We start from the raw sequence: 55984 nt of genomic DNA, 5'->3' as shown, positions 1-55984 counted from the left end.
CGATGTCGTCGGCCCGGACGATCGGGACGTGCAGGTCGGGAAAGAGACTTACCTGCTCCGATCCGGCCGCCGTTGCGGGGAGGACGACGCTCCCGTAGTCGGCGATCCCGATCGAGGCGGCCGTGATACCAGTTACCGCCGACTCGAGGCTGGCGGGCGTCGGGTCGTCGTCCACCCAGTCCGGTAGCGAGGCCGACGCGAACGGGAGCGACGTCCCGATCGCTGGCTCGCGGGCGATACTCTCTAGTGTGCGATCGAACCCGGCTGGATCGGTGTACGTGACCGGGACGTCGAGGTCCGCGAGCGCAGCTTCGAACCGCTCCGGCACGGACCCTGGGTCGACACTCATAGCACGATGCTACCGCCGTGCCTATTTTACTGTTCTGTTCGTTCACGCGCCACACAGTGTCTGCGACCGAGGGCTCGGTCGCCGATCGGCGATCTTCGGCGGATAGAGTACTGTATTCGCCGTTGCACTCGAGCAGGAGTGATTCGCGTTCTGTCTCACGTTCGGCGCGGTATCGACGCAAAATCGTGTGAATCGTGACCGCGCGCCAGTCGCCGCATCCGTAACACACAACTGAACTGGCCTGTTTACTCGACTGGACTCCCTGTTCACACGACTGTACGACCAGTTCACACGACTACAATGGCCCTCCTCCGTTCCGATCGCCCCCGTCGTATGACAGGTACCGGCGCCGAAACGAATTCCCGATCGAGACATGCGTTCCGAAAACCGCAACACGTGACCGGGTCAGTTAACTGTACAGGAGCCGCGAGATCGGAGCGGTTCGTGATCAGACTCCACTGCGTTCGGTGGATCGCGTCGCCGTCCGGGAGTTTCGCGTTCCGTTTCCGCTCGTTGGTGGAGAAAATTGGGGACTCGACGCCGAAAAACCCGGTCCGATCGGCGGAACGAGCAGAACGATCGAAGATTATATATATTGTTTCAACAGTCCTCCCCCCATGCCAGATTCAATCCCACATGGCATCGGCAGCGATCGTCCATCACTACCGTTCGAGACGAAGGACCGAGGTGGTATCCGTGGCTAGTACGGTCGAGGTCCTGTTCGCGGCGTTGCCGCTCGTCCTCGCGGGCGTCCTGCTCGTGGGGCTATTGTGGCCCGCAACGCGGGCGATGCCGATCGCCTACCTCGCGGCGGTAGCGGTCGGACTCGGCGTCTGGGGCATGCCGTTCGATTACGTCGCTGCAGCGTCGATCGTCGGGGTGATGACGGCGATCCAGATCCTCTGGATCGTCTTCGGCGCGCTGCTCTTGCTGTACACGCTCATGCAAGCGGGCGCGTTCGACAGGATCAACCAGGGCTTCGCGAGAATCAGCGACGATCGCCGCGTACAGATCGTCCTGATCGGCTTCTTCCTCGCGGCCTTCATCGAGGGTGCGGCCGGCTTCGGGACGCCGGCGGCGGTCGTCGCGCCGCTGCTGCTGGCGCTCGGATTCCCGGCGCTCGCCGCGGTGATCGCCGGCCTGATCGGCCACGTCCTCGCGGTCACGTACGGTGCGGTCGGGACGCCGATCATCGTCGGTATCGAGGATCCGCTCGGATCGACGGCGGCGACCGAAACGGCGATCACCGACGCCGGCTTCACCGTCCAGGCGTACTCCGTCGAGGTCGCCGTCTGGGCCGCAACCTACCACGCGCTGGTGGGGTTCGTCATGCCGCTGTTCGCCGTCGGCATGGTCGTCTACTTCTTCGGCGACACGGAAGAACGGAGCCTCGAACCGGCCTGGGAGGTCGCGCCGCTGTGTCTGTTCTCAGGAATCGCGTTCGTGATCCCGTACTGGCTCTCGGCCCAGATCAGCGCGGAGTTCCCTTCGCTGATGGGCGCGATGATCGGCGGCGCGATCGTCGTCGGCGCGTTGAAAGCCGGCTACTTCGTGCCGGACGAGGAATGGGACTTCCCGGATCGCGAAGAGTGGCCCGCTCACTGGGTCGGGACGATCGAACCCGGGCAGGCGAACGCGCCCGGTGTCGGCAGCAGTGACGGCGACGCGGTCGCCGCTGACGGCGGCGTTGGGACGGCCACCGTCGGGACGGCCAACATGTCCCTGCTTCGCGCCTGGACGCCGTACATCCTGCTGGTCGTCCTGCTGGTCGTCACGCGTGTCGTCGATCCGATCGCGGCGTTCTTGCAGGAGAGCATCCTGGAGGTCGGAAAACTCTCAATACTGTTCGGAACGGCGTGGCCCGATATCTTCGGCACCGGCCTCGACGGCGGCATCAGCTGGGTCTACGTCCCCGGCTTCTGGCTCGTCCTCTGTGCGCTGATCGCGATTCCGCTGTACGGAATGGACGGCGAGCAGGTGACGGCCGCCTGGACCGAGACCCTCCAGAAGCTCATCGCGCCGCTGATCGCGCTCGTGTTCGTCATCGCGATGGTGCAGGTGATGCTCCAGTCCGGCGCACACGCCGAAGGGGCCGAGAGCATGATCTTCGTCCTCGCGCAGGCGACCGCCGACATCGCCGGTCCGGCGTATCCGTTCATCGCCGCGTTCATCGGCGCACTCGGTGCGGCGATGGCCGGCTCGAACACCGTCTCGAACATCACGTTCGGCGGGTTCCAGTTCGAAGCCGCGAGCCAGCTCGGACTCCCCACGCAGCTCATCGTCGGGGCGCAGGCCGTCGGCGGCGCGATCGGCAACCTGGTCGCGATCCACAACGTCGTCGCCGCGCTCGCGACCGTCGGGCTCGTCGGTCACGAAGGGCGGGTCATGCGGTTGAACCTGATCCCGCTCATCTACTACGCGGTCGGTGTCGGGATCGTCGCAATGGTGTTCAGTTACGTCCTCTTCCCGGGCCTCTTCTAGGGCTCGGCGGTACCCGCTTCACCTGTGAGTGAACGAGCAATCGAGTGACCATCATGGATACGAAACTACAGTACGACGACGATACTCCACCCAGTATCACGATCGTCGAAGGGATCAGTTCGCTGGAAGGAGTCGACGCGACGGAGACGGACGAACTCGGCTTCACCCTTCACGAGTACGTCGACCCCGAGGCACTCGATAGAATCATGGCGGGCTGTTCCGACGACGATCATCTCGTGGTTTCGTTCTCGGTCGACGCGTATCGCGTCTCGATAGCGAACTCGGGGTACGTCCGCATACGAACCCGTGAGTAGCGAGACGGGACGATTCGGGCGACCGAATTCGCTCGACCGTGACCGGCCGCGTTCGTGGACGCCCTCGTCCGGGACCCGTCGCCGATCGGGGACGACGTTGCGACCCCCGGTCTCACCCCAGCGTCGGCGTGAACCGATCGCTCCCGAGGAAGTTCCAGATGTGGCCGCGCTCTTCGGGCGGATCGACGCCGGGAAACTCCTTCAGTGCGGGTTGAATCGCGTTCCACCAGCCTTCGTCGGTTTCGAACCCTGCGGGGTGGTCCGGGTAGACGTTCTCGAGGAAGTCCGACTTCTTCGCACTGGGGTGTTCGATAAGATACTGGTACGACGCGAGCAGGGCTTCCCGTCGTGCCTCGAGCGTCGATCCCGATCCGGGGAGATCGACCGTCGCGACCGCCTCCTGGACCGGGGGCGGCGTCTCCTCCTCGGATCGACCCGCCGTCGGCTGCAGCTCCGGATCCTCCTCGATCGGCACCCACCAGACGCGGCCGCGAGCCCCAACCTTGCGGGTCTCGATCACCCCGTCCTCGACGAGATCGTTGAGCTTGTTGTGTGCGGTTCGCCGCGAGCAGTCCAGGTGCTCCATGACGTCGTCCGCGGTCAACGGCCGACCGCGATCCTCTCGTTCCTCGAAGGCCTCGAGGGCGGCCTCCGGCGGGATCCGATCCGCGTACTGGCCGTGACGGTTTCGGTCACGGTCGTCGGTCATAGTACAGGCCAGTACACACGAGTGTATATGCCTTTACGTTCGATCGACCCCGACGACGGACCGATCGAAACGAGGTCACCACGAACGCGATCGATCTGTGGACGACTGGGAGTTCACACAAGTTTATTAAAACGACCGCTAGTTATAAACCGGCTATCTACCCATGGTGGTTCGTGATATGAGCGATCCACGGCAATATTCGTGGATTCGACGGGGGACGGGAGGTACTGGCGATGGTTGAAGTGATCGACGTCGCCTTTGCGATGATACCACTGGTCGTCGTCAGCGTCCTGCTCGTCGGTTTTCTCTGGCCCGCGACGCGGGCGATGCCGATCGCGTGGCTCTCCGCGCTCGTCGTCGGGTTCTTCGTCTGGGGTGTGCCGGTCAGGTGGCTTGCTGCGGCGACGATCGAGGGGGTGTTGATCGCGATCCAGATCCTGTTTATCGTTTTCGGCGCGCTCGTGTTGCTGTACACGATGCTTCGGGCGGGAGCGTTCGACGTCCTCAACAGCGGGTTCGCGATGATCAGCGAGGACCGTCGCGTCCAGGTCGTGTTGATCGCGTTCTTTCTCTCGACGTTTATCGAGGGCGCAGCCGGTTTCGGGGCGCCCGCCGCGGTCGTCGCCCCGCTGTTACTCGGACTCGGCTTTCCCGCGCTCGCCGCCGTCGTGGCCGCCCTGATCGGCCACATCATCGCGGTCACGTACGGTGCGGTCGGGACGCCGATCATCGTCGGGATCAGAGAGCCCGTGGCCAGCGTCTCTCGGATCCAGTTGGCGATCGAAGCCGAGGGGCTGACCGCGAGCGAGTTCGCCATCAACGTCGCCGCCTGGGCGGCGACCTACCACCTGCTCGTCGGGTTCGTGATGCCGCTGTTCGTCGTCGGGATGGTCGTCTACTTCTTCGGCGATCCCGACGACAGATCGATCAAGCCGGCGCTCGCGGTGTGGCCCCTCTGTCTGTTCGCCGGTCTGGCCTTCGTAGTCCCGTACTGGCTGTCGGCGTGGTTCATCAGCGCAGAGTTCCCGTCGCTCGTTGGCTCGATGGTCGGTGCGGGAATCACGATCGCCGCGCTTCGGGCGGGATACTTCCTGCCCGACGAGGAGTGGTCCTTCCCGGATCAGGAGGAGTGGCCCGACCACTGGACCGGGTCGATCCAACCGACCGATGCCAGGAGCGTCCTGGCCAGAACCCACGACATTTCGCTCGTACGCGCCTGGTCGCCGTACGTGCTGCTGGTCGTGCTCCTGATGTTCACCCGCGTCTTCGATCCCTTCCCCGCCCTGCTTCGCGGAGAACAGGTGTCGCTGTTCGGGCGGCAGGTATCGCTGGTACTGGGGTCGGTCGCGACGGGGATCGGCGAGTTCACCGTGGGCCTGTTCCTCTTCGAGTGGTCGGAGATCCTCGGGACCACTCTCGGAAGCGAGATCAACTTCACGTACGTGCCCGGCACCTGGCTGCTGATGAGCGCGATCGCGGCGGTCGGCCTCTTCGATATGAACCGCCGGCAGGTGGCGGAGGCGTGGGGCAGCGCGACGACGAAGCTGGTCTCGCCGCTGATCGCGCTCGTGTTCGTGCTCGCGATGGCGCAAGTGATGCTCCAGTCGGGCTCGCACGCGGACGGCGTCGACAGCATGATCGTCGTCCTGGGGACTGCGACGGCGAACGTGGTCGGCCCGGCCTACCCGATGGTCGCCGCGCTCATCGGCGCGCTGGGGGCGGCGCTGGTCGGCTCGAACACGGTCAGCAACATCACGTTCGGTCCGTTCCAGTTCGTCGCGGCCGAACGGCTCGGCCTCTCGCGCGAACTCATCGTCGGGGCGCAGGCCGTCGGCGGCGCGATCGGCAACCTCGTGGCGATCCACAACGTCGTCGCCGCGCTCGCGACCGTAGACCTCATCGGCGAGGAAGGGCGCGTGATCCGTCTCAATCTCATTCCGCTGCTGTACTACACGGTGTTCGTCGGCATCTGGGCGCTCCTGTTCACCTACGTCCTCTTTCCGGGGGTGTTTTGATGTCCGAGAACACGACGGTACCGTTCGACGAACGCAGACCCAACGCAGACGACACCAATGGCAACTGATCCAACCGACTCAACCGATCCGACCCGCTCGTCCGATCGACCAACGACCGTCTCGGACCCTGCGGCCGATCCGCAGGCGAACTACGACTACCGGAGCGACGACGTCGACCGGCCGACGCTCGTCGCCGACCTCGATCGGCGCGTCGCCGGCGAGGTCCGCGCGGACACGTACTCGCGACAGCTGTACGCGACCGACGCGAGCATCTACGAGGTGACGCCGATCGGGGTCGTCTTCCCGCGATCGACCGACGACGTCGCCGCCGTCGTCGAGTACTGCGCCGAACGCGAGATCCCGGTCTTGCCCCGCGGTGGCGGGACGAGTCTCGCCGGCCAGACCGTCAACGAGGCCGTCGTCCTCGATCTCACGACGCACATGGACGACGTCGTCGAGGTCGATCCCGACGGGCGGCGAGCGACCGCCCGGGCGGGAATCTACCTCGGCTCGCTCAACGAAGCCCTCGCCCCGTACGACCTGAAGTTCGCACCCGACCCCGCCTGGGGCGACAAGAGCGCGCTCGGCGGCGCGATCGGCAACAACTCGACGGGGGCACACTCGCTGCAGTACGGCAAGACCGACGCCTACGTCGAGGAGGTCGAGGCCGTCCTCGCGGACGGCACCGTGACGACGTTCGGCGAAGTCGACGTCGACGACCTCCCCGACCTCGCCGACGGCGACGATCTCGAGTCGGCGATCTACTCCGAATTCGCCCGAATCCTCGACGAACGAGGCGACCTGATCGAGGAAACGTATCCCGACCTCAAGCGCAACGTCTCCGGCTACAATCTGGATTGGCTCGTTGAGGACGCCCGCGGCGGCGAGCGCGGGATCGGCGAACCCGACGCGGAGGGCGGGACGATCAACCTCGCGAAACTCCTGTGTGGCAGCGAGGGGACCCTCGCGATCGTCACCGAGGCGACGGTCTCGCTCGAACCCGTCCCGGACGCGAAGAGCATGGCCTTGCTCGCGTACGACACCGTTCTCGACGCGATGGCCGACGTCGAGCCGATCGTCGAGCAGGATCCGGCCGCGGTCGAGGTAATCGACGACGTGATGATCGACCTCGCCCGGAACACGCCCGAGTTCGCGCCCGTCACCGAGATGCTGCCCGACGGGACGACGGCCGTCCTGATCGTCGAGTTCTACGCCGACGACGCCGCCGACGGCAAACGGAAGGTGGCTAACCTGCTCGCCGATCGCTGCCCGACGGTCGATCCGGAGGGCGAGCCCGAAGACGACGCCGAGCGGACGACCACCGGCGCGAACGTCCTCGCGTTCGACGCGATCGAGGCGTACGACGACGCGAGTCGATCGAAGATCTGGAAGCTCCGCAAGTCCGGACTGCCGATCCTGCTCTCGCGGACGACCGACGAGAAACACGTCGCGTTCATCGAGGACACCGGGATTCCGCCCGAGAACCTCCGGGCGTTCGTCGCCGACTTCCAGGCGATACTCGAGGACCACGACACCTACGCCAGCTTCTACGCCCACGCCGGTCCCGGCGTCCTTCACATCCGCCCGCTCGTGAACACGAAGACGGAGGCGGGACTGGAGGACATGGAGTCGATCGCCGACGCCGTCACCGACCTCGTCGTGGAGTACGACGGCTCGGTTTCGGGCGAGCACGGCGACGGCCGCGCCCGAACCCAGTGGAACCGCAAGCTCTACGGCGAGGACCTGTGGGAGACCTTCCAGGACCTGAAGAGCGCGTTCGATCCGGACTGGCTGCTCAACCCCGGCCAGGTCGTCTTCCGCGACGAGAACCCGACAGATATGACCGAGAACCACCGGTTCGGTCCCGACTACGAGTTCGACGCCGGGTTCGACCCGGTCCTCGAGTGGGAGACCGATCAGGGGTTTCAGGGGATGGCGGAACTCTGCCACGGCTGTGGCGGCTGTCGCGGCGAGCAGTCGACGACCGGCGGCGTGATGTGTCCCACGTTCCGTGCGAGCCACGAGGAGATCCTCTCGACGCGCGGGCGAGCGAACATGCTCCGGCAGGCGATGAGCGGCGACCTCGATCCCGAAGAGCAGTTCGACGACGAGTTCGTCGAGGAAGTGCTCGACCTCTGTATCGGCTGCAAGGGCTGCAAGCACGACTGCCCGAGCGGCGTCGACATGGCGAAACTGAAAGCCGAGGTCGTCCACGAGCACCACCAGCGAAACGGGATCTCGCTTCGCGATCGCGTCTTCGCGAACTTCGAGACGCTCGCGAAACTCGGGAGCGCGACCGCACCCGTCTCGAACTGGATGACGAACCTCCCCGGGACCGGCCTCCTCGCGGAGACGGTGCTCGGCATCTCCCGGGAGCGGGACCTCCCGACGTTCGAGCGTCGCACCTTCGCGAAGCGGGTCGCCGATCGCGACCCCGCCGTGCCGGCGGACGCGGCGACCCGCCGCGCAGTGCTGGTGCCGGACGTCTACACCAATCACGAGTATCCCGAGGCGGGTGAGGCGGCGCTGGCCGTGCTCGAAGCCGCCGGCGTTCACGTCGAGGTCGCCACGCCGCGGGACGTCGGCCGCCCGGCGTTCTCGAAGGGGATGCTCGATCTGGCAGCCGAGAAGGCGCGCGGCACCGTCGACGGCCTCGAACCGCTGGTCGAGGACGGCTGGGACGTGCTCCTGCTCGAACCCTCCGACGCGGTTATGCTCCAGTCGGACTACCGCGACCTGCTGTCCGGTCCGTCGGTCGATCGGGTCGCCGAGAACACGTACGGCGTCTGCGAGTACCTCGATCGGTTCGACCTGGACGCCGAACTCGAATTCGACGCGCCCGACGACCATCTCGTCTACCACGGCCACTGCCACCAGAAGGCCCACGCGAAAGACCACCACGCGGTCGGCGTCCTCCGTCGGGCCGGCTACGCGGTCGATCCACTCGACTCGAGTTGCTGTGGCATGGCGGGCAGTTTCGGCTACGAGGCCGAGCACTACTCCATGAGCAAGGCGATCGCCGAGGTCCTCTACGACCAGGTCGACGACAGCGAGGGCGATCGGGTCGTCGCACCCGGGGCCTCCTGTCGGACCCAGCTCGGCGATCGACCCGGGGCGGACGACGAGCCGCCGACGCCGATCGAGGTCGTCGCCGAGGCGCTCGATCGATCCTGATTCGGGCAGGGTCCGCAGAAACAGGCGTCGACCGCCGGGCGAGAAACAGATGCCAATCGCGCTATCCAACAGCCGTCAATCGCGCTGTGCCGGCGAGAACGAGAGCACCCGTTCGCCGGTCGTCTCCGAGACCGAAACCTCGATCGCGACGGTGAGACCGGGTTCGATCGCCTCGAGATCGACGTCGACGACCTGTCCGGTGAGTCGGACGGGGCCGAAGTTCGCGATCCCGGTGGCGTAGGGGGCGTCGTCCTCGAAGGCGGGGGTCGGGACGTGCGTGACGGTGAACGTCTCGATCTCGCCGGTCGCGGGGATCGGGACCTCCTCGAGGTCCGTCGATCCGCAGTCGGGACAGACCCGACGCGGCGGGAGCGAGCCGTGTTCGTTCGAACACTCGAGGTAGTAGGCGTCGCCGTCCTCGGCGGCGTCGAGCCACTCGTCGAATCCCGCGTCCTGCACGGCGTTTTCGGAGTCCGTCATGCGACCACCTCCAGCACGTGAACCGTCGCACTCGCGACCGTCCCACCCGCGTTGTGGGCGACGCCGGTCGTCGCGTCCGCGACGTGGTCGCTGTTCGGGTGCGTCCCCGCGAGGAGTTTGCTGACCTCGGCGATCTGGGAGGCTCCGGTCGCCCCGACCGGGTGCCCCTTGGCCTTCAGGCCGCCCGAGAGGTTGATCGGCGTTTCGCCGTCGGCGGTCGTTCGACCGTCCCGGGCCGCCGAGATCCCCTCGCCGATCGGCTCGAGGTCGAGCGCCTCGATCGCGAGCACCTCGGCGATCGTAAAGCAGTCGTGGACCTCCGCGACGTCGACGTCGCCCGCGTCGATGCCGGCCTCGGCGTACGCTTCCTCACCGGCCTCGCGAGCGGCGGGCGAGCGCGCGAGGTGCTCCCGGTCGTGGAGGGCCATCCGATCGCCGCCCTGGCCGGTGCCGGTGATCGCGACCGGGGCATCGAGGTCGTGCTCCTCGGCGTACGCCTCGCTCGTGAGGACGAGTGCTGCCGCGCCGTCCGAGATGGGACAGGAGTCGTAGAGGCCGAGCGGACTCGAGACCTGCGGGGCCTCGAGGACGTCGTCGACGTCGATCGCGCGCTGGTACTGGGCCTTCTCGTTGGTCAGCGCGTTCTCGTGGTTCTTGACCGCGATGTGTGCCAGGTCCTCGTGTTCGCCGCCGAACTCGGAGAAGTACGCCTGAGCCATCAGCGCGTACGCGCCGGGGAAGGTCGTCCCCGCACGGACCTCCCAGAGGTCGTCGGCCGCGATGGCGAGCGCTTCGGTTGCCCCCGCGGTTCCGAGGTTGGTCATCCGTTCCGCCCCGCCGACGAGGAGGACGTCTTCCTCGCCGTTGCGGATCCGCTTGACCGCGTCCCGGATCGCGACCCCGCTCGACGCGCACGCGGACTCGTAGCGAGTCGCCGGTGCCCGGACGCCCGCCGCTTCGGCCATCAGCGGGCCCTGGTGGCCCTGGTGTTCGGAGAGTTCTCCCATGAAGTTGCCGTAGAGGAGGGCCTCGACGTCGTCGCGCGGAACTCCGCTGTCCGCGAACGCCGCGATAGTCGCGTCCCCGAAGAGGTCGCGACTCGTCCGTTCGGGCGTGTTCCCGAACGATGTCAGGCCGACACCTGCCACACGTACGTCGCTCATGGGGGATCGTAGCAGACCGATCGGTTAATACTCCGCGGTTCACATCTTAACTATCACGATCGTTGATACGAATCCCGGGGCGCGGGAGCGAGCGGCCGGGCCGAGCGGTGGCCGACGGCCTCGAGCCATCGAGAGCCGGTTGTCGGACCCGCTTTCCACGCGTTTATAGCCCGGTACGACCGACGTGAGGGCATGTCATCGGCTTCGTTCGATCTCGACCTGCTCACCGAACTGACCGAAACGAGTGGCGTTCCCGGCTACGAGGATCGAATTCGAGACCTCGTCCGACGAGAATTCGAGGAGAGCGTCGATCGGGTTCGGTCCGACGCGATGGGGAACGTCGTGGGAACGATCAAGTGCGACGGCGACTACTCGGTGGCCGTCGCGGCTCACATGGACGAAATCGGCTTCATGGTCCGTCACGTCCGCGGCGAGGAGGGCGAGTTCGGCTTCGTCGAACTCGACGCGCTCGGCGGCTGGGACGCCCGCGTCCTCAAGGCCCAGCGCGTGACGATCCACACCGAGGACGGCGATCTGCCGGGTGTAATCGGCTCGCCGCCGCCACACACCCTCGACGAGGACGAGCGCGAGAAGACCCCCGAGGTCGACGACGTCGCCGTCGACGTCGGCCTTCCGTACGAGGAGGCCGCCGAGCGAATCTCGCCCGGCGACCTCGTGACGATGGACCAGACCACAGAGCGCGTCGGCGAGACGATCACCGGCAAGGCGCTGGACGATCGGGTCTGCTTGTTCGCGATGCTCGAGGCCGCACGTCGGATCGAGGACCCCGACGCGACGATCCACTTCTGTGCGACGGTCCAGGAGGAGGTCGGCCTGCGCGGCGCTCGCGCCCTGGGCGTCGACGTCGACCCGGACCTCGCGATCGCGCTCGACGTCACGGTCGCCAACGACGTCCCCGGCTTCGAGGACGGCGATCACGTCACCGACCTCGGCGAGGGGACCGCGATCAAACTCAAAGACTCGAGCGTCATCACGAATCCCAAGGTCCACCGCCGACTGAAAGCCGTCGCCGAGAACGAGGGGATCGAGTACCAGCACGAGATCCTGCCGGCAGGGGGCACCGACACCGCCGGCTTCCAGTTCTCGGCGGGCGCGAAACCCGTCGGTGCGATCTCGATCCCGACGCGGTACCTCCACACCGTCACCGAGGCGGCCCACGTCGACGATATCGCGGCGACGATCGACCTCCTCGCGGCGTTCCTCGAGAGCGAGGACGGCGAGCACGAGTACAGGCTCTGACGGCGGCCGGTCGATTCCGCCACCGTCCGCTCAGAGGTACGCGACGACCGCGTCGACGACCTCGGTATCGACGAACAGGACCACGTGATCGCCGGCTTCGAGCACCGTTTCGCCGCGGGGCGTGACAAGGTCTTCGCCGCGCGCGATCGCCCCGATGACGACTCGATCGGGCAGATCCGCCATCACGTCCTCGATCCGGGCCCCGGCCAGTGGGCTCGACTCCTCGACCTCGAACTCGAGCACCTCGGCCCGATCGTGTTCGAGCATCGCGATCCGTTCGGTGCGTCGCTCGCGGGTGAACCGGGTGATCTCTTCGGCCGTCACGAGGCGCGGATTGACCGCGACGTCGATGCCGACGGTCTCGAAGATGTCGACGAACTCGCCGGCCTCGACGACGCCGATCGTCCGATCGACGCCGAGTCGCTTCGCGAGCAAGGAGACGAGCAGGTTCCGTTCGTCGCTGTCGAGGGCGGCGACGACGATGTCCGACTCGTCGACGTGTTCCCGGACGAGGAAGTCGATGTCGGTCGCGTCGCTCTGGAGGACCACCGTCTTCGGAAGCCGTTCGGCGAGTTCCCGGGCCCGATCGGGATCCCGTTCGATCAGTCGCGGTTCGAGACCACGTGATTCGAAGAAGCCGGCCGCCTGGGCACCGATCTCCGTCCCGCCGACGATGACGATATCGTTCGCGTCGGTCGTCGTAGGCCCGGGCGACACCGTGGCGGCGAACTCGCGGACGCTCTCTCCGGAGCCGATGACGACGACGTCGTCGCCGGCCCGGATCGCCGTCTCCCCTTGGGCGACGAGGACGTCGTCGCCCCGGATGATCGCCGCGAAGGTCAACGACTCGTAGCGATCGGCCTCGGCGACGGTCTCGCCCGCGATCGGACTGTCGGAGTGGACCTCGAACTCGGCCATCGTGACCAACTCGTTCGCGAAGTGTTCGACGTCGCGAGCGCCCGGCAGTTCGGCGATCCGAACGATCGCGCGTGCGGTCTGGAGGTCGGTACAGACCATGAAGTCGACGCCGAACGCCCCCTCGGAGCGCTCCCACGTGTACAGCAGGTCCGGTTCCCGCACGCGAGCGATCGTGAACGGATCGGCGACCGCCTTCGCCGCCCCGCAGACGACGATGTTCGTCTCGTCGACGTCGGTGCTCGCGATGACCATGTCGGCGTCGTCGATCCCCGCCTCCTCGAGCGTCTCGATCGCCGTCCCGTCGCCTTCGATCGCGAGGACGTCGTGGGAGTAAGTGATCGACTCGACGCGGTCGCCGTCGGTATCGACGACCGCGACGCGGTGGTCGTCGTCGAGGCTGGCGGCGATGTTGGTCCCGACCTCGCCGGCGCCGACGATGATTACGCGCATGTATCGCTCACCGTCCAGCCGATCGGTTGGGGACCCGGCCGGGCGATCGGGCGGGGTCGACGCGGACCGCTCGAACTCATGTGATCGACCTACGCTGGCGAGGGCTAAGTCGGTTGGCGTGGGAGCCGAAGGTGGCGATCGGTCGCCCCGACTCAGACGGCCTGCTGTAGTCAGTTCCGCTGCAACCGAAAGGCGGTCGCGGGTGCACCGATAACTCGGTACAGCAGACCGTATCAGGGCATCTCGTGGATCGTCAGTTCGACGTCACGGCGCCGGCCTTCGATGTCGGCGACCAGTCGCTGGACGACGGTCTCGGCCTCGTCGAGGAGTCGCGGCTCGACCCGGTCGACGACCCAGTCCAGCGAGACGAACCGCGGGAGCGAGATCGAACTCCTGTCCGCGGAGTAGGGATCGTAGACGGCGTCGAAGTAGATCCGACTGGCGGTCGGTTCGTCCGCGGGGGCCGATTCGGGTTCCGGTTCGACGCGCCACTCCCCCCGGGCGTCGATATCCTTGGTCAGCCGCCACTGCAACGAGTTCGGGGCGGTGATCTCCGTCACCTTCGATCGGGCGGTGTAGGTAAGTTTCCACCACGAGAGCACCAGGTCGTACACCGAACCGACGCTGCCGTCGCCGTGCACCCGGACCTCCTCGAGGTGGTCCGTGTACCGGGTGTAGTCCGCGAACGATCGAACGTGCGGGAAGACCTCCTCGGGGGACCGGTAGGCGAGCGTGCTGAGGAGAATTCTGTCCACGGGCGTCCCGTAGGGGCGGTTCGATAGTAAGGATTACCCTCGATCGCGTCGGGTGGATCGCCGGGGCCGATCGGCGGCCGTTCGAGTTAGCAACCTTCTATATCCGCGGCTGGCAACGAGCGTCCATGCGAGACGTCTGCATCGTCGGCGGTGGCGTCGCCGGGCTCGCCGCCTCGATCTTCACCGCCCGGGCCGGACTGGACACGCTCGTGATCGACGGGGGAGAGTCGATCCTCGCGCGCAACGCGAGCCTCGAGAACTATCCCGGCTTCCCCGACGGGATCGACGCCCGCCGCTACCTGCAACTGACCCGCGAGCAGGCCAGCGAAGCGGGGGCGACGTTCGAACTGGGGCGGGTCACGCGCGCCGAACCTCGCACAGAAACGGCCCTCGAGGAGGGATTCGTCCTCGAGACCGAGGGCGGCGACCCGATCGAGGCCCGCCGCGTGATCGCCGCCTCGTGGCCGGACAGCGACTACCTCGTCCCCCTCGACGTCGGTCGCACCCAGCGCGGGAGCAAGCACGTCGTTGCGGTCGACGAGGGGGGCCGAACGGCCGTCAACGGGGTCTACGCGGCGGGCCGGATCGCGGACAGACCCCACCAGGCGATCGTCGCGGCCGGCCACGGGGCGACGGTCGGCCTCGCGGTCATCCACGACTCCGAGGCGAACTTCTACCACGACTGGGTCGCCCCGGAGGGGTACTTCACCGGTCGCGGACGCGAGGTGCCGCCGGCCTGCGAGGAGATCGACGACGAGGAGAGACGACGGCGCGACGAACGGGCGCGCGAGACGATACTCGAGGCCTTCTCGGAACCGCTAGACGAGAAGCCGACGATGCACCCGAGCGTCGATCGGGAGGACGACTGACGGGCGATTCTCGAGCGCGGAGCCGCCGAAACGGGTGCGAAGAGCGCAGTTCTTATCAGCCAGTTGGCCGTCTGCGGCGAACGGATACGATGGAAATTCGTCGACTTCCCGCCGAAGACAGCGCCGTCCGTCGCTTCGTCGAAGACCTGTGGGTGCCCTACCACCGCGAACTCGAGGCGATCGTCGACGCCCACGCGCTGGCCGACGACGTCGACCTCGTCGCCGAGGAGGTTCCGTTTCGGCTCGAGCGACTCGAATCGGAGGGGGATCGCGCGTGGGTCGCCGTCGACGCAACGGGAGACGAAAACGATGAGGCGGAGCGAAACGCGGGCGACAGCGACCTCGCCGACGGCGACGATGTCCTCGCTGGATTCGTCACGACCGAGATCGACGAGACGCCGACGGTCTTCGATCGCCCGGACCGACTCGCCGTGGGCGACATCTACGTCCGCGAGCCATACCGCGGCACGGGCCTCGCCCGCGACCTGATCGACCGCGCGGCGGAGCGAGCGCGGGCGGCGGGCTGTCCGGAACTGGTGCTCGACGTCGACGTAGACAACGAGCGTGCCGTCAGGTTCTACGAGGCCCTCGGATTCGAAACGGCCCGTCGCCGACTGCGAGTCGGGGTCGACGAGGTGTCGTCCGACCCGTGACGGCCGGGTCGCTCGCTATTCTTAACACGTCCCCGGGAGAACATCGGGCAAATGCTCGAGGGAGTCAACGTCGCGCTCGGTGTGACGGGATCGATCGCGGCCGTCAAGACGGTCGAACTGGCCCACGAGTTGCGACGGCAGGGGGCCGAAGTGCGCGGGGTCATGACCGACAGTGCGCGGGGAATCGTCCATCCCTGGGCCGTCGAGTTCGCGACCGACAACGACGTCGTCACCGAGATCACGGGCGGCGTCGAACACGTCGACCTCTGCGGCTACGACGGCTGGGCCGACGTCCTGCTGATCGCGCCCGCGACGGCCAACACGGTCGGCAAGATCGCGGGCGCCGTCGACGACACGCCGGTGACGACCTGTGCGACCACCGCGCTCGGGGCCGACACGCCGGTCGTGATCGCGCCCGCGATGCACGAACCGATGTACAACCACCCGGGCGTCCTCGAGGCGATCGAGACCGTCGAGTCGTGGGGCGTCGACTTCGTCGACCCGCGTCTCGAGGAGGGGAAGGCCAAGATCGCGAGCGAGGAGGCGATCGTCTGTGACGTCGCGCGCGCCGCGGGCGAGCGTCCGCTCGCGGGCGAACACGTCGTCGTCACGAGCGGTGCGACGGCCGAAGCGGTCGACCCCGTCCGGGTGCTCACGAACCGATCGTCCGGACGGATGGGCCGTGCCGTCGCGAAGGCCTGTTACGCCCGCGGGGCCGACGTGACGCTCGTCCACGGGGTCGTGGGTCCGCGGCCGGTCTCCCGCGATCCGGCGCTCTCTGGCGGCGACATTCCCTACGCCGACGTGCGCGAGGTCGAGACAGCCGACGACCTGCTCGCGGCGACGCTCGAAGCCTGCGAGGACTCCGACACGCTCGTCTCTGCCGCCGCGATCGGGGACTACACGGTCGAAGCCAGCCCGGAGAAACTCCGGTCGGGTCAGGACCTCACGCTCGACCTCGAACCGACGCCGAAGGTCATCGACGAGGTCCGCGACCGATATCCGGACCTGCCGATCGTCGGCTTCAAGACCGAGACGGCGGACGACGACGGGGCCATGATTGAGGCCGCCCGGAAGACGCTCGATCGGGTGGGCCTCGCGTTCGTCGTCGCCAACGACGCGAGCGTGATGGGTGCCGATCGGACGCGCGCGCTACTGGTCCACGAGGGCGACGCCGCCCGCTACGAGGGATCGAAGACCGGACTCGGGGGCGAGATCGCAGCCTCGATCGCGGCCATGCTCGGCGACCACGAGTCAGAAGAGTAACAGGCCTCTATCACGACGGCTGACGGGTCAGGAGAATTATATAGGTGGCGTTCCTGCCACGAATTAATGGGTGTACGACCGGATTCGACCGGCGCGACGAGGTGATCTGTGGTGGCCCAGCAACAGCAAAGCGAACCCGACGGCCCTCTCTCGAAAGGCGAAATCTTCGAAGTTCTCAGGAACCAGCGGCGGCGCTACGTGCTCCAGTTTCTGAAACAGGACGGTCGACCCGTCGAACTCGGTGATCTCGCCCAGCAGATCGCCGCCTGGGAGTACGAGACCACCCTCGACGGCGTCACGCCCGAACAACGAAAGCGCGTGTACACGACGCTCCAGCAGACGCACCTGCCGAAGATGGACTCGGCCGGCATCCTCGAGTTCGATTCCGATCGGGGGGTCATCGAACCGACCGATCGGACGCGGGACATCAGCGTCTACCTCGAGATCGTCCCCGGAAGCGAGTTCGCCTGGCGGGAACTGTACCTCTCGCTCGGCGCGATCAGTTGCGCGCTCGTCGCCGCGCTGTGGCTCAGAATCTATCCGCTGACGCTGCTGTCGGATCTGACGTGGGCGGGGGTCATCTCCGTCACGTTCACCGTGACGGCGATCGCCCACATCTACCACGAACGGAACATGCGCGTCGGTCAGGGTAACCAGCCGCCGGAACTGAGCTACAGAGCCGACGACTGACCGCGAGCGGTGTGTGGACGTCTCACGTTTGCTCGTCGGTATCGTCAACTTTTACTCCGCTACCGACCGATCCACGGCATGGATCAGTTGAAACGGTCGCTTCTCGAGGCGCCGATCATCGAGAAAAACGGATACCACTACTTCGTTCATCCGATCAGCGACGGCGTTCCCAAACTCGATCCGGGTCTGCTGCGCGAGATCGTCATTCGGATCATCCGCAAAGCCGAACTCGAGAACGTCGATCGCATCGTCACTCCGGCCGCGATGGGCATCCACATCTCGACCGCGGTGTCGCTGATGACCGACATTCCGCTGACGGTGATCCGCAAACGGCAGTACGGGCTCGAAGACGAGGTCGCGATCTCTCAGAAGACGGGCTACTCGGAGAACGAGATGTACATCAACGACGTCCGCGAAGGCGAACGCGTCCTCGTCCTGGACGACGTGCTCTCGACCGGTGGCACGCTCGCGTCCGTGCTCGACGCGCTCAACGAGATCGGTGCCGAGGTCATCGACACGGTCGCGGTCATCAAGAAGGTCGGCGGCGAGAACAAGGTCGACGACGCCGGGTATCAGGTCAAGACGCTGATCAACGTCGACGTCGTCGACGGCGAGGTCGTCATCGTCGACGAAGAGGGCGATTAACGATCGGTTGGCTTCCCCTACGACGCTCGGCCTGGAATCACGACGCAGAATTTGGGTCGACTCCCGACCCGTCCTGTGTTAGAGAGTCGTACGTCCCACTCGTCACCGGGCGGATTCTCACTCTTGACGGCGGTCTCGTGGGACGATCGTTGGGCCTTCTGTACGGCCCCATCATTAGTTCCGTTTGATCGGAATTTGACCGACCCGACGTCCGGTGATCGCCTGTCATTTCGGTTGTGGTCGGAACCGGTGGTCCGACGCGATCGGGGGGATGACCTGAACACGTACAGTCCCCTTCGAAGGCGTAATGCCGACCTCTCGAACTGGTAGTTTGCTTTTCCGCTTCACACAGTTTCCTATTTCTTGAAGCAATTAGTGATTTTCACTCGAGATTGTATCATGGTTACCTGTATATCGATACGCCCCTTCCCTTTTCCAACGGTATATTAAACGGGGTAAGAATTGCTTGGAGGGGAAGCAATACATATTTATATTTGTGATTCACATGTCGTATCCATGGTGCGGGATCACACGCAGACGGAACGGACTGTTAACCGACGAAAACTCCTCCAAGGCATGGGTGGTGCCGGCGCCGTTGCACTCGCCGGATGTCTCGGCGGCGAAAGTGACGAGGATGGTTCAAACCAGGATCGAGCCCTCGAACTCCTCGAAGAGGGCTTCGAGGAGGCGGACTTCGAACCGCCGTACGAAGGCGACATCATCACGAACGAGTCGCCGGAACGCGTCCAGTGGGTGGAAGTCGTCCAGCAGACGCTCAACAACACCGAGTACTTCGATCTCGGCCTCCAGCAGTACGAGTGGACGACCTACCAGGAAATCCTCCTCACCGAGGAGTCGGCCGACGAGAACGCGATCGCCGCACTCGGCTGGTCCGCAGGGTACGACCCCACCGCCTACGTGAACTTCATCCTCCGATCCGATTTCCACACTCCCGCGTGTTGTAACACGAACCACTACTCCAACGAGGAAGTGGACGAACTCATCACGGATTTGCTCCGCGGCTACGCCGTCAGCGAACGCACCTCCGACGAGCGGGTCCAGAAGGCGCGGGACCTCCAGAAACTCCTCGCCGAGGAGTCCCCGCTCTCGTTCATCCGGACGTCCGAGGAGTACGTCGCGTACAGTGACGACGCGATCAGCAACTGGGTCGTCTCGCCGTTCAACTCGACGCTGTTCTCGGCCGTTTACAACGTCTACGCCGACACCGGCATCTCGTTCGGCGACCCCGAAGACGACGGCGAACTCAAGGCCGCCGTCGGTGCCGACGTCGCGAACTTCGATCCGACCCAGCAGAACGACACGACGTCCACCCAGGTGACCGTTCCCCTCCTCTACGAGGGGCTCGTGGGAACGGACTACAACGGCGAACCCCAGCCGTGGCTCGCCGAGGACTGGGAGGAGATCGACGAAACGACCTACCGGTTCACCCTCCGCGAGGGCGTCCAATTCCACAACGGCGAGGAGCTGACGGCCGAACACGTCAAGGCGTCCATGGAGCGCTACGAGGGAACGCCTCGCGCCGCCGACGTCTTCGACTGGCTCGGCGAGGACGGCGAGATCTCGGTCATCGACGATTACGAGGTCGAGATCAGTCTGAGCCAGACGTACGCGCCGTTCCTGCTGAACGTCGGTAACGCCCTCATCGTCCCGATGGCCGGCATCGAAGAGGAGTACGGCGGCGACAAGGTCGTCGACGACGAGGACGTCGTCATCGAAGGCGTCGACCTCCAGGAGGAACCGATCGGGACCGGCCCGTACCAGCACGAGGAGTACGAGGCCGAGGAACTCTACCGCGTCTCGCGATTCGACGACCACTGGTACGACGGCTCGAACGAACTCGCCGCCGAACCCGAACCGGACTCGATCGTCTACCGCGTCATCGTCGAGTCCTCGGTTCGCCGCAGTGCGCTCGAGAGCGGCGACGTCCACATCGCGGAACCGCCGGCATCGTCGCTCGAGGACCTCGACAGTCAGGACGGCATCACCTCCGACCGGACGGTCGCCGGCGGGTTCGACTACCTCATCCCGCCGCTGCAGTTCGAACCGTTCACCAACGCGAAGGTCCGACGCGGCCTGACCCTGCTGCTCCCGCGCGAAGCCATCATCGAGAACGTCTGGAACGGCGTCGGCGAGGAAACGTACAGCCCGATTTCGTCGATGGTCTCTCCCGACGAGTTCAAGGTCTCTAACGAGGACCTGATCGAAATCCTCGAGGAATAGGTTAGCCGCTGAGTACCCTCTCCGCCGTTATCGATACATGAGCTTATCACGATACATACTGAAACGCATCCTCGTCTCTATCCCCGTCCTGATTGGGGTGTCGATCGTGTCGTTCGCGCTGGTGCAGATGATCCCCGGCGACCCCGTCGACTTCATGTTGCAGTTCGCGACGGTCGACGCGGAAACGGAGCAACAGCTCCGCAACGATCTCCACCTGAACGAACCGATCTGGAAACAGTACCTGTTGTGGGCCAGCGACGCCGTCGTTCTCGACTTCGGTGAGTCCGTTATGTCTGGTCGGGACGTCTCCAAGGAGATTCTCGCGCGACTCGATCACACGCTCGCACTCGGAGCCATGTCCTGGCTGATCGGAATGGGTGTCGGCATTCCGACGGGCATCATCGCCGCAGTCAAGCGAGGGTCGACCGCCGACGAAGTCAGCCGGATCGTCGCCCTGCTCGGTATCGCGACGCCGAACTTCTGGCTCGGGCTGATGTTGATCCTCGTCTTCAGCGTCAAACTCGGCATCTTCGGTGCGATTCCACCGGATGCTCCGCTCTTCAGCGTCGCGAAACTGAAGTACATGATACTGCCGGCGGTGACGATCGGGACCGCGTCCGCGTCGCTGATCATGCGCCTGATGCGCTCCTCGATGCTCCAGGAACTCAACAAAGACTACGTTCGGATGGCCCGCGCGAAGGGGCTCAGCGAGCGAACCGTCATCTTCAAACACGTGCTCCGCAACTCGCTGATCGCCGTCGTGACGGTCGCAGCGATTCAGATCGCGTTCATCATCAACGGCGCGGTCGTCATCGAACAGGTCTTCACCTGGCCCGGTCTCGGGCGACTGCTGGTCAGATCGATCTCCCAGCGGGACTTCCCGATCATCCAGGCCGGCGTGTTGATGACCGGTGTATCGATCGTATTCGCCAATCTGCTGGCGGATATCGTGTACTCTTGGCTTGACCCACGGATCAGGTACTAACGATGCAACAGACACAACGAGAGACGACGACTCAGCGAGGACGAATCCGGGTCTCCGGGTTCGACGCCGATCGCGTACGCGATCGAGAAGACTTCTCCGAGTGGGAAGCGAGCGAATCGGACGGCGGCACGAGCAGGCGGGAGTACGCCTGGCGACGCTTCAAGAGCAATCGACTGGCGATGTTCAGCGTCGGGCTCCTGACGCTGATGACGGTGACGGCCGTGTTCGCACGACCGATCGCCGTCGACGTGTTCGGCACGTCGGTCACGTTACAGCCGATCTCGCTCACGCCGTACGATCCCTCGGGGATGTTCATCGGCCCGTCGAACGCCGCGCCGTCGCTTTCGTACCCGTTCGGCACGGACTGGGCTGGACGGGACGTGCTCTCGCGCGTCCTGGTCGGAACGAGATACAGCCTCACCATCGGTCTCATCGCCACGTTGCTGGCGCTGTTTATCGGCATTCCGCTCGGTTCCATCGCCGGCTACTTCGGCGGCTGGATCGACGAGACCATCATGCGGGTCGTCGACGTTCTCTACGCGTTCCCGTTCCTCGTGCTGGCCATCGCGGTGATCGCGGTGCTCGGTCAGGGATTCTGGAAGATGATCCTGGCCCTGACGATCACCGGCTGGATCGGGTACGCCCGTCTCATCCGCGGTGAGGTGCTGAGCGTGAAAGAAAACGAGTACGTGCTCGCGGCCAAAGCCCTCGGTGCGACCGATCGGTCGATCATCTTCCGGCACGTCGTCCCGAACGCGATGGCGCCGGTCATCGTCCAGGCGACGCTGTCGATCGGGACCGTCGTCCTCTCTGCAGCCGCACTCGGCTTCCTCGGACTCGGTCTCACGCCGGGGACCCCCGAGTGGGGGACGATGCTCTCCGAAACTCGCGATACGATCGCCGACGGCTACTGGTGGGTGTCGGTCTTCCCCGGCCTGGCCATCGTCGTGTTCGTGCTCGCGATCAACCTGATCGGTGACGGCATCAACGACGCGCTCGACCCACAGGGAGACACTGCAACGAAACAGAGGATGCAATAAATGGCGCTACTCGAAGTCAACGATCTAGTTACGCAGTTCTACACTGAGGACGGAACCGTTCGCGCGGTCGACGGCGTGAGCTATCAGATCGATCGCGGGGAAAAGTTCGGTGTCGTCGGCGAGAGCGGTGCCGGCAAGAGCGTGACGAGCCTGTCGGTCATGGGGCTCATCGAGAGTCCCGGCGAGATCGTCGACGGGGAGATCCTGTTCAAGGGGGAGAATCTCCTCGAGAAAAGCCCCGAGGAGATGCGCCGCATCCGGGGGAACGAGATCGCCATGGTGTTCCAGGACGCGGAGACGGCGCTCAACCCCGTCTACACGGTCGGCGAGCAGATCGCCGAGGGGATCCGCACGCACAAGGACGTCTCGGAGCAGGAAGCCAAAGAGCAGGCGATCGAGATGCTCGCCGAGGTCGGCATCCCCGACCCCGCGGAGCGATACAGCGACTACCCCCACCAGTTCTCCGGCGGGATGCAACAGCGTGCGGTCATCGCGATCGCGCTCTCGTGCGATCCCGACCTGCTCATCTGTGACGAGCCCACGACCGCACTCGACGTCACGATCGAGGCACAGATCCTCGAGTTGCTCGACGAACTGGCCTCGGAGTTCGACACGGCGATCCAGCTCATCACGCACGACCTCGGCGTCGTCGCCGAAATCTGCGATCGCGTGATGGTGATGTACGCCGGTCAGGAAGTCGAGAAGGCGCCCGTCGAGGACCTCTATTACGAGCCCAAACATCCCTACACGGTCGGGCTGATGGGGTCGATCCCCCGCATCGGGGACGAACGCAATCGACTCGATACGATTCCGGGAACGATGCCCGACCTCGTCGAGGTGCCGCCGGGTTGTAGTTTCCACCCGCGGTGTCCGTACGCCGAGGAGGCCTGCAGTCGAAAAGAGCCCCAGCTCGTCGACACCGACACCGGGGATCCCACGGACGCGGACGACAGCACGGAACACGCCGCGTCGTGTCTGGCCTACACGGGCGATCTCGAGGGTGAACTGTCGTACCAGGTCGAAGTCATGACGGACGGAGGGGACTCATGAGCAGCCAACCACTCGTTCGGACGGACGGACTGACGAAGCACTACAGCAGCGCGGACGGGTTCCTCGATCGCGTGCTGGGCAACCAGTCGTGGGTTCGCGCCCTCGACGGCGTCGACCTCGAGGTTCGCGAGGGCGAAACGCTCGGGCTGGTCGGCGAATCCGGCTGCGGGAAGAGTACGCTCGGTCGAACGCTCCTCCAGCTAGAAGAGCCCACGGCGGGCGACGTCTACTTCAAAGGCGAGAACGTCACGGATCTATCGGGATCGAAACTCCGGGAAAAGCGCCGGGAGATGCAGTACATCTTCCAGAATCCCTTCGCCAGCCTCAACCCGCGGCTGACGATCAACGACATCGTCGGCGAGGCGCTCGACATCCACGGGATCGCCGAGGGCGAACAACGGGACGCTCGCATCGCGGAAATCCTCGATACGGTCGGGTTGAAGCCGAGCCACGCCAACCGCTATCCGCACGAGTTCTCCGGCGGCCAGCGACAGCGGATCGGCATCGCTCGCGCGCTCGCGGTCGACCCCGACTTCATTGTCTGTGACGAACCCGTCTCCGCGCTCGACGTCTCCGTGCAGGCACAGATCCTCAACCTGCTCGAGGACCTCCAGGACGAGTTCGGCCTCTCGTACCTGTTCATCGCGCACGACCTCTCGGTCGTCGAACATATCGCCGATCGCATCGCCGTGATGTACCTCGGCGAGATCGTCGAAGTCGGGACGGCCGAGGAAATCTTCACGCCGCCGTATCACCCCTACACGCACGCACTGCTGTCTGCGATCCCGGAACCCGATCCGCTCTGGCAGGACGATCGCGTCATCCTCGAGGGGTCGGTTCCGTCGCCGCTCGATCCGCCGAGCGGGTGCAAGTTCCACACGCGCTGTCCCATCGCACAGGAAGACTGCAGCGAGTGGGAGACACACCCGGACCTCGAGTCCGTCAGTGGAACGCACGAAATCGCGTGCCCGTACCACGAGATGATCGAAACGGACGTCTGATCGCCGTTCGAGTCTCCGACGTTCGATCCGTTTGCGTGTCGAAACGAAGATTTCTTGCGCGGTAGCTTCCTACAGTGACCCAATGCGTCGTATCTACGAGTCCGACGCGCTCTCGCGGGACGACGAGGACCCGTTCTCGCCGAGCGAATCCGACGAGCGCTCACGGAAGATGATCGACTGGGAGGCGGCCAGCCACGCGTTCCTCCCGGTCTGGCTCCGCGACCGCGCGGTGAGCGTTGACCTCGAGACGGACAAAGACGAGTACGCGCCGGACGAAGCGGTCCGCTGGCGGGCGACGTTTCGCAATCGCTTCCCGTTTCCCGTTCGCATCGTCACCGAGTCGCCGGAACTCTGGCGGTGGTCGGTCGACGGTATCGCCCGTGCGAGCGAAGTCCCGTCACGGGTCCCGGACCGAACTAGCGTCATCAACTTTTCTCGTAGCGAACGCAAGGTTGTCGAACGGCGCTGGACGCCACAGATTCAGGTCACGGAACGCGAGTGGAAACCGCTCGAGTCCGGTACGCACACCCTCTCTGTCGCCCTCAACGTTGATCGGCCCGTCGAACGCAACCTCGCCAGCGAAACGACCTTTACGATTTCGCCGTAACACGTCGGTCGCCCGCGATCGGAATCGGCCGGCGGACGATCGCTATGGTTCTCGCGCGGGAGCGTCGAAAGTAGCGGGAGGTGGATTTGAACCACGCCCACGTCGCTCCCTTCGGTCGCTCGTGGTCTCCTTCAAATCTTCTCGTCGTATTTTCGACGCTCACGACACTCGTCACTCCGTTCCTCGTTGTTGTTCGCGTCGAAAGTAGCGGGAGGTAGATTTGAACCACGCCGAGACGTGCTCACTGCGTTGCGCGCGTCTCGTCTGGTTCAAACTCCCACCGTGCTATACTTGCCGTTCGCGAATTAGCTCGCGGCAAAATATAGCGGGAGGTAGATTTGAACTACCGATCTGCGGGTTATGAGCCCGCCGGAATCTCCTGGCTATCCCATCCCGCTACCAGATTATACCCGAGTGCCCTAGTTAAGGGTTGTGATTCGACCGCCGTATGTGGGTTTCTACCGTTAGTCCCGATGAACCCGCCACGTGAACAGGCTCTCGAAGGTGTAATTGACGACAAATCCGACGCCGATGCCGATCACGTTCGCGAGCAGATAGAACACGTCGAACAGGCTCACCAGTCCCCAGTACACCGCGAGCGTCACCAGAAACCCGGCGAATCGGACCACGTACGATCGGCCGAGCCGAGTGCCCAGCGCTCGCGGCGACGTATCGCCGAACGACGCGAACGTCCACACCTCGTTGATCGCGAAGATGACCCCGACGGCGAGCACCCAGGCGACGACCTTCGCGAGGAGGAATCCGGCGTCAGCCAGTTCGACGAGCGCGAGGAGAACGCCGTTGTCGACGGTCGCGCCGACGACTCCGACGCCCGCAAACTGGCCGAACCGGGCCGTCGAGATCAGCGCACGACCCCGCGTCCGGATGGCGTCGGCGAGCGAATCGCTCATCGTCGGGGGGCCGACCTCGCGGGTGCGTCCATCGCGGCGCTCTGGTCTCGATTACCGTCCGTCCGCCCGATCGCGAACCGGCGATCGCCGCGTGGATCCGGTTCCTCCGGTGGCGCGCCCGGCAGAGACCGGTCCCGAGTTCTCGACGCGGTCCGATCGATCGCCGTGCTGCCGTCGGCGCGGAACGGGTCGACGTTCGGACGGAACGCGGGCGTGACGAGACCGACCGTCCGACTCATTCGTATCGGACTGTCTAGCTGTAGGACGAAAAACGTTCGGAGACTGATACGGCCCGCTGAACGTCAGTGCCGGCACACGCGTCCCGTCTTCGGGTGGGACGGGACGTCGGTACTACCCTAGATTGCGAGGTCGCCTTTCGGACGAACGACGCTCACCGCGTCCGCATCGACCCGATCGACGTCGAGGAAGTGCGGCTGGTAGTTGCGCTTCTCGAAGTCCTCGAACTCGTCGTCGGTGCCGACGGTACACCAGAGCTGGACTTCCTCGGGACCGTGGTACTCGCCGTTGCGGTTGATACCGAAGCAGACGACCTCCTCACCGTCGTACTCGATGATGGCGCCCTTCCGGATCCCGGGGTCCCCGTGGATGATGAGCCGCTTCATGGCCGCGAATTCGGAAGAGAAGGGAGTAAGCGTTTCGGAGTCCGTGCCGCCGCGAGCGGCGACGATCGGCCGGCTAGCCGGACGCCGCCGAGTGCCGCCGGGCGGCCACCAGGTGCCGGATCGCCCCCGCCGTGAAGGCGAGCGCGCCGAGGATCATCGGCGTGTCGCCGAGCGTCCGCGCCCACAGGAGCGTCTGGACGTGGTCTTGCTCGTAGAACTCGAGGTCCCGCGCGGCGGCGTAGCCGTCGCTGTAGGCAGTTCCAAGCTGGAGGAACCCGATCGGGAGCAACGACGCGACGGTCATGACCACGAGTCCGACGTTGGTCAGCCAGAACGCACCGCGGAACCACGTCGGGTCCCAGGCCGATTCGGGCGTGACGACGCGCAGGATGTACGTTCCGAGGCCGAGCGCGAGCAGGCCGAACGCGCCGAACGTCGCCGTGTGGGCGTGCGCGACGGTCAGGTAGGTGCCGTGCTCGTAGTAGTTGATTACGGGCAGGTTGATGAAGAACCCGAGCACCCCGCCGCCGACGAAGTTCCAGACGCTGCTGCCGACGATGAACAGCAGGGGCAGGGTGTAGGGGAAGGCCTCGCTCTGGGCCGACAGCGATCGGTACTCGCCGAGGCTCCGGTAGAGGACGAACACCAGCGGGACGAACTCGAGCGTCGAGAACGTCGTCCCGATCGGGACCCAGACGTCGGGGAGACCGACCCACCAGTAGTGGTGGGAGACGCCGACGATGCCGGCGGCCATGATCGCGAACACCTCGAAGAGGATCGCCTTCTCGGCGTCGGGTTTCTCGATCAGGTCCATCGAAACCAGCGCGGCGGCGGTCACGGCGGTGACGAAGAACTCGAAGACGCCCTCGACCCACATGTGGACGACCCACCAGCGCCAGAACTCGGTCACCGCGACGTTCGTGTCGGGCGTGTAGAGCATGCTCGCGGCGAACAGCAGCGCGATCGAGCCGCCGGCGTAGGTCACGAAGTGGCCCAGCCCGGTCGGGGGTTCGTCCAGCCGGCGGACGGCGCGGAGCACCAGCCCGGTCCAGCCGGCGAAGCCGGCGAGCAGGCCCAGTTTCCAGACCCGACCCACTTCCAGGTACTCGAGCCCCTCGGAGCCGAGCAACCACCAGAGATCCCCGTCGTCGCCGTCGCCGGCTCCGGGCGAGCCGAACGCGCCGCGGGTGCCGAGCCAGACGCCGGCGAACGCCCCGACCGTGATCGCCACGAGCACGCCCAGCAGTGCCGTCGCACCCGCTGCCTGCCAGGGCGGGTCGCGATCGCTGAACAGCCCCGGCAGGAAGAGCCCGCCGGCGAGCCACAGCGTCGTAATCCAGAGGATTCCGAGGTTGACGTGCCAGGTGCGTCCGACCGAGAACGGCACCAGCGAGACGACGTCGATCCCGAGCGCCTCGCCGATGCCGTAGAATCCGGTCCGTTCGACGTAGTAGTGGGCCAGCAACGCGCCGACAAGGGCCTGTGCGACGAACAGCGCGCCCGCGACGGGGACGTACCACGCCGCAGCGTACTGGGTCGGCGTGATCGACACCGTATCGGGGCCGGGGACGTCGACGAGTTCCGTCGTCGGTTCCGCGACGTCGAACGCGTGGTAGGCCCAGACGCCGACGCCGCCGCCGGCGATGAGCAGGACGACGCTGATCGTGCTCCAGACCAGTACCTGGCCGGTCGGCCGGTTCCCGCTTTCGGGCACGTGCGGCCAGTCGTTCGTGAACGAGTGATCCGACCCGGGCCGGTTCGTGTGGGCCATCCACGCCGTCCAGCACGCGAAATCGGCGATCCGTTCGGCCTGGGCCGGCGTGTCGACGTACCCCTGCGGGATGCCGCGCTCGGGAGCGCCCCCGTAGTACCGATCGACGTACGCCTCGCGAATCCGGCGGTGAGCGTAGACCTCGGCGGCGGTGTACCGAGCGATCGAGCCCTCGGGCGCGTCGCCGTCGAGTTCCCGCTCGACCCGCTCCTCGACGACGGCCCGGTCCTCGGGATCGAGTGCTTCGAACGACTCGACCCCGCGATCGCGGGCGTAGTACTCCCGCATGAAGTCGGCTTTCATGTCCAGCGCGTCGGCCGTGAGATCGACCCCGAAGTACGAGCCGTTGCCGAGGATCGACCCGTGGCTCATGAGGCCGTTCGCCTGGAACGCTTTCTTCCCGAGGCGGACCTGCTCGTCCGTCACGATCGGCTCCCCCTCCGGGCCTCGGATCTCGTCGGGGATCGGCGGGGCCTTCTTCCGAGAGAGCCACGCACCGAGGCTCATCGCGACGAGGTTGGCGACGAACAGCGCGACGAGCGCCAGTGAACCGGTCGACTTCGAACGAACTGTCTCGAGATCGAGGTCGCTCGCCGCTCCCGTCCGTATCAACACCGGGACCAGTTCTCGGAGGAGGCGATCGACCGGCACCTCCCCGTCGCCAGCCTGAAGCAGATTCGTCGCCAGTGACGCGACTGCGGGGTCGACGCCGCCGTCGTCCGCGAGCATCGTCGTCGCGGCGATCGCCGTCGCGACGGCAGACCGGACGCTCCTCGCCGACCCATCGGTTTCCGTCGCGGCTGACGGGCCCGTTCTCGGTGCGGTCGCGTCGGCCGACGCCTGCCCGCCCCGCGCTGTCGCGTCTGGATCCGTTCCCCCGGACGATCCGGCCTTCGCCTGTGCCGTCTCGACGGTTTCCAGGTTCGACTCCAGGGCCCTCACGAGCGGCCCCACGTCCTCGAGTAGGAGGCGTTCGAAGTCGTGTGCGGCTTCGATCGCGTCGCGCTGGAGCAGGTCCTCGACGACGTCGTCGATCGGCCGGTCCGCAGTCCCGGCCAATCGATCCCGGAGTACGGGCCACGCCGCCGCGATCGGATCGTCCGCGGCCGCATCCGACCCGTCGATCGAACCCGAACCGGGATCCGCGTCCGTCCCGGCTAGATCCCCCGTCAGAACCGTTTCGAGCAATTCCGCCGGGTTCACGTCCGCGCCGGTGGCCGACAGCCGGGTTCGGATCGTCTCCAGCGTCCGTTCGTCTAGCCGGTCTTGATCGAGTCCGTACCGGTGCAGGAAGTTCTCGAGGGCGCGATCGATCGGGTCCTCGAGGGTGGATCGGCGATCGGTGCCGCCGTCCTCGAGCGCTGGTCGATCGTCGAGATCCGCTCCGAGTCGAGCGAGCGAACGCTCGAACAGTTCGTCCCCGGCCCGCTGGACGGCGTCGGTCGCCCGCTCTGTCGCCGTCTCGCAGACCTGCGAGGAGAGGTCCGCGACCGCGTTGGTCCCCGATTCCAGTCGGTCCGTCACGTAGCCAGTTGGATCTCGCCGATCGGTCGCGTCACGATCGGCCGTCCCCGGCAGTATGTTCCTGAGAGCCATCGACTGCTGTCACATCCGTCGACGTCCTCCCAGACGCCGAAATCGGTTGTAGTAGTGGCCACGTCACTCGCCGGCGTCTTAATTCCGGGCCGAGACGGGAGCGCCGATCGGACGACGGCGACGAACCAAACGGGTTTTAAACGGCGCTGTCTTAGCCCACGCCAAGTGAGATAACCATGCAGATGCCACGCCGATTCAATACCTATTGCCCACACTGTAACGAACACCACGAACACGAGGTCGAGAAGGCTCGATCGGGGCGCTCCTCCGGGATGAAATGGGACGCTCGCCGCACCCGACGCAACACCGCGAGCATCGGGAACTCCGGTCGCTTCTCGAAGGTGCCGGGTGGCGAGAAGCCGACCAAGAAGACCGACCTCAAGTACCGCTGCAGCGAGTGTGGCAAGGCCCACCTCCGCGAGGGATGGCGCGCCGGCCGACTCGAGTTCCAGGAGTGATTACGATGGCAGGAAATTTCTACAGCGTCCGATGCAGTGACTGCGAGAACGAACAGATCGTCTTCGGCAAGGCCGCCACGGAGGTCTCGTGTGCCGTCTGCGGCACGACCCTCGCCCGACCGACCGGCGGGAAGGCCGAAATCGAACACGACGTACTCGAAACAGTCGAGTCACGATGAAATACAGCGGTTGGCCCGATCCCGGCGAACTCGTCGTCGGCAAGATCGACGAGATCGAAGACTTCGGCGTCTTCGTCGATCTCGAGGAGTACGAGGACAAACGCGGCCTGATCCACATCTCCGAGGTCGCGAGCGGTTGGATCAAGAACGTCCGCGATCACGTCCGCGAGGGCCAGATCGTCGTCTGCAAGGTCCTGGACGTCGACGAGGAGTCCCAGCAGATCGACCTCTCGCTGAAGGACGTCAACGACCACCAGCGCTCCGAGAAGATCCAGCAGTGGAAAAACGAGCAGAAGGCCGACAACTGGATGGGCCTCGCGCTCGGCGAAGAGATCGACGACGAGGACTACACCGCGATCGCGAACGAACTGATCGGCGCCCACGGGAGCCTCTACGAGGGCTTCAAGCAGGCCGCGATTCACGGTGAAGGCGCCCTCGAGGACACCGACCTCGACGACGACGAGATCGACGCGATCGTCGACACGGCCCGCGAGAACGTCTCGGTGCCGTACGTCAACGTCACCGGCTACGTCGACCTCGAGAACCCCTCGCCCAGCGGCGTCGACGGCATCCGCGAGGCGCTCGCGGCCGCCGAAGGCAACGGCGAGGTCCCCGAGGAGGTCGACCTCGCCGTCAGCTACGTCGGTGCCCCCGAATACCGCATCAAGGTGCAGGCTCCGAACTACAAGACGGCCGAGTCCCAGCTCGAGGCGAGCGCACAGCGGGCGATCGCCGCGATCGAGCAGGAAGGCGGCGAAGGCGAGTACCACCGCGAACGCCGAACCGACGACGAGTAATGAAATCCGACATCCGGGTGTGTTCGGCGTGGCGAGACGCCCACGATCGCCCGGTGTATACCCTTTCTGATAGCTGTCCGGAGTGCGGTGCCGACGCCGAGAACAGCGCGCCGGCACCGTTCGACCCCGCGGACCCGTACGGGGAGTACCGACGGTCTCTTAAACGTCGCCGCCGCTGATACGGTATGGACGAACTCGAGATCGACGCAGTCGCGGAGGTCGACCTCACGGATCCCGTCCTCGTCGAGGGGTTGCCGGGTGTGGGACACGTCGGGACGCTCGCCGTCGAACACCTGCTCGAGGAACTGGAAGCCGAGAGTACGCTCGTTCGCCGGGTCTACTCCCGGGAGTTCCCGCCGAAGGTGAGCATCGAAGACGGCGTCTCGGAACTCACGTGTGCCGAGATCTACGCCGTCACGGTTCCCGACGGCCGTGACATGCTCTTGCTGACGGGGGACCACCAGGCCCAGACGAACGAGGGCCACTACGTGCTGACCGACGCCTTCCTCGACGTCGCCGAGGAGTTCGGCGCGTCGGAGGTCTACGCGCTGGGCGGCGTGCCGACGGGCGAACTCATCGAGGAGTACGCCGTCGTCGGTGCGGTCAGCGACGAGTCGCTGTGCGAAGCCCACGAGGACGCCGGCGTCGAGTTCCGCGAGGACGAACCGGCCGGCGGCATCGTCGGCGTCTCGGGACTCTTGCTCGGACTGGGCGAGCGGCGCGGCTTCGACGCGGTCTGCCTGATGGGCGAGACCAGCGGCTACCTCGTCGATCCGAAGAGCGCTCGCGCCGTCCTCGAGGTGCTCGAAACCGTGCTCGGCTTCGAACTCGACTACGAGACGCTCGACGAACGCGCCGACGAGATGGAGGACGTCGTCGGCAAGATCCAGGAGATGGAACAGCAACAGCAGATGGACGTCCCGACCGACGACGACCTGCGCTACATCGGCTAGGGTCGATCGAGTTTTCACGATCGCGCTCTCGACCCCGGCGCTCGATTCTCGTTGCCGTCAGCAACCGGCGGCGGCCACTCGTCGATTCAGCGCCACAGAACCCGTTTCCGTCGGAGGACGGGGAACCCGCACCGCCCACTCACTCTTCGAGCACTTCGTAGGAGGCGCCGGCCTCACGGAGCCGATCGGTGACCCGGCCGACCTCGTCGCTCGTCGCGACGGCGGTCACGTGGAGGCCGCGTTCGGCGCCGTCGGCGGCGACCTCGCCGGCCGCGAACGTGACGACCGGGTCGACGTCGGCCCGTCGACAGGCGACGACGGCCTCGACGCCCGCTGCAACGACGCGGTCGGCGTCCTCGCAGTGTTCGACGACGGTCGAATCGTCGATCGCTCGGCTGCCGCCGGACCGAACTGTGGGTACCTGTAGCACCGTTACGGAGCCGGGTTCGAGGTCCATGACACCCTCGAAACTGGTGACGCCGACGTCGGTGCCGGCCTCCGCGTCGGTCGTCGCGACGCCGGTGGCGGGTCCCTCGTCGCCCGGACTCGCGTGAAGCAGGCCGTCCTCGACGAACAGGGAGACGGTCTCGCCCTCCTCGATGTCGTCGGTGGCCATGTAGGCGGCCTCACTCATCGCCCCGAGAACGTCGCCGGTGACGTGGTCGGCGAACCGGCGCACGTCGTCCGCCGCGCGAAAGAGCCAGTCGACGCCCTCGTTCGTGACGCGGTACCGCGATCGCCCCTCCTTCTCGACGAGTCCGTCGCCGACGAGTTCGCGAATGTACTCGCTGACGGCCTGGCTCGTCACGCCGACTTCCTCGGCGATCTCTCCCTGACTGACTGCGGGCTGGCGCTCGGCGATCTGGACGAGGATCCGGAATCGCGTCGCCGTTCGCTTGTCGTCGAGGACGTCGACCATAGGCCATCTTCTCTCGAGTGTGGCAAAAAGGTACTCGGTCGCGGGTCGTCGATCGGCACCGATCGGGTGGGCGATCGATGGTCCGCGAATCGTGGGCGTGTAACGAACGTCAAGTTGATAGCGCGCGAGTCCTTCGGTTCGAGACGACAATGTGGTCGTTCGTAACGACGCCCGGAAGCGCACCGGCCGTCGGTGTCGGGGCCGTAGACGCCGTCCCGGTGATCCCGGCCGCGGCCAGTTCCGGGATGACCGACTGGCTGGCGTGGGTCGCCATCGGCGCGTTCGTCGTCGCACTCGTCCTCCAGCGGCAGGGTCGGCTCGGTCCGGCCCGCCACGTCGCCGCGGCCGCGTGGGTCGTCTTCGGCGTCTTCTGGCTGACGATGGTGCCGTACTACTACACCGACGCCCAGAGCCCGTTACAGACCGTTCTCTCGCTCGCCGCCCTGCCGCTGTGTACCTACACGGGGTATCTCCTCTTCCGGGGACGGGACTCGCTCCTGCTCCTGTCGAAAGCGGTGATGTTCATGGGGCTGATCTACCTGCCCGCCGAGACCATCCCCGTCGTCCGGACGTGGCTGATCGAGACGACTGCCGCCCAGACCCACTACGGGATGGAACTGCTGGGGCACAGCCCCGGGCTCGTAGAGGGGCCGGAGGGCTACCAGAGCAAGTTCGCGTTCGATCCGGACGAGACCGTGACCGGCCGGACGACCTACATCGTCCTCGCCTGTACCGGCATCGGGAGCATGGCCATCTTCGGCGGCCTGATCGCCGCCGTGAAGGCACCGCTCCGCCGGAAAGCCAGCGCGTTCGCGCTCGCGGTCGGGGTCATCTGGTTCCTCAACCAGATTCGGAACGTCTTCATCGGCCTCGCGTCGCCGTGGGGCTGGTTCCAGCAGGACTGGCTGGTCTCGTTCATGACGACCTACATGGGTGCCGAGCCGAGTCGCGTCTCGTTCCTCGTCGCGCACAACTACATCGCCCAGCTGCTGTCGGTCGTCGCGCTCGTCGGGATCACCTTCCTCGTGGTCCGGATCCTCCCCGAGATACTCGAGCCGTTAGAGGACGTCCTGTTCATCCTCACGGGCACCGAGTACGACCTTCAGGAGGCGCTCAGCGGGGAGATCCGGGCCGACGGCGGCCACGCCGCGGGAGCCGAAGATAGTTCGAGTTCGAGATCGAACGACGAGTGATGACCGAGTCCGGCGTCGAGGTCGAGGTCCCGTTTTCGATCCACGATCGCGCCGTCTTCGTCCCGACGGCCGAGACACTCGTCCTCGCCGACGTCCACCTCGGCCGCGGGGCCGCCTCGAGCGTCGACGCCCCGATCGACGACGGGGCCGACGTCGTCGCCCGTCTCGAGGACGCCCTCGCCGCGACGGACCCCGAGACGGTGGTCGTCGCGGGCGATCTCCTCCACTCGTTTTCGCGGCTCCCCCACGGGGTCGAGGACGACCTCTCGCGACTCCGGGCGGTCGTCGATCGGGCCGGCGCGTCGCTGGTCGTCGCGCGCGGGAACCACGATACGATGCTCGACTCGGTCTTCGACGGCGACCCGGTCGACGAGTACCGGCTGGATAGCGAGTCCGACGGGACGACGATCGTCTGCCACGGCCACGAACGGCCCGACGGGGACGCCGATCGGTACGTGATCGGCCACGACCACCCAGCGATCTCGATCGACGGCCGCAAACGACCGTGTTTCCTCTACGGGCCGGGCGCGTACCGGGGACGCGACGTCCTCGTGCTCCCGGCGTTTACCCGCCTCGCGCGGGGGGCGACGGTCAACGGCCTGTTCGCCAGCGATTTTCAGTCGCCGCTGGTCACGGACCCCGACGCATTCTACCCGGCGGTGTGGGACGGCGCGAACGACGAGCCGCTGTGGTTTCCCCCGCTGGGGGAGTGTCGCCGGCTACTGTGAGCGCCGTTCCCGTGAGTTCCGGCCGAATCGGGGGGCGCCAGGGATTTCGATCACCGATCGGGGACCGAATACCGGTCGGGGACCGAATACCGATCGGCGGCCGGGACGACCGGAATGCCGTCTTCGGAGTGTCCAATATGTGCCGCCAACCGGGGGAAGTGAAGTCGGCTCGTGGGCGACAAAACTCGATACAATATTAGGTATTCTGGTTATTAGTGGACATATGTCCGCAACCGTTATGCTCCGGCACGTGGTAGAGTCTGTGTAACATGATCGAGACGAGCGTCGACGCTGTCCGAATCCGTTCTCCGGGGACGGTCGCGCCCGATACGACCGTGACCGAAGCTGCACGTCTGCTGTGTGACCCGACGGTTCCCGCCCTGGTAGTCCTCGACGACGGCGACGTCGTCGGGATCCTCACGGGATCCGACGTCGTCGCGCTGGTCGCAGAGTCGGACGCACGGCCGGTCGTTCGAACGATCATGTCGACACCGGTGACGACGATTTCGCCGGGAGCGACGATTCGGGACGCCGCCGAGACGATGCGAACCGCCGGCGTCACACAGCTTCCGGTCGTCGACGACGGCGTCTACCGCGGATTACTCTCCGCCCGAACCCTGGCACCGTATCTCTCTCGACGCAGTCTGGATATCGAACGCCGCCGCGAGCCGGTGCGGCGGTCCCGATCGACCCGACCGAAACTATCCGCGGGCGAGTGACTGCGAAGAACGAACCTCGCGCGGAGACGTGACCGCGAACTGACCTCGATCGCCGCTCCACGCGGGCCCGACCTGGTGCTTCCCTCCCGACACACCGACTCACCGTGACAGATCGTCGATCACGGCTTTCGCCGCCCGCAGGCCGCTCTCCATCGCGCCCTGGATCGACGACCACCGGGTGTAGTCCCCGGCCAGGTAGACCGAGCCCGCCGGATCGCGCGGGTCCGGCAACCGATCGTGGATTCCGGGCGGCTGGGCGAACTGGGCGAACTCGATCCGATCGGTGTGGAGCGGTTCGAGGTCGTCGAACCGCCGTTCGGGGTACCAGTCGGCGAGCGTGTCGCGGGTACGATCGGCCAGTTCCTCGTCGCGTTCCTCGCGCTCGCCCAGGTAGGTCGCGCTGATCAGCGTGGCGTCGTCGGGCGCGTACTCCGGGGCGACGGCGCTGTAGGGGACGACGTGGTTCGGTCCGGTCTCGGTGGCGTTCAACAGCAACCGTCGTCCCGTCTCGAGGTCCGTCCGCGCCGGCAGTTCGTAGTACTGGGTGACGCAGGCGCGCGCCTCGGTGGGGATCGACTCGACCCCCGTTAGGTCGCGAGCGGTCGGCGGATCGGTCGCGACGACGACCGCGTCGGCGGCGATCGACTCCTCTCCAGCCGTCACCGTCGTCCCACCGGCACCGTCGTCGCTCCCGTCGGCCGCGACGTCCGTCACTTCGATTCCGGTCTCGATCGTCGCGCCGGCCTCGCGAGCCTTTTCGGCGAGTTGTTCGGGTATCGCCCTCATGCCGGCGGCCGGGACGGCCGTGTCGCCCGCCGCGAGCGCCCGGAAGGTGTACTCGAAGACCCGCTTCGAGGTCGACAGCGATCGGTCCAGGGTGATGCCGCCGTAGAACGGCGCGGCGAACCGCTCGACGAAGCGATCGGAGAACCCCCGGTCGCGGAGGAAGGCGTCGATCGAGACGTCGTCCGGTTCGGCGCCGTCGAAAATCGCGTCGAGGTCGGCTCGCAGGAGGTCCCACCGGAGTCGCGCGACGCGGAATTTGTCACCGACGGAGACGTCGGGGTTGAACAGCGTCGCCAGCAGGGCGGCCGGATCGCGGATCGGATCCGAGAGCGTCGATCGGTGGTTCGGCCGGGCGATGGTGGCTCCCGGCGCGAACCGGCGCAGGTCGAGCGCGTCGAGGTCGAGTTCCCGCTGTACGGCGGGATAGGCGGTAAAGAGCACCTGGAATCCCCGATCGAGGCGGAACCCGTCCCGTTCGCGGGTCCTGACGCGACCGCCGGGCGTCTCCTCGCGTTCGAACAGCGTTACGTCGGCACCGCCGGCGGCGAGGTGACGCGCGGCGACCAGGCCGGCGAGTCCCCCACCGACGACGATCGCTCGCGGGGTCTGGGTCATGCGTAACGGTTCGGAGACGGAATACAAAACGGTGGACCCAACGGCAAACGCCCGGCCCGCGCTGGTCGAGGCGCCGCCGTCTCCGGGACTGGTCGGCCCCTAGTTGTCCGTCAGCAATCGTAGCGCGACGCCGACGAGGATGACGAGGACGCCGAGCGCCGTCGCGATCGGCGGTATCGGGACGAACAGCAGGGCGACGCCGAGGAGGATCACGATCGTCGAGGCTCTGACCATGCAAACGCATCGCCGTGACGACAGGTAGTGCTGTGCCCGGCATATACAGGACGTCGCTGTTACCCCCCACGGATAACCGACCGTCCGTCGTAACTGGCGTATGGTCGATGCAACCATCACCCCGATCGATCGCGGAACGATCACGACCGACTTCAACCACATCGTCGAGGGCCACACTGTCGGGACGGCGGCGGATCCCAACCCGGACGTGACGATGGGCGACGGGCCGGTATACAACCTCGTGATCGAGCACCCCGAGGGGACGATCCTCTGGGATACCGGTTCGCACCCCGAGGCTGATTCGGGCCACTGGCCGGCCGAACTGTACGCGGCCTTCGAACACACGGGCCTGCGCCCGATCGAGGACGACCTCGCGTCGGCGGGGTACGCCGTCGACGACATCGACTACGTGATCCAGACGCACCTCCACCTCGACCACGCGGGTGGCCTGTACGCCTTCGAGGGCACGGGGACGCCGATCTTCGTCCACGAGGACGAGTTCAAGTACGCCTACTACAGCGCGAAGACGGACGCGGGCAGCGACGCCTACGTGGCTGGGGACTTCAATCGGGACCTGAACTGGGAGATCGTTCACGGGGAGCGCGAACAGCGCTTCGAGGACCTCGAGTTCGTCCACCTCCCGGGTCACACGCCGGGTCTGCTCGGCGTCCGACTCGACGTAGACGACGCCGGGACCGTGATCCTGGCGGGCGACCAGGCCTACGTGCGGGCGAACTACGACGACGAACGCCCCATGGGTGGCGACCTGCTGTGGAGCAAGCGGGCCTGGTACGAGAGCCTGCGCCTGCTGAAAGACGAGGAGCGACGGTACGACGCCCGGATCCTCTGCGGGCACGACGCCGACGACCTCGAAACGTTACAGAACGGTCTCTGAGTGGCCGTCCGGCGACCGTGTGAGCGATCGCCGGGACCGATATCACTTTACTGATCGACGTGCCGTTGCCCCTATGGAATCCACGGACCGCGACGACGGGCCCGCGTTCCAGTCCGTCTTCGAGAACCGCGTCCGGTTCGCCGAAACCGACCTCCAGGGCATCGTCTTCTACGGCGAGTACTTCACCTTCCAGGACGAGGCGGTGACCGAGTTCTTCCGACAGATCGGCTACGGCTTCGAGGAGATGATCGATCGCGGCTGGCAGACCCACGTCGCGAACACGGAACTGAACTACCGGGAGGGGGCCGAACTGGGCGACGTCATCGAAAACGAGTTGCGGGTCGTCGAGTTCGGCACGGCGAGTTTCACCTCGGAGTACCGCGCCCGGCGCAAGGACGACGGGGCTCTCCTCGCCGATGGAACCGTCACCCACGTCGCCGTCGACCTGGAGACCGAGGAGACGGTCCCGGTCCCCGACGAGTTCCGCGAGGCGATCGCCGAGTTCCAGGGCGGTCTCGAGTCGATCGAGTGACGGCCGCGCTTCGCTCCCGATGCGGTGGCGTAGACGCCCGTCGAAAAAAAGCCGCGCTCAGTGAACGCCGACGTAGGCCTCTCGGACGTACTCGTTGTCGTGGAACTCGTCGTCGGTCCCGACGAGTTCGATCTTGCCTGTCTCGATCAGCGAGAGTCGCTCGGCGTGGCGTAACGCGAATGTCGAGTTCTGCTCGGCGAGCAGGATCGTCAGGTCCTCGGTTTCCCGGAGCGTCTCGAGCGATCCTTTCCCGGAATAAGATTTTTGTTACTCTTCTTAACTATTGTGGTTCAATATGTTACCAATTCTAATCACTCTGTTTCGATGAGTCCTTATTAAAGATGAGGGAGTGTAACAAGGAACACGCGTCACGTACAAACAAGAAACACGTCGGTGATTTATTCGGCCGACAGGTCGACAGCCGCGAGATCGACGTCCGGATCTTCGAGCCGATACCGGCCGTTCTCGACCGTCACGACCCCGTCGTGGCGAAGTTGATCGAGATGAGCGTACGCCTCACCGGGCCCGTGAACGACGTGAATCCCCTCGAGGTCGCCGAACAGTCGCTGGCTGACCGCCCAGGGATCGACCGGTCCGTGTTCGCGAAGCACCTCGAGAACCGCCGCGGTTCGGTCCCGGTGGTGATCGAGGATGTCGCGGGCGCGGGCCGCCGGTTCCGCGATCGGGTCGCGGTGGCCGGGCCAGACCCGGTCGTAGTCCCGATCGGCGATCCGTCGGAGCGATTCGCGGTACGTCGCCAGCGGCCGGTCGACCCGGAGGTCGGCCCCGCCGACGTTCGGCGTGTACACCGGGAGGACGGCGTCACCGACGAACGCCTCGGTTTCGCCCCCCGTTCGGTGCGTCTCCGACGCACCGCTCGTCTCGAAACAGCAGTGTCCGGCCGCGTGTCCGGGCGTGTGAACGGTCTCGAGGGTCCACCCACCGACCTCGAGTATCGTCCCGTCCTCGATCGGCGTCGCCTCGGGCGGCGTCCCCTCGATCCCGCTCGCCGCATCCAGGAACGCGAACAGATCCGCCTGTGCGTCGGCCGGGACGCCCCACTCGTCGAGCATCGTCTCGCGGCGCTCGTCGGCCGCGGCGACCGCCTCGGGGTCCCGTTCGACGAGCGGCAGGTCGGCTTCGTGAACGTAGACGGTCGCGCCGCTCTCGGCCTGGATCTCCCCGGCGAGTCCCGCGTGGTCGACGTGATAGTGGGTCAGTACGACGTCGTCGACGTCGGCGAACTCGTAGCCCCGCTCGGCCAGCCCCGCGCGGAGGTCCGATCGGACGTCGTCGGTCGCGATCCCCGTATCGACGAGCGCGAGTTCGTCGCGGGCGTCGTCGGCGAGTACGTACGCGTTGTTTCGCCCCTCGAATTCGTCGTTGCCCAGCGAAATGCGGTCCATGTCCACCACACACATTCTGTCCAATATTAATTGATGGGATGCTGATGGAAAACTCTGTTAGATCAGACTGTGATGGGGCGAACAGAGTTAGAAATAGTCGATCGGTCGGACGCGATCCGGTATCACGGATGTCTGCACTCGTTCGGTGGAATTTGTGCGCGTCGAGAGTGTGGGTACCCCACGAACCGGCGCGCGCGAGTGACTCAGCTCTCGAGTTCGGCCCGCAATAACTGGTTGACGTCGCCCGGATCGGCGCTCCCGCCGGTCTTTTGCATCACCTGCCCGACGAGGAAGTTGATCGCGCCGTCGTCGCCCGACTCGTAGTCGTCGACGGCACCCGGGTTCTCGTCGATCGCCTCGACGACGGCCTGCTGGACCTCGTCCGCGCCGGTCTTGCCCAGCCCCTCCTCCTCGACGATCGCGTCGGGCGCGGTTCCGTCGTCGAGCATCGCTCGGAGGACGGTCTCGCGGGCGTTTTTCGCCGTGATCTCGTCGTCGGCGACGAGTTCGACGAGTCGGGAGATTTCGTCGAGTCGATCGTCGATGTCCGTAATTTCCATGTCGCGGTAGTTGAGTTCCCCCAGCAGGTTGTCCGCGACCCAGGTCGCCGCGAGGTCCGGATCGAACTCGCCCGCGACGTCCTCGTAGAAGTCCGCGACCTGCTTCGTGGAGGTGAGCTTCGAGGCGGCCTCCTCGCTCAGGCCGTACTCGTCCTGGAACCGCTCGCGGCGAGCCGAGGGGAGTTCCGGGATCGCGATCTCGTCCTTCCAGCCCGAGACGCGAAGCGGCGGCAGGTCCGCCTCCTCGAAGTAGCGGTAGTCCTTCTCCTCCTCTTTCGATCGCATCGAGACCGTGATCCCGCGGGACTCGTCCCAGTGGCGGGTCTCCTGTTCGACCGCGCGCCCGCGCTGGATCGCGTTCTTCTGGCGGGTCTCCTCGTAGGCGAGGGCCTTCTGTGCGCCCTTGTGGCTCGAGATGTTCTTGACCTCGGTGCGGTTGGCCGCCGCGAGCGCGTCCGCGCCGATCTCGTCGGTGTCGTCCCCGTCGATCTCGTCCGCGGGGACGATCGAGAGGTTGGCGTCGATCCGGAGGCTCCCGTCGCGTTCGGCGTCGAAGACGCCCAGGTACTCCAGCACGTCCTCGAGTTCGGCGAGGAACGCCCGCACCTCGTCGGGACTGCGAAAGTCCGGTGCCGTGACGATCTCCATCAGCGGCGTGCCCGCGCGGTTGTAGTCGACGAGGGTGTACTCCGCCGAGTCGATACCGCCACCGCCGCCGACGTGCTGGAGGCTCCCCGGGTCCTCCTCCAGGTGAGCGCGCTCGATCGCGATGGTGCGGCGCTGGCCCTCGACGGACACCTCGAGTTCGCCGTCGGCGCAGATCGGCTCGTCGTACTGGGTGATCTGGAAGTTCTTCGGCAGGTCGGGGTAGTAGTAGTTCTTGCGGTGGAAACGCGTCTCCTCCGGGATGTCGGCGTCGATCGCCTTCCCGATCTTGACGGCGGCCTCGACGGCGGCCTCGTTGAGCACCGGGAGCGCGCCCGGCAGGCCGAGACAGACCGGGCAGACGTTCTCGTTCGGCTCGTCGGTCTCGTCGGTCGAGCACCCGCAGAAGATCTTCGTGTCGGTCTCCAGCTGAACGTGGACCTCGAGGCCGATGACGGTCACGAGGTCGCCCTGCTGGACGGTCTGGGCAGTCATTGAGCCTCGATTCGGGCCGGCGGGGGTAAAACGTAACGGGACGGCTCCGCCGTCGGTTCGGACTCACGATCGCGCGTCCCGGCCGCTGTACTTGCCCGTTCGTCGATTCACGCCGAGTCCGAGCGCCGATCGGGTGATGCCGAGCGCGCGGTGTCCGGAAATCGAGCGTCCGACCCGGATCCGTCCGACTCTCACGCGATACGCTCTCACTCGGCCGCAGTGTGGTCCGGTTCGATCTCCACGTCGGTCGTTCCGAACGGTTCGAGGGGGTCCTCGAACGTCGCGGTCAGTTCGTTCTCCGGGAAGAACCCGATGATACGGGCGGTTTCGTCGCCGCCGTTGTAGATCCCGTGCGGGGCCATCTCCGGAACCACGGCGCACTGTCCGTCCTCGAGATCGATCGTCTCGTCGCCGATCGTCGCCTCGACCCGACCCGCGGTCACGACGAGCAGTTCCTCGTTGCTATCCCGGTGGGTGGGGAGGTAGTCCCCGGGTTCGATCTCGATACAGACGATCATCAGATCCTCGGCACCGGCGTCGAAGCCGTTCGGCGCGCCGGGCGTCAGCGGGAAGTACCCGCGAAGCCGGGCGTGATCGTCGTGTTCCTGGTAGCAATCCGTGCCCTCGAACTGGTACAGATCGACGGCGCGAGCGGTCTCTGCCCTGTCTTTCGATGTCGTAGCCATGCTGTCTCACATCCCGCCTGATTGCGGGCCGTCCTGCGAGGGCGTAAAAATACCTGCTCGATCGGGGCGGCCTGAATCGACTGCTAGAACGCTCGCTCGGAGCATAACGGTTTTTCACGGCGGCCGGAGACACCGACCGATCGACAGGACCGGACCCCGTCGGAATCGCGGCCAGGCGCGACGGGACCACGATCGGGGTTTCGCGTCGGCTTCGCGCCGCGCCCGCGGGACTGCGGTACGATCGCATTACTCCCCCGGCCGATCGCGTTACTGACTCGATTACGCAGTTCCCGTTGGTATAACTGTCTCGTGGTTTTTTGATTCTCGAAATCGGACGAAAACGCGAGGTGTGATACATGGTACCTGGTGCCGCAAAATCGGCCTGGCGACGCTACCGTGCGATCCCGATCGTCTACCGAATCGGTACGGCGTTCGTGCTGGGATCGATCGTCGGCCTGCTCGTCGGCGACGCCGCGACGGCACTCCAGCCACTGGGCGATATCTTCGTTCGGTTGCTGAGCATGATCGTTATCCCCATCGTCATCTTCACGCTGTTGATGGGGATCCGGCGGATCACGCCCTCGGCACTCGGGAAAATCGGTGGGCAGGTCATCGCGATGTACGCCGTCATGTCGGCGATCGCGGTGGTCATCGGACTCGCAGTGTCCAATCTGGTCAACCCGGGGTCGGGGCTGACGCTGGCCGAGGACGTCGAGTTCGAACCGGCCGATACCCCCGACTTCGCCGAGGTGTTGATCGGCATCGTCCCGGAGAACCCGATCGGCGCGATGGCCGAGGGCGACGTCCTCGCGACGATTTTCTTCGTCATCGTCTTCGGCATCGCGCTCCTCATGCTCGAGGAGAGCACCGAGGACGAGGCCGTTCGACGCGGCGTCGAGTCGATCTTCGACATCGTCGAGGCCGGCACCGAGGCGCTGTTCAAGATCGTCTGGGGCGTCATGGAGTACGGCGTCATCGGCGTCTTCGCGCTCATGGCCGCCGTCTTCGGCGAGGCCGGCGTCGACGCGATCGTCCCCTTCGCGCTGTTGATCGGGACCCTGCTGGCCGCGATCCTGATCCACATCGGGGTCGTCTACCTCGGTGGGCTGATTCTCGTGCTGACGAGGCAGTCCCCCGTCTCCTTCCTGACGGGGTCGAAGGATGCGATCGTGACCGCGCTCTCGATCCGCTCCTCGAGCGGCACGCTGCCGGTGACGATGGCCAACGCCGACGACAACCTGCGGATCGACGAGAGCGTCTACGGGTTCTCGCTTCCGCTGGGCGCGACGATCAACATGGACGGGACGGCGATGTACCAGGGGGTCGTCGCCATCTTCGCCGCCAACCTCGTCGGCGTCCAGTTGAGTATCGTCGAACAGGTGACGGTCGTCCTCATTGCGGTCCTCGCGAGCATCGGTGCCGGGGGCGTCCCGGGAACGGGGCTGATCATGCTGACGCTGGTGTTGACCCAGCTCGGCCTCCCGCTCGAGGTGGTCGGCTTCGTCGCCGGCGTCGACCCGATCCTCGATCGGCTGCGGACGATGACCAACGTGACGGGCGACCTCGCCGTCACCACGGTCGTCGCCCACTGGAACGACGCGATCGACTTCGGCGGTGGCTCGTGGGTGGACCCGACCCGCGGCCTCGAGATCGGCAGCGGAACCGCCTCCAGCAGCGACTGAACCCGATCGCCTTCGGGCGGCGACTGATCCGGTAGCGGTTCCGGGCGGCAAGCGCCGCTCGATCACGGGCCGCCGACGGGCACAAAAGAGGATGACCGGTCGCACTTAGCGTTTCGCACGCGGGAGTTCCGCGGTGAGGTACTCGACGAACTTCTCCGGGTGTTCGGCGTGTGGCAACAGCGTCGAGTAATCGATGACGACGAGATCCAGGTCGGCCGCGTCGGCGAGGTTTCGCCCCTGCCGGAGCGGAACGAGTTCCGCGTCGCGGCCCCAGACCAGCGTCGTCGGCGTCTCGAGGGCCGCCAGTTCCGTCTGGAGGTCGAAGTCCGGATCGAGCGTCCCCGACGCGAACGAGGCCGGCGCGTACCGGGCTCCCGGCTGGTGGGCGCTCCGCCACGCGTACTCGACCTCGTCCTCGTCGATCCGATCGGCGTCGTAGTAGCCGTCCCGATCGTAGAAGTACCGGACCGAGGGTTTGCTCGCGAGCAGATTGAACAGCGTCGTCCCGACGATCGGCGTCCGGAGGAGGGTGCGCACCCACGGTCGCTCGGCGGTCGTCTCGTCGGTCGGACAGATCAGGACGAGGTGTTCGAAGTCGGCCTCGTCGGCCGCGTCGACGACGAACGACCCGGTCAGCGAGGAGGCGAGGACGATCGGTTCGTCGGTCACGTCGCGGGCGAAGTCACGGAGGAACTCGGCGTAGAGCGTGGGAGAGTAGACCAGCGGCGGCCGTTCCGACTGGCCGAAGCCCGGGAGGTCGACCGCGACGACGTGGTAGGTCTCCGCGAGCCGTTCGAGAATCGGCGCGAACTCGTGACTGCTCGCGCCGGCGTGGATGCTGTGACACAGCAACATGTCCGGATCGTTCGGATCCCCCGCGACGGTGTAGGAGGCCTCGATCCCGCGCCACCGGTACGTGCGTTCGACGCCCGGCAGCGGGTTCTCGAACTCGCTCGCTCGACGCTTGAGGAGGCGATTCCCGAGGACGGCACCGCCGACGATCCCGGCAGCTGCACCGAGGACTGTACGGGCGTTCATACCAGTCGTGTAGACCGCCGATCGTCTTATACTGTCGGCCGGACGTCAGTGCGCGGGAGCGACGCGGTCGGTTCGAGCGACGCCGCGGTCGCCGGTCGCCGCGTCGTCGGGCCGCGATCGCGATCGGGTGTCGGAACGTCTCGTCCGGGACCCACTATCGGGACCCGTTCACGTCGAGGTCGTCGAGACACGCCTCGACGGGTTCGAGAAGGTCGTTCGCGATCGTGTAGGGGTCCGTATCGCCCGTCCGGACGGCCTCCGCGAGGTCGTCGATCCCGCCGGCCGCCTCGATCCGGGTCTCCAGCACCGCGTGGACGTCCTCGCGCAGGAGCGTCCGGATCTCCTCGGCGTAGCGCCCGCGGGTCATCTCGGCGCGGGTGCCGGAGTCGACCAGGTACTGCTGGTGGGCCGCGAGTTCGTCGATGAACGCCTCGACGCCCTCCCCCTTCGTCGCGACGGTCTCGACGATCGGTGGAGTCCACTCTTCGATCTCGTCTCCATCGTCGCCGTCTTCGTCGCCATCGTCACCCCAGTCGGCACCGCCCGCGCCCATCGCGTCGGCACCGTGGTGGCCGCCGTCGCCCATCCCCGGTCCTTCGCCGAGGTGGATCATGTCCCGGAGTTCCTGGACGGTTCGGTCGGCGCCGGGTCGATCGGCCTTGTTGACGACGAAGACGTCGGCGATCTCGAGGATGCCGGCTTTCAGCGTCTGGATGTCGTCGCCCGATCCCGGCGGGACGAGCACGGCGACGGTGTCGGCGGTCCGGACGATGTCGATCTCGTTCTGGCCGGCGCCGACGGTTTCGATGATGATCTTGTCCTTGCCGAAGGCGTCCATCGCCTTCACGGCGTCCGCCGTCGCGGTCGAGAGTCCGCCCAGCGTGCCGCGGGCGCTCATCGATCGGACGAAGACGTCCATGTCGCCGACCGTCGAGGCCATCCGGATGCGATCGCCGAGCACCGCGCCGCCGGTGAACGGCGAGGAGGGGTCGATCGCGATGACGCCGACAGTTTCGCCCCGATCGCGGTAGGTTTCGGCCAGTTTGTCGACGAGCGTCGACTTGCCCGCGCCGGGGCTGCCCGTGATCCCGATCACGTCGGCCGCGCCCGTGTGTGCGTACAGTTCGGAGACGAGGTCACGGTACCCCGGCGATCGGTTCTCGATCTTCGAGATAACGCGGGCCAGCGCGCGGTGTTCACCCGCGAGCAGGTCCTCGAGCAACGATTCGTGGCTGGCGTTCATCGCTCGGGTGCGTTCTCGCGGACGAACTCGATCGTCTCCTCGATCGACGTGCCCGGGCCGAAGATTTCGGCGACACCCAGCGCTTTGAGTTCGTCGCGGTCCTCCTCGGGGATCACGCCGCCGGCGAGGACGAGGGTGTCCTCCTTCGCGCCGTACGCTTCGAGGCCGTCCATGATCTTCGGAACGAGCGTGTCGTGAGCCCCCGAGAGAATGGAGATGCCGAGGACGTCGACGTCCTCCTGGACGGCCGCCTGGACGATCTCCTCGGGTGCCTTGTGAAGGCCGGAGTAGATGACCTCGAACCCGGCGTCACGGAACGCGCGGGCGATGACGTGGGCGCCCCGATCGTGACCGTCGAGGCCGACTTTGGCGACGAGACACCGGATCGACTCCTGCTCCTGTTCGCTGCTCATACACCTCCCTTCCCGTGCCGTCTGTTTGACTTTAACGGATATTGCCTAGACTTGCGTCGAGATCGGTGCGGGTCGCGACGTGGACGATCAGCCCGCCGATCGGGAAAACCGGACAGTTCAGGCGTACGGAACGACGATCCGTGACACTGTCACCGGGTCGCATTCCGAACCAAAGGCCTAAGAGCGAAACTAGCTTACAATCTGCCAATGACTATCGTTCGTCTACTGCGGAGGGATCTCTCGTGGGCGTCGAAATAAAAGAAACCAGGGTACCAGACGCCGAATTCGAGGAAATGAAAGGATTCGTCTTCGAGTATCTCGCGGCTAGCGTCGAGAAGGAAGACGAGGGCGGCCGCATGCGCTGGTATCCGTGGCACTCCGCGGAGTACCGGCACAACCACATCCTCAACGTGGTCGATCTCGCAGAAGAGATCGCCCGCAAGGAGGGCGCGGACGTCGACGTTACGCGGGTCGCCGCGCTCTTTCACGACGTCGCCAAACTCGAGACGGACCAGGAACTCCACGCCGAGGCCGGCGCTCGCGTCGCCCGGGAGTACCTCGAATCCCGCGCTGAGTACCCCGAATCGTTCATCAAGCAGGTGTGTCGCGCGATCGAACACCACTCCTACCAGGGCGACCTGAACGACCTCTCACTCGAGACGCAGTCGCTCATCGAGGCCGACCTGCTCGACAAGGTCGGCGCGAACGGGACGGCCCTGATGCTGTTGCGCATGGGGTACGAGGCCCGCACCCACATGGACACCGACGAGATGGTCGATCGGGTCCTCGAACGCGGCTACGACGCCGCCTCGCGCGTCCAGAGCGACACGGCCGAGAGCATCGCTCACCAGCGACTCAAGCGCGTGAAGTGGTTCCAGGAGTGGCTCGAGGACGAAATCGCGGCGATGGGGGACTGACGCGCCCGTCCGCGGTTTCCGGTCGTTCGTTCCGAGAGTGACGACGTCACGGACTTGCATCCGGTCGCGTCCGACGATCGATCCTCGTTCGGGACGGAGACGGCGTCGTCGACTGATCGAGGCCCTTATACGGTTTACTGTAAGTCGTTTCCGGCGCAACCGCCGCCCGGATCGCGGTTGCGCCGGTACATCGGTACAGCAATCCGTATTAGAAGATCCCGAGAGTGCCGACGGCGAGAAAGAGCAGGCCGAACCCGGCCAGCACGACGGCGCTCAGGGCGGCGACGATCGGTGCGAAGGCGTCGACCCGCCGCCCCGCGGCGACCAGCGCGGCGGGGTAGGCGACGATCCAGAGCGTGATACCGCCGAAGAATCCCAGCAGCAGGGCCGGCGACCCCGTCTGGACGACGAGCGTTCCCTCGAGGACCGCTCCCGCGCCCGGCACGTGCGAGAAGACGTCGAGGCTGCCCGACTGGAGCAACCCGACGCCGACGGTGAGCCAGAACCCGATCTGGTAGGGGTTCGTCAGCGCGAGCACGAACGTCTTGCGAAAGCCTTTCGACTCGTTGCGGCCGCCGTCAGTGAACGAGGCCGCCGATCGGGCTTCCTCGATCGCGCCGACGGCGAAGTAACACATCAGGAGTCCGCCGGCGACGTAGAGGATCGGCCGGATCGCCGGGGACTGGTCGATGATCGCGACGATGCCGGCGAGCGCGAGTACGAAGAAGACGACGTCGGCGACCATCGCGCCGAGGCCGGCCCAGAAGCCGGCCGTCCACCCGCGGACGACGCTCTCCTCGGCGATGATGGCGTTCATCGGTCCCGGCGGCGCCGCGAGGGCGACGCCGAAGACGATGCCGGCGAGTGCCGTGACGATCGCGCTGGTCACTGGTGGTCGCTATCGTGTGCGCAGTCGGGAGCAAAAAGCCCTCTGACTTCGCCGGCGGGACCACGGACGGTCGAACCGTCGCTCGTTCGATCGCCGGATCGCCGGATCTATTTCGGACGCCGCCGTACGGCGGGTATGGCCGACTATCGAATCGTCGGTGGCGCGACGGGTGACCGCGAGGGCGTCCCGACCGGAGCGCGGCGACGGGCCGGGGCGAGGCGACGATGAATCGGCGCGCCCTCCTCGCGACCGCCGCTGGTGTCGGAACGATCGGTGCGAGCGGCTGTCTCGAAAGTGTATCGGGCGGGAACGAGGACAACGAGAGCGACGATGGCGAGGACGGCGAGGACGACGGGCCGCCGTACGAGATCGAACTGATCGACGCCCCCGGAAGCGAGGCGGGGACGGTCACCGTCCCGCAGTCCGATCAGGTCGTCCTCGTCAACTTCACGCGGCAGTTCTGCCCGACGAGCATCGCCTACCTCTCGAACGTCGGCGAGGCGTACGATCGCCTCGCCGCCGAGTTCGACGTCGGACCCGACAGCGACGTGTTCGTGTTCTCGGTCATCGACTGGACCCAGGGTGCGACGCCGTCGAACGACGAACTGGCCGACTGGTGGGTCGAGAACGACGGCTACTGGCCGATCGGGATCGATCGATCGGGCGCCTTCTTCGACGAGTACCACAACACCGATAATTTCCCGGGAACGGCCGCGATCGACGGCGACGGCGAGGTCCACTGGAGCGACCTCGGCGGGACGACGCCCTCGAACATCGTCTCGGGCGTCAGGGCCACCGTCGAGGCCGAGTCCGGCGTCGAGGCGGAACCGACGAACGAGACCGACGGGAACGAGACGGCCTCGGAGTCCAACGGGACCGACGGAGACGACGACTCGAACCCGGACTAACCGACCGGCGCCCTGCGTCCCGAACCCTGCGCCCTGCGTCCTGCGTCTTGCGCTCCGCGGCGATCGACCGTATTGGGTCCTCTTTTCACTCGTCCTCGTTCGACCATTCGGCGAGCATCGGGTACGACTGCGCCCCGCCGGTGGAGTTTCGTGCGACCAGTGTCGCGACCGCCGCGCGTCCGTCCGACAGCGGCCGCAGTCGCTCCCCGTAGGAGAGCACGGTCAGGTCCAGGCACGCGCGGAGGAGGTCGTTCGATCGGTACCGGTGGCGATCGCTCGACGGGCCCACGTCGATGGGATCGGTCGTGCGCAGGTGGTGCTCGTAGACGAGGACGCCGCCCGGCGCGAGCGCCTCTTTCAGGTCCGGGAGCACGTCCAGTCCCGCGAAGAAGCTCACCGTCACGAGGTCGTACCGCTCCGATCCGAACTCGAAATCGGCGACGTCCGTCCGGTGCCAGTCGATCGACGCGTCGACGTCGCGGGCCGCGGCCCGCTCCCGTGCCTGCGAGAGGGCCTCGTCGGAGACGTCGATCGCGTCGACCGCGTAGCCGTGCTCGGCGAGGAAGACGGCGTTGCGTCCGGTCCCGGTCGCGACGTCGAGGGCTCGTCCCTCGGGGAGCGTCTCGATCCGGCGCTCGAGCGCCGGGATCGGATCGTCGGGGAGGTCGAAGTCGACGTCCCTGTACTTCTCGTTCCATCGCTCGCGGTCGTCTGTCACGTTCGAACGCATGGTTGGCGGGCGCTTGAGCGTTCTCCTGCCGATCGACGATCGAACCAGTGAACCCTTTGGTCGGGGAATCGTACGCCCGCGTATGAGCAGTCACACGGATCGTCGCGTCGTGGGCGGGTGCGCGTCTCGCCGGTCCGGAACGCGGCGGGGGCGACCGCCAGTCGAGGTGAGAGGCCGGTGAGGCGCCGGGACCTCGTGGCCGGGATCGGGAGCCTCGGCGTGCTCGGCGGTGGCGTCGCGCTCCTGCGGAACGGGATGCCCACGGTCGGCGGCGAGAGCGGACCCGCGCCTGCGGACGACGACGAGTCGGACGGGCCCGTCGAGGTCGAGACGATCGACGCCCGCGGGAGCGAGGGCGGGACGGTCGCGGTGCCGGCCGATCGGGTCACGGTCGTCAGCTTCTTCGTCACGGGCTGTGGCCAGTGTCAGGCGCACATGCCACACCTCGCCGAAGCCCGTCAGGAACTCAGAGAGGACTACGGCTCCGACGTCCGGTTCCTGTCGGTCACCTACCAGTCGCTCGGCAAGATGCCGCCCGACGAACTCCGGGACTGGTGGACGGCCCACGACGGCAACTGGGCGGTCGGCTACGACCCGGACTCGACGCTCGCGGCGTCGTACGGCGTCGTCGGCTACCCCGTCACGGTCGTGATCGACGCGGACGGCGAGAACCGGTGGCAGGAGAAGGGGATCGTGGATCCCGAGACGATCGTCGAGGCCGCCGAACCCGTGCTGGACGCGCGACGGGCGGGATCGGCCGGGAACGAGACGGCCGACGACGAGTCGACGTCGACCGCCTGAAGGGGGTCGCGGTTCCTACCTGCCGTTCCCGAACCGGGTGAACAGCCCGGAAATCGGATCCATCCGGTCTTTCCACGAGGTCGTCGCGTCGCCGACGGCGGCGATCCCGCCCTCGTCGACGGTACAGAGTCGGTCGCTCGCGACGGCGATCGCGGTCAGACCGATGCCGGTCGGGTCGTGGTGCCACCGCTCGGTGCCGTCGTCGGTCGCGATCGCGTGGATGCGGCCCTCGTCGGTGCCCAGACAGACGTGGTCGTCGATGACGACGGGGGCCGTCGCCGCGGCACCGACGGCGACGCGCCAGCGTTCGGTGCCCGCCGCCGCATCGACGGCGTAGAGGCTGTGGTCGGCACTCGCGACGAAGACGGTGCCGTCGGCGACGGTCGGCGCGGCCCTGAGTCGGCCGCCGGTTTCGAACCGGAACCGTTCCTCGCCGTTCGCCGCGGCCAGTGCCACGAGTCGTCCGCCGCTACCGACGTAGACCGTGTCGTCGGCGACGACTGGCGCGGTACTGACGCCGTCCTCGAGGTCCCGCTCCCAGCGGCGATCGCCAGCGTCGGTCTCGACGGCGATCACTCGACCGCCGCAGCCGGCGAAGAGCGTGCTGTCGGCGACCGCGATCCCGGTGGCCGGCCCGTCGAGATCGGCCGTCCAGTCGGGCTGGCCGGTTTCGGCGTCGATCGCGTGGAGCGCGTCGCTGGCGGCGTAGACCGTGCCGTCGGCCACGATCGGCGACGTCCGGACGGGGTCGTCGGTCTGGTAGCGCCACGCGCGCTCGCCGGTCTCGGCGTCGAGGGCGTAGACCGCGCCGTCGTCGGCCCCGACGTAGACGCGCTCGTCGACCACTGCGGGAGTGGTCCGGACCGGACTCTCCGTCTCGAACGCCCAGCGCTCGCTCCCGTCCTCGAGGGCCAGCGCGGCGGTGGTCCCGTCCGTTCGGGTGAGGAAGATCGTCTCACCCACGAGTGCTGGCGGCGCCTCGATCGCCGCGTCGATCGTGACGCGCCACTGTTCGCTCGGCCGCTCCTCGAGGGCCTCGCCCGATCGGACGTGACTGGTCCCGGCCGGGCCGCCGCGGGCCATCCGCCAGTCGGGGTCGACCGTCTCGGACGGTGCTTCGAGGGGTCGGCGCGACTCGAGGCGATCCACGGTCTCGGCCGCGGCGGACGAGACGGTCGGAACCGGATCGTCGGTCAGCGCCCGGACCTCGGGACGCACCGACAGGGCGTCGATCGCTCCGAGCGTCCGGATCGCTCGCGTCCGCACGCGGGCGTTGGGGTCGGTCAGGCGCGATCGGAGTTCCGCCGACAGGGTCGACCCGGCCTCGAGTTCGTCCGCACCGGCCAGTTCGGCGAGTGCGGCGGCGGCGTTCGCCCGAACGGCGCAGTCCGAATCCGCGAGGGCGTCGACGAGTGCCGGAGTCGCGTCGTCGAACCCGGTCGGATCGTCGGCGGCCATCGCCGCGAGCACGCGCGCGGCCGTCGTCCGGACGACCGCGCTGTCGACGACGAGTCCGTCCGCGATCTTCGAGACGCCGGTCGGCCGGAGCGTGTCGGACTCGTCGGCCAGCACCGAGAGGCCGAGGACGGCGAGGCCGCCCGTCCACGGATCGTCGTCGATGCGGCGACCGAGCCCCGATAGCTGCTTGTCGATCGCGTCGGTGTGGGACGGCGTTTCGCCGCCCGCGACGAGCGACGCGGCGTCGAGCAGTCGATCGTCGACCCGATTGAGCGCGTCGCCGAGCGCCGAGCCGTCGTCGTGACCGGTCGTCGAGAGCGTCCCGAGTGCGAGCGTCGCGTAGCCCCGGACGCCCTCGTCGTCGGCGTCGAGCAACGCCACGAGGTCGTCCGTTCGCGACGCCACGTCGTCGGGCTCCGCCGCCGCGAGTCGCGCGACTTCGGCGGCGATCGCCCTCGAGTTCCCCGAGTCGATGCCGTCCAGCAGGAGTTCGGTGACCGGTCGCCGATCGGTCTCCGCGACGACGCTCGCGAGCGCTCGCATCAGTTCCCGGCGCGTGTCGTCCGGCGCGTCGGCGAGTCGCTCGAGCAACGGTTTCGCTGCGGACGCGACGAGCGTCGGGTCCATCAGGGCGAGGTCCGCGACGGCTGCGGCGACCGCGGTAGCGCGCTCGTTTCGCTCGTCCACGACGTCGAGGACTGCGGCCATCGGCGTCGGATCGAGGTCGAGGTCGGCCGAGAGGTACGTTTCGAGCGTCTCGAGCGCCGCGGCCCGGACCGCCGGCGTCGAGTCGACGAGCAGGTCCCCGAGCGCGCCGACGCCGGCCTCGACCTCCCCCGGCGTCGTCAGTCCGAGCACCGACAGGGCCTCGCAGGCGGCGATGCGGACCGTCTCGTCGGCCGCGTGCGTCTCCTCGACTGCGAGCGTGAACGCCGGTCGCCGGCCGCGCCCCGAGACCGGGGCGATCGCGGCGAGGGTCTCGCGGGTCGTCTCCCTGACGCTCCGGTCGGGATCGTCGAGTGCGCCGAACAGCGTCGCCAGCACGTCGCGGACGTCGTCCGGATAGGTCGCGGCGATCGTCGCCAGCGCGATCGCGGCATTGTTCCGGACGCTCGCGTCCTCGTCCGCGAGGCGGTCGGCCAGCGGTCCGACGGCCGAACGGGCGGCGCGGGGCTTCTCGGCGGCGACGCCCGCGAGGTCCCGCGTTGCCGCCCGGCGAACCGCCGGCGACTCGTCGTCGACCCGCCGGCGGAGCGACCTGATAGCGGGATGGGCCCGCGACGTTCGTACCTGGGCGACTTCGGCGAGCGCGCGGGCGGCGTACCCTCGGACCCACTCGTCGTCCTCTTCGAGCCGATCGACGAGGGTCGGCACGTCCGGCCGATCGTCCGGGCCGTCGAGCGCGATGGCTCCCAGGGCCGTCGCCGCGTGGTGGCGAACCGGTTCGTGTGGATCGTCGAGGCGATCGGCCAGTTCCGGGACGACCGGGCGGACACACCCCGGCGTCTCCTCGGCGACGGCCGCGATGGCGCGGGCGGCCTCGTGTCGGACCGTCTCGTCCGCGTCGTCGAGCACACCCGCGAGGTCGCCGACGACCGACTCGGATGCGTCCGGATGGTCGTCCGCGACGGCCGCGATCGCCGTCACGGCGTGGGTCCGGACCGCGGGACTCTCGTCCGCGTCGTCCGTCCCGTCCACCGCCGCCGATTCGTCGGGGTCGAGCAGGCGCGCGAGCGGTTCGACGGCGTCCATGACTGCGGCAGGGGCTGCCGCCGCGACCGACGCGAGCGTCGCCGCGGCGTCCGTCCGAACCGCAGGGAGCGAGTCGTCGAGCCGATCGACGAGCGAGTCGACCGCCGGAACGACGTCCTCGGGCGCGGTTTCGGCGACGTCCCGCAGCGCCCCGACGGTCTCGCGGCGAACCTCGCGATCGTCGGCCAGGCTCGCCGCGAGCGCATCGACGACCCCGCGGAGGGCGTCCGGCCGTTCGTCGGCGATCGCGGCGAGCGCCGACCCCGCGTCGACCCGGACCTCGTACCGATCGTCCGCGAGTCGTGCCGCGATGGGATCGGCCGCCGTCGCGACCGCCGCCGGCGTCTCGACGGCGACGGCCTCGAGCGCGTGCATCGAGTTCACCCGGATCGCGGGTTCGTCCGTGAGTCGATCGACGAGTTGGCTGGTGGCGTCGAGCACGTCGTCCGGGCGGGCCTCGCCGACGGCCGCGAGGACGGCGGTCGCGTTCTCGCGGACGGCGACCGTCTCGTCGTCGGTCGCGGCGGCGACCTCGTCGACGACCGGGGCGACCGCATCCGGATCGGCCGCGGCGATCGCGGCGAGAGCGTCCGTCGTGCGGACCCGGACCGCGTCCTCGTCGGCGGTCACGTAAGCCGCGAGCGCCGCCGTGGAGTCGGTGACCGAACGCGGATGGTCGTCGGCGATCGACGCGAGTGCGTCGGCCGCGTCGGCCCGGACGGCGCTCGAACCCTCGAGCCGTTCCGTCAGGGCGTCGACGGCGTCCCGCACCTCGCGGGGGTAGGACGCCGCGACGGTCGACAGCGCGGCCGCCGCGTGGGACCTGATCGCCGGGTCGTCGTCGAGCCGATCGGTCAGCGTCCCGACCGCGGAACAGACGTCCGCGGGTCGATCCGTCGCTTCCGTCGCGAGCGTCCGGGCCGCGTACTCCCTGACTTCGGGGTCGTCGGCCGAGAGAAACGATTCGAGCCGATCGATGCCGACGGTCACTTCGATTTCGCCGTCCCGTTCGCCCCGTGGCGGGCCGCCGGATGTATCATCTGGTGTATTCATTGGAGCCACCCGTCCAACCCTGGTTCGCGTGGGTAACTCACCCGAACCTGGTAGTTAGCTGAGAATACATATACGTCCAGTTAATTCTACCTCCGATCGTCTGTTTGTGAAGAGGTTTCCGGCGACGGGTCTGTCGCCACGTCGAATGGATCGCCGAAAGAAGGTGAGGAACGGTGCGAACGACGGCGGGGAGAGGGGCCGGCCAGCCCGATCAGGCCTTCGCCTGCCACTCGCGGATCCGATCGGCGCTGACGCCCTCGACGTCGTCCGCGACGGCGTCGGGA

General features: G+C 66.7%; 52 protein-coding genes, 1 tRNA gene and 2 pseudogenes (2 of these 55 only partly in view). 30 read left to right on the top strand and 25 right to left on the bottom strand.

Annotated features, from left to right (window positions below):
* A protein-coding gene (locus AC6I6X_RS12755; protein WP_497930900.1) for an LUD domain-containing protein crosses the window boundary here: on the bottom strand, positions 1 to 349 show its 5' portion. Its footprint begins 179 nt before the window's first position; only the first 349 of its 528 coding nucleotides appear in the window; the start codon lies at positions 347 to 349; its stop codon lies beyond the left edge, outside the window.
* 696 nt (positions 350 to 1045) lie between these two features.
* Between AC6I6X_RS12755 and AC6I6X_RS12750 the strand changes: the two genes are divergently transcribed.
* Both AC6I6X_RS12750 and AC6I6X_RS12745 read left to right on the top strand, forming a co-directional pair.
* Positions 1046 to 2830 carry an L-lactate permease gene (locus AC6I6X_RS12750; protein WP_497930899.1) on the top strand — a complete coding sequence of 595 codons (1785 nt, stop codon included), beginning with the start codon at positions 1046 to 1048 and terminating at the stop codon, positions 2828 to 2830.
* Positions 2831 to 2883: 53 nt separating this feature from the next.
* On the top strand, positions 2884 to 3144 hold the full coding sequence (locus AC6I6X_RS12745) for a HalOD1 output domain-containing protein (RefSeq protein ID WP_497930898.1): 261 nt from the start codon (positions 2884 to 2886) through the stop codon (positions 3142 to 3144).
* A gap of 112 nt (positions 3145 to 3256) precedes the next feature.
* Here the strand turns inward: AC6I6X_RS12745 and AC6I6X_RS12740 are convergent, their stop codons facing one another.
* On the bottom strand, positions 3257 to 3853 hold the full coding sequence (locus AC6I6X_RS12740; protein ID WP_497930897.1) for an ArsR family transcriptional regulator: 597 nt from the start codon (positions 3851 to 3853) through the stop codon (positions 3257 to 3259).
* A gap of 233 nt (positions 3854 to 4086) precedes the next feature.
* On the opposite strand from AC6I6X_RS12740, the gene AC6I6X_RS12735 reads away from it, so the two are divergent.
* Complete coding sequence (locus AC6I6X_RS12735; RefSeq protein ID WP_497930896.1) at positions 4087 to 5868, top strand: L-lactate permease; 1782 nt, start codon at positions 4087 to 4089, stop codon at positions 5866 to 5868.
* A gap of 57 nt (positions 5869 to 5925) precedes the next feature.
* A complete protein-coding gene (locus AC6I6X_RS12730) occupies positions 5926 to 9042 on the top strand; it encodes an FAD-binding and (Fe-S)-binding domain-containing protein (protein ID WP_497930895.1) in 3117 nt (1038 codons plus the stop codon).
* A gap of 75 nt (positions 9043 to 9117) precedes the next feature.
* Here the strand turns inward: AC6I6X_RS12730 and AC6I6X_RS12725 are convergent, their stop codons facing one another.
* Complete coding sequence (locus AC6I6X_RS12725) at positions 9118 to 9522, bottom strand: Zn-ribbon domain-containing OB-fold protein (protein ID WP_497930894.1); 405 nt, start codon at positions 9520 to 9522, stop codon at positions 9118 to 9120.
* A complete protein-coding gene (locus tag AC6I6X_RS12720; RefSeq protein WP_497930893.1) occupies positions 9519 to 10685 on the bottom strand; it encodes a thiolase C-terminal domain-containing protein in 1167 nt (388 codons plus the stop codon). The genes AC6I6X_RS12725 and AC6I6X_RS12720 overlap by 4 nt, the downstream gene beginning before the upstream one ends.
* Positions 10686 to 10877: 192 nt before the next feature.
* Between AC6I6X_RS12720 and AC6I6X_RS12715 the strand changes: the two genes are divergently transcribed.
* Positions 10878 to 11945 carry a M42 family metallopeptidase gene (locus AC6I6X_RS12715; protein WP_497930892.1) on the top strand — a complete coding sequence of 356 codons (1068 nt, stop codon included), beginning with the start codon at positions 10878 to 10880 and terminating at the stop codon, positions 11943 to 11945.
* A gap of 30 nt (positions 11946 to 11975) precedes the next feature.
* Here the strand turns inward: AC6I6X_RS12715 and trkA are convergent, their stop codons facing one another.
* Positions 11976 to 13313, bottom strand: a complete 1338-nt coding sequence (gene trkA, locus AC6I6X_RS12710) for a Trk system potassium transporter TrkA (RefSeq protein ID WP_497930891.1) — start codon at positions 13311 to 13313, stop codon at positions 11976 to 11978.
* A 233-nt stretch (positions 13314 to 13546) separates the two neighbouring features.
* Positions 13547 to 14068: an SRPBCC family protein gene (locus AC6I6X_RS12705; protein ID WP_497930890.1), complete on the bottom strand. Its 522-nt coding sequence runs from the start codon at positions 14066 to 14068 to the stop codon at positions 13547 to 13549.
* 125 nt (positions 14069 to 14193) lie between these two features.
* Between AC6I6X_RS12705 and AC6I6X_RS12700 the strand changes: the two genes are divergently transcribed.
* The 11 genes and pseudogenes from AC6I6X_RS12700 to AC6I6X_RS12650 all read left to right on the top strand — a co-directional run bounded on the left by AC6I6X_RS12700 (position 14194) and on the right by AC6I6X_RS12650 (position 25115).
* Positions 14194 to 14937 carry an NAD(P)/FAD-dependent oxidoreductase gene (locus tag AC6I6X_RS12700; RefSeq protein WP_497930889.1) on the top strand — a complete coding sequence of 248 codons (744 nt, stop codon included), beginning with the start codon at positions 14194 to 14196 and terminating at the stop codon, positions 14935 to 14937.
* Between the two features lie 89 nt (positions 14938 to 15026).
* Positions 15027 to 15590 carry a GNAT family N-acetyltransferase gene (locus tag AC6I6X_RS12695; RefSeq protein ID WP_497930887.1) on the top strand — a complete coding sequence of 188 codons (564 nt, stop codon included), beginning with the start codon at positions 15027 to 15029 and terminating at the stop codon, positions 15588 to 15590.
* Between the two features lie 51 nt (positions 15591 to 15641).
* Positions 15642 to 16856 (top strand): bifunctional phosphopantothenoylcysteine decarboxylase/phosphopantothenate--cysteine ligase CoaBC, encoded by a 1215-nt coding sequence (gene coaBC / locus AC6I6X_RS12690; protein ID WP_497930886.1) that lies wholly within the window; start codon positions 15642 to 15644, stop codon positions 16854 to 16856.
* Between the two features lie 111 nt (positions 16857 to 16967).
* The gene (locus AC6I6X_RS12685) at positions 16968 to 17546 is read left to right on the top strand and encodes a DUF7344 domain-containing protein (RefSeq protein ID WP_497930884.1); all 579 of its coding nucleotides are present in this window, start codon (positions 16968 to 16970) and stop codon (positions 17544 to 17546) included.
* Between the two features lie 78 nt (positions 17547 to 17624).
* On the top strand, positions 17625 to 18191 hold the full coding sequence (hpt, locus tag AC6I6X_RS12680; protein WP_265110424.1) for a hypoxanthine/guanine phosphoribosyltransferase: 567 nt from the start codon (positions 17625 to 17627) through the stop codon (positions 18189 to 18191).
* A 516-nt stretch (positions 18192 to 18707) separates the two neighbouring features.
* On the top strand, positions 18708 to 20432 hold the full coding sequence (locus AC6I6X_RS12675) for an ABC transporter substrate-binding protein (protein WP_497930883.1): 1725 nt from the start codon (positions 18708 to 18710) through the stop codon (positions 20430 to 20432).
* Positions 20433 to 20469: 37 nt separating this feature from the next.
* A complete protein-coding gene (locus tag AC6I6X_RS12670; RefSeq protein ID WP_497930882.1) occupies positions 20470 to 21417 on the top strand; it encodes an ABC transporter permease in 948 nt (315 codons plus the stop codon).
* Positions 21418 to 21419: 2 nt separating this feature from the next.
* Positions 21420 to 22457, top strand: coding sequence for an ABC transporter permease (locus AC6I6X_RS12665; RefSeq protein ID WP_497930881.1), 1038 nt, complete (start codon positions 21420 to 21422; stop codon positions 22455 to 22457).
* Positions 22458 to 23507: an ABC transporter ATP-binding protein gene (locus tag AC6I6X_RS12660; protein ID WP_497930880.1), complete on the top strand. Its 1050-nt coding sequence runs from the start codon at positions 22458 to 22460 to the stop codon at positions 23505 to 23507.
* A pseudogene (locus AC6I6X_RS12655) lies at positions 23504 to 24469 on the top strand (ABC transporter ATP-binding protein); the annotation flags it as partial. The gene AC6I6X_RS12660 and the pseudogene AC6I6X_RS12655, both read left to right, overlap by 4 nt.
* A 121-nt stretch (positions 24470 to 24590) precedes the next feature.
* Positions 24591 to 25115, top strand: a complete 525-nt coding sequence (locus AC6I6X_RS12650; RefSeq protein ID WP_497930879.1) for a DUF7974 family protein — start codon at positions 24591 to 24593, stop codon at positions 25113 to 25115.
* A 323-nt stretch (positions 25116 to 25438) separates the two neighbouring features.
* Here AC6I6X_RS12650 and AC6I6X_RS12645 read toward each other — a convergent pair.
* The 5 genes from AC6I6X_RS12645 to AC6I6X_RS12625 form a co-directional block, all read right to left on the bottom strand.
* Positions 25439 to 25513: transfer RNA gene (locus AC6I6X_RS12645), tRNA-Met, on the bottom strand.
* Positions 25514 to 25579: 66 nt separating this feature from the next.
* Positions 25580 to 26026 (bottom strand): GtrA family protein, encoded by a 447-nt coding sequence (locus AC6I6X_RS12640; RefSeq protein ID WP_497930878.1) that lies wholly within the window; start codon positions 26024 to 26026, stop codon positions 25580 to 25582.
* Positions 26023 to 26265: a hypothetical protein gene (locus tag AC6I6X_RS12635; RefSeq protein ID WP_497930877.1), complete on the bottom strand. Its 243-nt coding sequence runs from the start codon at positions 26263 to 26265 to the stop codon at positions 26023 to 26025. The genes AC6I6X_RS12640 and AC6I6X_RS12635 overlap by 4 nt, the downstream gene beginning before the upstream one ends.
* A gap of 117 nt (positions 26266 to 26382) precedes the next feature.
* On the bottom strand, positions 26383 to 26649 hold the full coding sequence (locus AC6I6X_RS12630) for an HAH_0734 family protein (RefSeq protein WP_250141043.1): 267 nt from the start codon (positions 26647 to 26649) through the stop codon (positions 26383 to 26385).
* Between the two features lie 73 nt (positions 26650 to 26722).
* Entirely contained in the window at positions 26723 to 30016 is a 3294-nt protein-coding gene (locus AC6I6X_RS12625; RefSeq protein WP_497930876.1) for a nitric-oxide reductase large subunit, read from the bottom strand.
* Between the two features lie 176 nt (positions 30017 to 30192).
* Here AC6I6X_RS12625 and AC6I6X_RS12620 point away from each other — a divergent pair, with 176 nt between their 5' ends.
* From AC6I6X_RS12620 to AC6I6X_RS12600, 5 genes are read left to right on the top strand one after another with little or no spacing between them, the layout of a single operon-like run.
* Complete coding sequence (locus tag AC6I6X_RS12620) at positions 30193 to 30474, top strand: 50S ribosomal protein L44e (RefSeq protein ID WP_250141044.1); 282 nt, start codon at positions 30193 to 30195, stop codon at positions 30472 to 30474.
* A 5-nt stretch (positions 30475 to 30479) separates the two neighbouring features.
* Positions 30480 to 30653: a 30S ribosomal protein S27e gene (locus AC6I6X_RS12615; protein ID WP_497930874.1), complete on the top strand. Its 174-nt coding sequence runs from the start codon at positions 30480 to 30482 to the stop codon at positions 30651 to 30653.
* Positions 30650 to 31450 (top strand): translation initiation factor IF-2 subunit alpha, encoded by an 801-nt coding sequence (locus AC6I6X_RS12610; protein WP_497930873.1) that lies wholly within the window; start codon positions 30650 to 30652, stop codon positions 31448 to 31450. The genes AC6I6X_RS12615 and AC6I6X_RS12610 overlap by 4 nt, the downstream gene beginning before the upstream one ends.
* A complete protein-coding gene (locus tag AC6I6X_RS12605; RefSeq protein WP_497930872.1) occupies positions 31450 to 31629 on the top strand; it encodes an RNA-protein complex protein Nop10 in 180 nt (59 codons plus the stop codon). Before AC6I6X_RS12610 ends, AC6I6X_RS12605 begins: the two co-directional genes overlap by 1 nt.
* A gap of 6 nt (positions 31630 to 31635) precedes the next feature.
* A complete protein-coding gene (locus tag AC6I6X_RS12600; protein WP_497930871.1) occupies positions 31636 to 32403 on the top strand; it encodes a proteasome assembly chaperone family protein in 768 nt (255 codons plus the stop codon).
* A 139-nt stretch (positions 32404 to 32542) separates the two neighbouring features.
* Here AC6I6X_RS12600 and AC6I6X_RS12595 read toward each other — a convergent pair whose 3' ends face one another.
* Positions 32543 to 33322, bottom strand: coding sequence for a DUF7839 domain-containing protein (locus tag AC6I6X_RS12595; protein ID WP_497930870.1), 780 nt, complete (start codon positions 33320 to 33322; stop codon positions 32543 to 32545).
* A gap of 149 nt (positions 33323 to 33471) precedes the next feature.
* Here AC6I6X_RS12595 and artA point away from each other — a divergent pair, with 149 nt between their 5' ends.
* The 3 genes from artA (at position 33472) to AC6I6X_RS12580 (ending at position 35962) form a co-directional block, all read left to right on the top strand.
* Complete coding sequence (gene artA / locus AC6I6X_RS12590) at positions 33472 to 34515, top strand: archaeosortase A (RefSeq protein ID WP_497930869.1); 1044 nt, start codon at positions 33472 to 33474, stop codon at positions 34513 to 34515.
* Complete coding sequence (locus AC6I6X_RS12585; protein ID WP_497930868.1) at positions 34515 to 35243, top strand: metallophosphoesterase; 729 nt, start codon at positions 34515 to 34517, stop codon at positions 35241 to 35243. The genes artA and AC6I6X_RS12585 overlap by 1 nt, the downstream gene beginning before the upstream one ends.
* A 269-nt stretch (positions 35244 to 35512) precedes the next feature.
* Positions 35513 to 35962, top strand: a complete 450-nt coding sequence (locus tag AC6I6X_RS12580; RefSeq protein ID WP_497930867.1) for a CBS domain-containing protein — start codon at positions 35513 to 35515, stop codon at positions 35960 to 35962.
* Positions 35963 to 36061: 99 nt separating this feature from the next.
* Here AC6I6X_RS12580 and AC6I6X_RS12575 read toward each other — a convergent pair whose 3' ends face one another.
* Entirely contained in the window at positions 36062 to 37363 is a 1302-nt protein-coding gene (locus tag AC6I6X_RS12575; protein WP_497930866.1) for an NAD(P)/FAD-dependent oxidoreductase, read from the bottom strand.
* Between the two features lie 99 nt (positions 37364 to 37462).
* Positions 37463 to 37597, bottom strand: coding sequence for a transporter (locus tag AC6I6X_RS12570; protein ID WP_497930865.1), 135 nt, complete (start codon positions 37595 to 37597; stop codon positions 37463 to 37465).
* 100 nt (positions 37598 to 37697) lie between these two features.
* Here AC6I6X_RS12570 and AC6I6X_RS12565 point away from each other — a divergent pair, with 100 nt between their 5' ends.
* Together AC6I6X_RS12565 and AC6I6X_RS12560 are read left to right on the top strand one after the other, a co-directional pair.
* Positions 37698 to 38492 carry an N-acyl homoserine lactonase family protein gene (locus tag AC6I6X_RS12565; protein ID WP_497930864.1) on the top strand — a complete coding sequence of 265 codons (795 nt, stop codon included), beginning with the start codon at positions 37698 to 37700 and terminating at the stop codon, positions 38490 to 38492.
* A gap of 73 nt (positions 38493 to 38565) precedes the next feature.
* Positions 38566 to 39024: an acyl-CoA thioesterase gene (locus AC6I6X_RS12560; RefSeq protein WP_497930863.1), complete on the top strand. Its 459-nt coding sequence runs from the start codon at positions 38566 to 38568 to the stop codon at positions 39022 to 39024.
* A 57-nt stretch (positions 39025 to 39081) separates the two neighbouring features.
* Here the strand turns inward: AC6I6X_RS12560 and AC6I6X_RS12555 are convergent.
* The 4 genes and pseudogenes from AC6I6X_RS12555 to AC6I6X_RS12540 form a co-directional block, all read right to left on the bottom strand.
* A pseudogene (locus AC6I6X_RS12555) lies at positions 39082 to 39267 on the bottom strand (ABC transporter ATP-binding protein); the annotation flags it as partial.
* A gap of 155 nt (positions 39268 to 39422) precedes the next feature.
* Positions 39423 to 40430, bottom strand: a complete 1008-nt coding sequence (locus AC6I6X_RS12550; RefSeq protein ID WP_497930862.1) for an MBL fold metallo-hydrolase — start codon at positions 40428 to 40430, stop codon at positions 39423 to 39425.
* Between the two features lie 203 nt (positions 40431 to 40633).
* Entirely contained in the window at positions 40634 to 42130 is a 1497-nt protein-coding gene (gene gatB / locus AC6I6X_RS12545) for an Asp-tRNA(Asn)/Glu-tRNA(Gln) amidotransferase subunit GatB (protein WP_497930861.1), read from the bottom strand.
* A 206-nt stretch (positions 42131 to 42336) separates the two neighbouring features.
* Positions 42337 to 42816: a cupin domain-containing protein gene (locus tag AC6I6X_RS12540; RefSeq protein WP_497930860.1), complete on the bottom strand. Its 480-nt coding sequence runs from the start codon at positions 42814 to 42816 to the stop codon at positions 42337 to 42339.
* Between the two features lie 356 nt (positions 42817 to 43172).
* Between AC6I6X_RS12540 and AC6I6X_RS12535 the strand changes: the two genes are divergently transcribed.
* The gene (locus AC6I6X_RS12535; protein ID WP_497930859.1) at positions 43173 to 44498 is read left to right on the top strand and encodes a dicarboxylate/amino acid:cation symporter; all 1326 of its coding nucleotides are present in this window, start codon (positions 43173 to 43175) and stop codon (positions 44496 to 44498) included.
* A gap of 105 nt (positions 44499 to 44603) precedes the next feature.
* Here AC6I6X_RS12535 and AC6I6X_RS12530 read toward each other — a convergent pair whose 3' ends face one another.
* The 3 genes from AC6I6X_RS12530 to AC6I6X_RS12520 all read right to left on the bottom strand — a co-directional run bounded on the left by AC6I6X_RS12530 (position 44604) and on the right by AC6I6X_RS12520 (position 47192).
* Positions 44604 to 45536, bottom strand: a complete 933-nt coding sequence (locus AC6I6X_RS12530; RefSeq protein WP_497930858.1) for an alpha/beta fold hydrolase — start codon at positions 45534 to 45536, stop codon at positions 44604 to 44606.
* 154 nt (positions 45537 to 45690) lie between these two features.
* Positions 45691 to 46779 carry a methylmalonyl Co-A mutase-associated GTPase MeaB gene (gene meaB, locus AC6I6X_RS12525; protein WP_497930857.1) on the bottom strand — a complete coding sequence of 363 codons (1089 nt, stop codon included), beginning with the start codon at positions 46777 to 46779 and terminating at the stop codon, positions 45691 to 45693.
* Complete coding sequence (locus tag AC6I6X_RS12520; protein ID WP_497930856.1) at positions 46776 to 47192, bottom strand: cobalamin B12-binding domain-containing protein; 417 nt, start codon at positions 47190 to 47192, stop codon at positions 46776 to 46778. The genes meaB and AC6I6X_RS12520 overlap by 4 nt, the downstream gene beginning before the upstream one ends.
* Positions 47193 to 47434: 242 nt before the next feature.
* On the opposite strand from AC6I6X_RS12520, the gene AC6I6X_RS12515 reads away from it, so the two are divergent.
* Positions 47435 to 48109: an HD domain-containing protein gene (locus AC6I6X_RS12515; protein WP_497930855.1), complete on the top strand. Its 675-nt coding sequence runs from the start codon at positions 47435 to 47437 to the stop codon at positions 48107 to 48109.
* A 208-nt stretch (positions 48110 to 48317) separates the two neighbouring features.
* Here AC6I6X_RS12515 and AC6I6X_RS12510 read toward each other — a convergent pair whose 3' ends face one another.
* Positions 48318 to 48998 carry a LysE family translocator gene (locus AC6I6X_RS12510; protein ID WP_497930854.1) on the bottom strand — a complete coding sequence of 227 codons (681 nt, stop codon included), beginning with the start codon at positions 48996 to 48998 and terminating at the stop codon, positions 48318 to 48320.
* Between the two features lie 224 nt (positions 48999 to 49222).
* On the opposite strand from AC6I6X_RS12510, the gene AC6I6X_RS12505 reads away from it, so the two are divergent.
* On the top strand, positions 49223 to 49906 hold the full coding sequence (locus AC6I6X_RS12505) for a TlpA family protein disulfide reductase (RefSeq protein WP_497930853.1): 684 nt from the start codon (positions 49223 to 49225) through the stop codon (positions 49904 to 49906).
* A gap of 85 nt (positions 49907 to 49991) precedes the next feature.
* Here the strand turns inward: AC6I6X_RS12505 and AC6I6X_RS12500 are convergent, their stop codons facing one another.
* A complete protein-coding gene (locus AC6I6X_RS12500; protein ID WP_497930852.1) occupies positions 49992 to 50624 on the bottom strand; it encodes a class I SAM-dependent methyltransferase in 633 nt (210 codons plus the stop codon).
* A 189-nt stretch (positions 50625 to 50813) separates the two neighbouring features.
* Between AC6I6X_RS12500 and AC6I6X_RS12495 the strand changes: the two genes are divergently transcribed.
* Positions 50814 to 51437, top strand: coding sequence for a TlpA family protein disulfide reductase (locus AC6I6X_RS12495; protein ID WP_497930851.1), 624 nt, complete (start codon positions 50814 to 50816; stop codon positions 51435 to 51437).
* Positions 51438 to 51452: 15 nt separating this feature from the next.
* Here the strand turns inward: AC6I6X_RS12495 and AC6I6X_RS12490 are convergent, their stop codons facing one another.
* Together AC6I6X_RS12490 and AC6I6X_RS12485 are read right to left on the bottom strand one after the other, a co-directional pair.
* Positions 51453 to 55700 (bottom strand): sister chromatid cohesion protein PDS5, encoded by a 4248-nt coding sequence (locus AC6I6X_RS12490; protein ID WP_497930850.1) that lies wholly within the window; start codon positions 55698 to 55700, stop codon positions 51453 to 51455.
* 211 nt (positions 55701 to 55911) lie between these two features.
* Positions 55912 to 55984, bottom strand: the end of a protein-coding gene (locus AC6I6X_RS12485; protein ID WP_497930849.1) for a DNA topoisomerase I. Its footprint extends 2453 nt past the window's final position; only the last 73 of its 2526 coding nucleotides appear in the window; its start codon lies beyond the right edge, outside the window; it ends in the stop codon at positions 55912 to 55914.

Source organism: Halosolutus sp. YCN4 (assembly GCF_059736495.1).
Note: the sequence above shows the minus strand (reverse complement) of the source record. Positions and strands in the feature narration are given on the sequence as shown.

Excerpts from the sequence above, each read along its gene's own strand:
- AC6I6X_RS12675 (WP_497930883.1), top strand. The coding sequence starts at position 18,708 with ATGGTGCGGGATCACACGCAGACGGAACGGACTGTTAACCGACGAAAA.
- hpt (WP_265110424.1), top strand. The coding sequence starts at position 17,625 with ATGGATCAGTTGAAACGGTCGCTTCTCGAGGCGCCGATCATCGAGAAA.
- gatB (WP_497930861.1), bottom strand. The coding sequence starts at position 42,130 with ATGACTGCCCAGACCGTCCAGCAGGGCGACCTCGTGACCGTCATCGGC.
- AC6I6X_RS12700 (WP_497930889.1), top strand. The coding sequence starts at position 14,194 with ATGCGAGACGTCTGCATCGTCGGCGGTGGCGTCGCCGGGCTCGCCGCC.
- coaBC (WP_497930886.1), top strand. The coding sequence starts at position 15,642 with ATGCTCGAGGGAGTCAACGTCGCGCTCGGTGTGACGGGATCGATCGCG.
- AC6I6X_RS12620 (WP_250141044.1), top strand. The coding sequence starts at position 30,193 with ATGCAGATGCCACGCCGATTCAATACCTATTGCCCACACTGTAACGAA.
- AC6I6X_RS12600 (WP_497930871.1), top strand. The coding sequence starts at position 31,636 with ATGGACGAACTCGAGATCGACGCAGTCGCGGAGGTCGACCTCACGGAT.
- AC6I6X_RS12605 (WP_497930872.1), top strand. The coding sequence starts at position 31,450 with ATGAAATCCGACATCCGGGTGTGTTCGGCGTGGCGAGACGCCCACGAT.
- AC6I6X_RS12575 (WP_497930866.1), bottom strand. The coding sequence starts at position 37,363 with ATGACCCAGACCCCGCGAGCGATCGTCGTCGGTGGGGGACTCGCCGGC.
- meaB (WP_497930857.1), bottom strand. The coding sequence starts at position 46,779 with ATGAACGCCAGCCACGAATCGTTGCTCGAGGACCTGCTCGCGGGTGAA.
- AC6I6X_RS12520 (WP_497930856.1), bottom strand. The coding sequence starts at position 47,192 with ATGAGCAGCGAACAGGAGCAGGAGTCGATCCGGTGTCTCGTCGCCAAA.
- AC6I6X_RS12530 (WP_497930858.1), bottom strand. The coding sequence starts at position 45,536 with ATGAACGCCCGTACAGTCCTCGGTGCAGCTGCCGGGATCGTCGGCGGT.
- AC6I6X_RS12570 (WP_497930865.1), bottom strand. The coding sequence starts at position 37,597 with ATGGTCAGAGCCTCGACGATCGTGATCCTCCTCGGCGTCGCCCTGCTG.
- AC6I6X_RS12695 (WP_497930887.1), top strand. The coding sequence starts at position 15,027 with ATGGAAATTCGTCGACTTCCCGCCGAAGACAGCGCCGTCCGTCGCTTC.
- AC6I6X_RS12735 (WP_497930896.1), top strand. The coding sequence starts at position 4,087 with ATGGTTGAAGTGATCGACGTCGCCTTTGCGATGATACCACTGGTCGTC.
- AC6I6X_RS12610 (WP_497930873.1), top strand. The coding sequence starts at position 30,650 with ATGAAATACAGCGGTTGGCCCGATCCCGGCGAACTCGTCGTCGGCAAG.
- AC6I6X_RS12660 (WP_497930880.1), top strand. The coding sequence starts at position 22,458 with ATGGCGCTACTCGAAGTCAACGATCTAGTTACGCAGTTCTACACTGAG.
- AC6I6X_RS12740 (WP_497930897.1), bottom strand. The coding sequence starts at position 3,853 with ATGACCGACGACCGTGACCGAAACCGTCACGGCCAGTACGCGGATCGG.
- AC6I6X_RS12650 (WP_497930879.1), top strand. The coding sequence starts at position 24,591 with ATGCGTCGTATCTACGAGTCCGACGCGCTCTCGCGGGACGACGAGGAC.
- AC6I6X_RS12490 (WP_497930850.1), bottom strand. The coding sequence starts at position 55,700 with ATGAATACACCAGATGATACATCCGGCGGCCCGCCACGGGGCGAACGG.
- AC6I6X_RS12745 (WP_497930898.1), top strand. The coding sequence starts at position 2,884 with ATGGATACGAAACTACAGTACGACGACGATACTCCACCCAGTATCACG.
- artA (WP_497930869.1), top strand. The coding sequence starts at position 33,472 with ATGTGGTCGTTCGTAACGACGCCCGGAAGCGCACCGGCCGTCGGTGTC.
- AC6I6X_RS12625 (WP_497930876.1), bottom strand. The coding sequence starts at position 30,016 with ATGGCTCTCAGGAACATACTGCCGGGGACGGCCGATCGTGACGCGACC.
- AC6I6X_RS12560 (WP_497930863.1), top strand. The coding sequence starts at position 38,566 with ATGGAATCCACGGACCGCGACGACGGGCCCGCGTTCCAGTCCGTCTTC.
- AC6I6X_RS12585 (WP_497930868.1), top strand. The coding sequence starts at position 34,515 with ATGACCGAGTCCGGCGTCGAGGTCGAGGTCCCGTTTTCGATCCACGAT.
- AC6I6X_RS12505 (WP_497930853.1), top strand. The coding sequence starts at position 49,223 with ATGAATCGGCGCGCCCTCCTCGCGACCGCCGCTGGTGTCGGAACGATC.
- AC6I6X_RS12630 (WP_250141043.1), bottom strand. The coding sequence starts at position 26,649 with ATGAAGCGGCTCATCATCCACGGGGACCCCGGGATCCGGAAGGGCGCC.
- AC6I6X_RS12715 (WP_497930892.1), top strand. The coding sequence starts at position 10,878 with ATGTCATCGGCTTCGTTCGATCTCGACCTGCTCACCGAACTGACCGAA.
- AC6I6X_RS12535 (WP_497930859.1), top strand. The coding sequence starts at position 43,173 with ATGGTACCTGGTGCCGCAAAATCGGCCTGGCGACGCTACCGTGCGATC.
- trkA (WP_497930891.1), bottom strand. The coding sequence starts at position 13,313 with ATGCGCGTAATCATCGTCGGCGCCGGCGAGGTCGGGACCAACATCGCC.
- AC6I6X_RS12565 (WP_497930864.1), top strand. The coding sequence starts at position 37,698 with ATGGTCGATGCAACCATCACCCCGATCGATCGCGGAACGATCACGACC.
- AC6I6X_RS12720 (WP_497930893.1), bottom strand. The coding sequence starts at position 10,685 with ATGAGCGACGTACGTGTGGCAGGTGTCGGCCTGACATCGTTCGGGAAC.
- AC6I6X_RS12635 (WP_497930877.1), bottom strand. The coding sequence starts at position 26,265 with ATGAGTCGGACGGTCGGTCTCGTCACGCCCGCGTTCCGTCCGAACGTC.
- AC6I6X_RS12640 (WP_497930878.1), bottom strand. The coding sequence starts at position 26,026 with ATGAGCGATTCGCTCGCCGACGCCATCCGGACGCGGGGTCGTGCGCTG.
- AC6I6X_RS12665 (WP_497930881.1), top strand. The coding sequence starts at position 21,420 with ATGCAACAGACACAACGAGAGACGACGACTCAGCGAGGACGAATCCGG.
- AC6I6X_RS12595 (WP_497930870.1), bottom strand. The coding sequence starts at position 33,322 with ATGGTCGACGTCCTCGACGACAAGCGAACGGCGACGCGATTCCGGATC.
- AC6I6X_RS12540 (WP_497930860.1), bottom strand. The coding sequence starts at position 42,816 with ATGGCTACGACATCGAAAGACAGGGCAGAGACCGCTCGCGCCGTCGAT.
- AC6I6X_RS12730 (WP_497930895.1), top strand. The coding sequence starts at position 5,926 with ATGGCAACTGATCCAACCGACTCAACCGATCCGACCCGCTCGTCCGAT.
- AC6I6X_RS12550 (WP_497930862.1), bottom strand. The coding sequence starts at position 40,430 with ATGGACCGCATTTCGCTGGGCAACGACGAATTCGAGGGGCGAAACAAC.
- AC6I6X_RS12580 (WP_497930867.1), top strand. The coding sequence starts at position 35,513 with ATGATCGAGACGAGCGTCGACGCTGTCCGAATCCGTTCTCCGGGGACG.
- AC6I6X_RS12615 (WP_497930874.1), top strand. The coding sequence starts at position 30,480 with ATGGCAGGAAATTTCTACAGCGTCCGATGCAGTGACTGCGAGAACGAA.
- AC6I6X_RS12670 (WP_497930882.1), top strand. The coding sequence starts at position 20,470 with ATGAGCTTATCACGATACATACTGAAACGCATCCTCGTCTCTATCCCC.
- AC6I6X_RS12725 (WP_497930894.1), bottom strand. The coding sequence starts at position 9,522 with ATGACGGACTCCGAAAACGCCGTGCAGGACGCGGGATTCGACGAGTGG.